The following is a 55,956-nucleotide window of genomic DNA, read 5'->3' on the forward strand; positions in this document are numbered from 1 at the left end:
ACGCCAAACACAAGGTGGCAGCGCAGTAACGGCACGCGTTGGCAATCAACAACCCCTCCTTTATGGGGATGGAACGAAACGGGCGCTGCGTCAAAAATGCATGATGCTGCGCCCGGTTAGCCCACAGATCGGGTGCCGCCCTGAACGGGGTGGCGATGGCGCGAGCCAGGAATTTTGAGGAGACACGATGATCCAGCCGAACATGCCGGAGACCACGAACTGGCGCTTTGAAATCGACGTGGAACGTCTGGGCTGGCTGACGATCGACACGCCCAATTCGCCGGTCAATACGTTGAGCCGTCTGGCCATTGAAGAGCTTGAAACGCTGGTGGTCCGGTTTGAAGAACTGGCCAAGAGTGGCGAGCTGGTGGGTGTGATCCTGCTCAGCGGCAAGGATAGCGGCTTCATTGCTGGTGCCGATGTCAGCGAATTTGACGCGATGAGCGACTTTTCGGTGCTGCCGGGCGCGCTGCAACGCACCCATGCGCTGTTCAGCCGGATCGAAGCGCTGAAGGTGCCGATGGTTGCGGGTATTCACGGGTTCTGTCTGGGTGGTGGGCTGGAGCTTGCGCTCGCCTGTCACTACCGAGTGGCCGTCAATAACGACAAGACGCGGATCGGCTTCCCTGAAGTCAATCTGGGCATCTTTCCGGGCTTTGGTGGCACAGGTCGCTCGATCCGGCAGGCCGGTCCGGTTGATGCCATGCAGCTGATGCTGACCGGGCGGATGATCCGGGCCGGTGCAGCGCGCGGGTTCAATCTGGTCGACAAGCTGGTGCGTCACCGCGACATGCTGCGCTGGGAAGCGCGCAAGGCCGTGCTGCAAAAGCGCGAATCGAGTGAGGCCGGTTTTGCCAAGAAGGTGATGGCGATGGGGCCGTTGCGCGGCTATATCGCCAACAAGATGCGCGAGCAGGTTGGTAAGAAGGCGCGCAAGGAACACTACCCCGCACCCTATGCGCTGATCGATCTGTTCGAGCAGCATGGCGATAACTGGCAGGCGATGAGCCACGGCGAGATCGAGCGCTTCGTGCCGCTGATGGGCAGCGATACCGCGACCAATCTGCGCCGGGTGTTCTTCGCCTCCGAGGCGCTCAAAAAGCAGGGTATAAAGGGCGCAAAGTTTGCCCGCGTGCATGTGATCGGCGCTGGCGTGATGGGCGGCGATATCGCGGCCTGGTGTGCGCTGCGCGGCATGAGCGTGACGCTGCAGGATCTCGACATGGCGCGCATTCAGCCGGCGCTGGATCGCGGCAAGAAGCTGTTCAAGAAGCGGCTGAAGAAAAAGCGCGAGGTCGACGCGGCCATGCTGCGCTTTGAGGCTGACCCCGAGGGCAAGGGCGCGGCCCGTGCCGATGTGATCATCGAAGCGGTGGTTGAAAAGCTCGAGGTCAAGCAGTCGATCTTTGGCGAGCTGGAGTTCAAGGCCAAGCCTGATGCCATTCTGGCGACCAATACCAGCTCGATCGAGCTGGAGCGGATCGCCGAAAAGCTCAAGCAGCCCGAGCGCTTGATCGGCCTGCATTTTTTCAATCCGGTGGCGCAGTTGCCGCTGGTGGAAGTGATCCGGTCCACCTTTAACACCGATGATGCCATTGGCCGCGGCGCAGCGTTTGCGCTGGCGATCGGCAAGTCGCCCGTGGTGGTCAAATCGGCACCGGGGTTCCTGGTGAACCGCGTGCTGATGCCCTACATGCTGGCTGCCGTCGAACGGGTGGAAAAGGGCGAGAGCAAGGAATTGCTCGACGCCGCCGCAGTGGCGTTCGGCATGCCGATGGGCCCGATCGAGCTGATGGATACCGTTGGTCTGGATGTCGGCAAGTCGGTTGCCACAGAGCTTGGCCATGCCGTGCCCGAAGGCAGCAATTTCGATACGCTGGTCAAGGCCGGCAAGCTGGGTCGCAAGACCGGCGAAGGATTTTACAAATGGGAAGACGGCAAGGCGCAAAAGGGCGACGTGCCCAGCCATGCCGATCTGGCCGGACTGGGTCGTGAACTGGTCAAGCCGCTGGTCGACATGACCGAAGTGGTGGTGGCTGAAGGTGACGTCGCCAATGACGGTTTGGCCGATATCGGTGTGATTATGGGAACCGGTTTCGCGCCGTTCCTGGGTGGGCCGATCAAGGCACGCAAAGACGGGAAGGCATAGAAATGGCTGAACTTCGCAAAGTCGCAATCGTGGGTTCGGCGCGCATTCCATTTGCGCGCGGCAACACGGCCTATGCCGACGAAACCAATCTGAGCATGCTGGGTACCGTTCTGGGTGGGCTGGTCGACAAGTTTGGCCTCAAGGGCCAGAAGATCGACGAAGTGGTGGCAGGCTCGGTGATCGCCCACAGCCGCGATTTCAATATCGCCCGCGAAGCGGCGCTGGATGCCGGGCTGTCACCGCGCACGCCGGGCACGACGCTGCAGATTGCCTGTGGCACGAGCCTGCAGGCAGCGTTGATGCTGGGTGCCAAGATCGCCAGCGGCGAAATCGACAATGGCATTGCTGCGGGTTCGGACACGGTCAGCGACAGCCCAATCGTGTTTGGCAACAAGTTCCAGCACCGCATGATTGATCTGAGCAAGGCCCGTTCGACCGGCGACAAGTTCGGTGCGTTCAAAGGGTTTTCGTTTGGTGAGCTCAAGCCGGTCGCGCCCTCGGTCAACGAACCGCGCACGGGCATGTCGATGGGTCAGCATTGCGAACTGATGGCCAAGGAGTGGGGCATTACCCGCCAGGCACAGGACGAGCTGGCGGTGGCCAGCCATCGCAATGCCGCCAAGTCCTATGATGAGGGCTTCCACGACGACCTGCTGGTGCAGTGCGCCGGGCTGGTGCGCGACAACAATGTGCGTGCCGATGCCAATATGGAAAAGATGTCGACGCTCAAGCCGGCCTTTGACAAATCCAGCGGCAATGGCACGCTGACGGCCGGCAATTCGACGCCGCTGACAGATGGCGCCTCTGCCGTGCTGCTGGCCAGTGAAGAGTGGGCCAAGGAACGGGGCCTGCCTATCCTAGCCTATCTGACGATGGGCCGCGTTGCCGGCAATGATTTTGCCCATGGCGAGGGCCTGTTGATGGCGCCGACCATTGCAGTCAGCGAGTTGCTGGCGCGGGCAAAGCTGAGCTTTGACGATATCGACTATTTCGAGCTGCATGAGGCGTTCGCCGCCCAGGTGCTCTCGACGCTGGCAGCCTGGAATGATCCGGCCTACTGCAAGGACGTTCTGGGGCGTGACACCGTGCTGGGACCAATCGATCCGGCCAAGATCAATGTGAAGGGCTCAAGCCTGGCCTATGGCCATCCCTTTGCGGCGACCGGCGCGCGTATTCTGGGCGTCACCGCCAAATTGCTGAGCACTGAGCCGGGCAAGCGGGCGCTGATTTCAGTGTGTACTGCTGGTGGGCAAGGCGTGACGGCTCTGGTAGAAAGTGCGGCATGAGCGATAACGTCGTCAAATTCCGCAAGATCGAAAAGAAGCCCGAGCCCAAGCCGCCAGGCAAAAAGCCCGAGCTTCCCAGCTGGGCGCCATTTGCCGGGCTGATCGCGCTGGCGCTGGTAATTTATGGCGTGCAGCAGTCCGGTCTGCTGGGCGGCTAGGCAAATTTTCTGCAAATTGCGATTTGAGCGCAATGGCGTGCCGGGTTTTCCCCGGCGCGCAGCATGTTAACAAATGCTGGTGCCTTGACGTTTAGGTCAATCTTTTACTTGTCAGTGGACGGATTTGCGTAATACCGTCCAACAATCTTGCCCGGCAGGCTCTTGGCCTGCTGGCCACAAGGCTATTCAAATCCGCGGCGATATGATCGCGGAGAGAAGATGTTTTCAGGAATTCCACAAGGAGATGGAACGCGCATGAAAATCACTCAAACCCTGACAGCGGTAGCGACCGCCGGCGCCATGGCGCTGATGATGAGCACTGCCGCTTCGGCCGTGACGCTGCAGATGCACAATGGTGCCGATCCGGGTTCGCTCGATCCGCACAAGGTTTCCGGCGACTGGGAAAACCGCATCGTTGGTGACTACATTGAAGGTCTGGTGACTGAGGATGCCAAGGCCGACGCCATTCCGGGCCAGGCTGAAAGCTGGGAAATCTCGGAAGACGGCACCGTTTACACGTTCCACCTGCGCGAGGGCATTACCTGGACCGATGGCGAGCCTGTGACTGCTGAAGACTTCGTCTTCGCGTTTCAGCGCCTGATGGATCCCGCAACCGCGTCGGAATACGCCTACCTGCAGTACCCAATCAAGAATGCTGCTGGCATCAACTCGGGCGAGATCACTGATTTCAGCGAGCTGGGCGTCAAGGCACTCGACGACAAGACAGTCGAAATCACGCTGGAAGCGGCGACGCCGTTCTTCCTGCAGGCCCTGACTCACTACACCGCCTATCCTGTGCCAAAGCATCTGGTCGACGAGTTCGGCGATGCCTGGACCTCGATGGAGCACATCGTGGCCAACGGCCCGTACAAGATCACCGAATGGCTGCCGGGCTCCTATGTCCACTCGGTCAAGAACGATGACTATTACGACGCTGCCAATGTGCAGATCGACGAAGTGTACTACCACGTGCTCGAAGATCAGGCTGCTGCGCTGAACCGCTACCGTGCGGGTGAGTTCGACATCCTGACCGACTTCCCGGCTGACCAGTATCAGTGGATCCAGGACAATCTGCCCGGCGAAGCACATGTCGAGCCATTCCTGGGCGTGTATTACTACGTGCTGAACCAGGAAAACGAAGCCCTCAAGGACGTTCGCGTTCGTGAAGCGCTGTCGATCTCGATCCTGCGTGACGTGATCGGGCCCGATATCCTGGGCACTGGCGAACTGCCAGCCTATGGCTGGGTTCCAGATGGCACCGCCAACTATGAAGGCGACGCCTATATGCCAGCATGGGCCGAAATGCCCTATGAAGAGCGCGTTGCCAAGGCTTCCGAGCTGATGGCTGAAGCCGGCTACTCGGCTGATAATCCGCTGACCCTGCAGCTGCGTTACAATACCAATGACAACCACCAGCGCATCGCCGTGGCGATTGCCGCCATGTGGGAGCCAATCGGTGTGAAGGTTGAGCTGTTCAACTCCGAAACCGCCGTGCACTACGACGCACTGCGCGCCGGTGACTTCCAGGTCGGCCGCGCCGGCTGGCTGCTCGACTACTCGGACGCTTCGAACACTCTGGATCTGCTCAAGACCGGCACGATGCAGGGCGACACCATGAACTGGGGCAACAATTACGGCCGCTACTCGAACCCAGAGTTCGACGCGCTGCTTGATGCCGCCACCAGCGAACAGGATCTGGCCAAGCGCGCCGGTATGCTGCACGAGGCAGAAACCATCGCCATGGACGAATTCGGTGCGATCCCGATCTACTGGTACGTGTCCAAGAATGTCATCTCGCCAAAGATCTCTGGCTTTGAAGACAATGCCAAGGACGTGCACCGCACCCGTTGGCTGACCAAGGCCGAATAGGCCAGGACGACGCTTTGATCGTGGGGGCTGCGGCTCCCACGATCTCTTTTTGCCGGTGAGCGCGCCGTGGACGCTGCGCCCGGACTACAAAAGGTTTTTGCATCATGCTGGGTTATGCCCTGCGGCGCGTGCTTTCGGCGATCCCGATTGCACTGATCGCCGTGACTGTCTGTTTTTTCGTGCTGCGCCTGGCACCGGGTGGCCCCTTTGACGGCGAGCGCGCCTTGCCGCCGACCGTGCTGGCCAATCTGCGGGCTCACTACAATCTCGATCAGCCACTGATCACGCAGTATTTCATCTATCTCTGGCGCCTGCTGCATGGCGATCTGGGCCCGTCCATGGCCATTGATGGCTTCAATGTGAGCCAGCTGATCGCCATTGGCTTTCCATTCACGCTGACCATGGCGATGACGGCTTTTGTGATTGCGACCGCCATTGGTGTCGTCGCGGGCATGGTTGCCGCGGTGAACCAGAACAAGTGGCCAGACTATGTGCTGGTGCTGGCTGTGATGCTGGGCGTTGTGGTGCCGAACTTCCTGATGGCCGCCATTCTGCAATTGTGGTTCGGCGTTTATCTGGGATGGCTGCCAGCGGGTGGTTGGGTCAATGGCTCGGTGTGGCATCTGGTCTTGCCGGTGACCGTGCTGGCTTGGCCCCATGCCGCGCGTATTTCGCGGTTGATGCGCGGCTCAATGATCGAGGTGCTGGGTACCAATTATGTGCGCACGGCGCGCTCCAAGGGTCTGGGACAGCGGCTGGTGCTGGCGCGGCATGCGATCAAGCCGGCGCTGTTGCCGGTTGTGTCCTATCTGGGGCCGGGGCTGAGCTATCTGCTGACCGGCTCGCTGGCCGTGGAGCAGATTTTCGGTCTGCCCGGGATCGGCAAATATTTCGTCACCGCAGCGCTTAACCGCGACTACGGCATCGTGCTGGGAACGACGATCCTCTACATGTTCATCATCCTCGCGCTCAATCTGCTGGTTGACCTGGTCTATGCCTGGCTCGATCCCAAGGTGAGGTACCGCTGATGGCCGGCATTACAGGTAAGGACGAAGTCCTCAGCCAATACGCGCAGAAGCTGGAAACGCTGGACGCGCCCAAGGGGCGTTCGCTGACCCAGGACGCGCTGCGGCGTCTGGCCCGCAACAAGGCGGCGGTGATCTCGATCGCCATCGTGATCTTCATCATTCTGGCGGCCTTTATCGGCCCCCATTTCGTGCCGTGGAGCTATTCGGAGGTCGACTGGACCGCCATTCGCAAGCCGCCCAATTTCGACAAGGCCCATTATTTCGGCACCGACCAGAATGGTCGCGACATGCTGGCGCGCGTGCTGCAGGGCACGCAGATGAGCCTGATCGTGGCCGCGGTCGCAACCGTTGTGTCGGTGGTGATCGGCATTATTTATGGCGCGGTTGCAGGGTATCTCGGCGGCCGGGTCGATGCGCTGATGATGCGTTTTGTCGACGTGATGTACGCGCTGCCCTACATCCTGTTCGTGATCATTCTGGTGGTGATGTTCGGGCGCAATCCGGTGCTGCTGTTTGTCGGTATCGGGGCGATCGAATGGCTGACCATGGCCCGCATCGTGCGGGGTCAGACGCTGTCGATCAAGGAACGCGAATTCGTAGAAGCGGCCCGCGCCGGCGGTGCCAAGCCCTGGACCATCATCACAAGGCACATCGTGCCGAACCTGACGGGCCCGGTGGTAATCTACGCCACGCTGACCATCCCCGAGATCATCATTGCCGAGAGTTTCCTCTCTTATCTGGGTCTGGGCGTGCAGGAGCCACAGACGTCGCTGGGGACGCTGATTTCCGCCGGTGCGCCGGTGGCCGAAGTGCTGCCCTGGATGTTGCTGGCGCCAGCCACCGTGCTGGTCACCCTGTTGCTGTGCCTCACCTATATCGGTGACGGCCTGCGCGACGCCCTTGACCCCAAGGATCGATAGACATGACAGAAGTCCTCAAAGTCGAAGACATGTCGGTGACCTTCGAGCTGCATGACAGCGAAGTGCACGCCGTTCGCGAGATGAATTTCAGCCTGTCGCAGGGCGAAACGTTGGCCGTGGTTGGCGAGTCCGGTTCGGGCAAGAGCCAGGCGTTCCTGGCGATCATGGGTCTGCTGGCCAAGAATGGCCGGGCCGGCGGCCATGCCATGATGGGTGATATCGATCTGATCGGCATGCCGCCCAAGCAGCTTGATACCCATCGCGGCAAGGACATCGCGATGATCTTCCAGGATCCGATGACCTCGCTGAACCCGACATTGCGGGTCAAGACGCAGCTGGCCGAGGTGCTGGTCAAGCATCGCGGTTTCAACCAGCAGCAGGCGATCAAGACCTCGATCGAGATGCTGGAACGGGTCGGTATTCCCGAACCCGTCAAGCGCGCCAATGCCTATCCGCATGAGCTTTCGGGCGGTATGCGCCAGCGCGTGATGATCGCGATGGCGTTGTTGTGCCAGCCCAAGATCCTGATCGCCGATGAGCCGACAACGGCGCTCGACGTGACGGTGCAGGCGCAGATGCTGGACCTGTTCAAATCGCTGACCGAAGATTTCGGCACCTCGCTGGTACTGATCACCCATGATCTGGGCGTGGTGGCCGGCGTGGCTGACCGGATGATGGTGATGTATGGCGGGCGGGCCGTGGAAAAGGGCGTGACCGACGATCTGTTCTACGATCCGCGCCACCCCTACACGTTGGGTCTGCTGCATTCGACCCCGCATATTGCCAAGCGCGCCGAGCGGCTCGATCCGATCCAGGGCCTGCCGCCCAGCCTTGAACACCTGCCCAAGGGCTGTTCGTTCAATCCGCGCTGCGCGTTTGCCTTTGATCGCTGCATGGTCGAGCGGCCACCGCTGACCCAGACCGAGAACGGCCGCGAAAAGGCGTGTTTCTATGAAGGCCCGATGGCCTATGGAGAGGTCGCGTAATGGACCAGACCCCCGTCGATCTGCTTGAGATCAAGGATCTCAAGAAAACCTTCTCTATTGCCAGCGGGCTGTTTGCCCGGCCGCTGACGCTGACGGCGCTCGAAGACATCAACTTCACCATCCACCAGGGCGAGACGCTGGGCATTGTGGGCGAGAGCGGCTGTGGCAAATCCACGCTGGGTCGCTGTATCCTGCAATTGCTGGCGCCTGATGAGGGCCAGGTGTTGTGGCTGGGGCAGGATCTGACCCGGCTGCCGGCCGAGGAAATGCGCAAGCGCCGGCAGGACCTGCAGATCATCTTTCAGGACCCGCTGGCTTCGCTCAACCCGCGCATGACTGTGGGCGAGATCATTGCTGATCCGCTGCGCACGCTGCGGCCCGAGCTGAGCAAGACCGAGCGTCGCGCCCGTGTACTCAAGACCATGGAATCGGTCGGGCTGCTGCCCGAAATGATCAATCGCTATCCGCACGAGTTTTCGGGCGGGCAGGCGCAGCGTATCGGTATTGCCCGGGCGCTGATCACCGAACCCAAGCTGATCGTGTGTGACGAACCGGTCTCGGCGCTGGACGTGTCGATCCAGGCGCAGATCCTGAACCTGCTGGCCGAGCTCAAGGATGAGTTCGGGCTGACGCTGATCTTCATCTCGCACAATCTGAGCGTGGTGCGACATGTCTCGGATCGTATTCTGGTGCTCTATCTGGGCCGCATCGTCGAGCTGGCAAGCGGTGACGATATCTACAACGACCCCAAGCACCCCTATACGCGGGCGCTGCTGACGGCGGTGCCGATCCCCGATCCGAAGCTGGCGCGACTGCGCAATATCGATGCGCTGAAGGGTGAAATTCCTTCGCCAATCAATCCGCCATCGGGCTGCACCTTCCGCACACGCTGTCGCTTTGCCAAACCCTATTGCGCGGAGAAGCGCCCGCCGCTTGAGGTGATAGAGGGTGGTCGACTGGTGGCGTGCCATCGCTGGCGCGAGATCGACGTGCCCGGTGAGGCTATCCTGAACGGCTAATCGGCCAAGGCATTATAGGCCGCCGCGATATTGGCGGCGGCCTTTGCCATTTCAGCGTCGCTGAATTCCAGCACACCGTGTTCGGCCATCAAGGCGTGGTATTGCTGCTGGTCGTAGGGGACGCCCTTTGGCAGGGGCACGACATGCCAGTGCAGATGGCTATTGCCCTGCTTGCTGCCCAGCGAGAGCACATAGATCCGTTCGGCGTCATAGACACTCTTGAGAGCCCGTGAGAGCCGGTGGACGACGGCCTGCAGTGCTAGATAGGCCTGAGGGCTTATGTCCTCTGCCAGATCTTCGTAGTGCCGCGTAGGGCAGACAAGGGCATAGCCGGGCAGGGTGGGGAACTTGCTGAGAAAGATGATGGTGTCATCATCGCGGTCGATCACGTGATGGCCGTAGTCGGGATTGCCGGCGACAAGTTCACAGATAAAGCAGGGGCCGTGCTGGCTGCGTTGCACGTGGGCGTCCAGATCAAACGGCAGCCGCATGGCTAGCTGGCTTCGCGCTTCTGGGCTTCGGTACGCCGTTCATTCTCTCCGATATCGACAGTCTTGCGGCGACGGTCGGGGCCGGTATAGGCCTCAGCTTCAATGAAGCCGCGCGGATTGGTCTCGATGCTGGTCAGACGGGTCTGAAGATGGTTGGCAGCAAATGGCTTGCGCAAGAATTCGGTGACGCCGGCGTCGCGGGCGTCGGCGATGCGTTTGGCGTCGGGTGCTGCACTCATCATGATGATGGGCACCAGACGGTTCTGGCAATCGGAGCAGGCACGCAGCTTTTTGGTGAAGGCAACGCCGTCCATGCCATTGAGGTCATCATCAATGATCAACACGTCAAACGCGCGGCGGCGCAGTTCAATCATGGCGCGGTTGGCGTCGTAGCTCTCGCGGATATCCCTGCGTCCCAAGCTGCGCAACATCACCGCAATCAGCGATGCCATGTGGGGAGAGTGATCGGCGATCAACACACCGTGCTTGGTAATTTCCTCAGTGGCCATGGTACGCAAACCCTTACTTCGCAGGCCTGCATCTTAGCAGGGCTTTGCATATGAGCGGTTAATCGGGTTCATTATATGCAAGCCATAGCTTTTCACGACATTTGCGTGAAAACTCCGGCCAAGCCGCGTTGACAGGGTGGGGCATTTTCCCTATGTATGCCGCCAAGTTTCCGGGCGCCATGGCGCCCCTTTTGTTTGACCAAGGAATCGTCCGATGAAGATCCGCAACTCGCTGAAGGCGCTGATGACTCGCCACCGCGCGAACAAGCTCGTCCGCCGTCGCGGCCGGGTTTATATAATCAACAAGGTAGACAAGCGCTTCAAGGCCCGTCAGGGCTAAGCTAAAGCTTGATACTGAAGATTGACTGACAAAGCCCGCGAAAGCGGGCTTTGTTGCGTTTGGGGTTGGTCCGGGCCCTTCCGGCGCGTTGCCTGTGGGCGGTCCGCGCGCAATACCGATGCGGGCCATCATTCACGTACCCCACCGTCCCCAAACCCCCGCGTTTAAAGCTCAATGCGCAGGTGAGGGATGGTGCAAAGGTTTACGTCGTTTGGCATAATTATACCTGTGCATCAGTACGTTACGTTATCTATTGTCTGGTTTTATCCAGCCGTTTTTTATTTGCGCCATTTTTTTCGCGTTCGCCGCGAGGTAATTTATGCTCAAGGCCCGAACACTAACCGTGCTGATCAATCGACCGATCCAGGATGTGTATGACTTTCTGGTGGAGCCCGCCAATCTGGCACGTTGGACGCTGGTGGGCCCCGGACAGGCAGAGCCCGAAGAAGGGCCACTGGTGTGGTCGTTTGACGGGCCGCACGGGCTGGTGCTGGTCCGCTTTACGCCACGCAATGCGTTTTTTGTGCTCGACTACTCGCTGCAGTCGGGACCACATGTGTGGCAGTCCTCAAGCGTGCGGTTGATCCGCAATGGCAATGGATGCGTGTTGACCCATACTTCGGTGCAGCAGCCATTGGTGTCCGACGCGGTCTTCGCCTCCGAGGAGGAGTGGCTGTATTCGGACCTGCTGGTGCTCAAGACCCTAATGGAAACGAAATAGGCGATCAGCCAAAGAAAAACCCGCGGACGTGCCGCGGGTTCTTTTATCGGGTCATGCCTGGCGGGCTTAGCTGGAGCCGGCGCCGTCCTGGCGGACGAAGGCGATGCGGAGCATGTTGGTGGCGCCTGGTGTGCCCAGCGGAATGCCGGCCGTGATGGCGATACGATCACCGGGACGGGCAAAGCCTTCCTGATAGGCGATGACACAGGCGCGATCGACCATGTCTTCCAGGCTCACTGCATCTTCGGTCTGCACGCAATGGACGCCCCAGACCACCGACATGCGGCGGATGGTGCGCTGGTTGGGCGAGAGCACGATAATGGGCTTGGAGGGCCGCTCGCGGGCGGCACGGATGCCGGTCGAGCCGGAGGCGGTATAGGTAACGATGGCGGCCAGATCGAGCGTTTCGGCAACCTGGCGGGTCGCCGCCGAGATGGCGTCGGCCGCAGTGGCTTCAGGTTCGGTCTGGGCAGCGCGGATAATGCCGCGATAGTTGGCGTCGCCTTCGACGGCCACGGCCACCTTGTTCATGGTGGCGACGGCCTCAACCGGATACTGGCCAGAAGCCGACTCGGCCGAGAGCATGATGGCGTCAGCGCCTTCAAACACGGCGATGGAGACGTCCGAGACCTCGGCGCGGGTCGGGACCGGCGCGGTGATCATGGATTCAAGCATCTGGGTGGCGACGACCACTGGCTTGCCGTAGCGGCGGGCCATGCGGATCATGCGCTTCTGCAGGCCGGGGACCTGCTCAAGCGGCAGCTCGACGCCCAGATCGCCACGCGCCACCATGATGGCGTCGCACAGCTTGATGATCTCTTCGAGGCGCTCGATAGCCTGCGGTTTTTCGATTTTGGCCATGACGCCTGCGCGACCCTGAACGATCTTGCGCACATCGATGATGTCTTCGGGGCGCTGCACGAAGGACAGGGCAATCCAGTCGGCATCGGCAGCCAGGCCGGCGACCAGATCGGCGTGGTCCTTTTCGGTCAGTGCGCCGGTGGGCAGCAGCGTATCGGGGAGCGATACGCCCTTCTTGTCGCTAAGCTTGCCGCCATAGACCACTTCGGTCTCGATGGCGCCATTGCCCACCTTGGTGGCCTTGAGCTGCAGCTTGCCGTCATCGAGCAGCAGGCGGTCGCCTACCGAGACGCTTTCGATGATTTCAGGATGGGGCAGGTAAACGCGCTCGGTGGTGCCGGGCGTGTCATCGCTGTCCAGGGTGAATTTCTGCCCGGCGGCCAGTTCGACAGCGCCATCGGCAAATTTCCAGACGCGCAGCTTGGGACCCTGGAGGTCGACCAGAATGCCCAATGGATGGTTGAGGCGCTTTTCGACATTGCGAATGCGCTCGACCGTGGTGTTGAGCACTTCGTGGCTGGCGTGGCTCATATTGATGCGGAACACGTCCGCGCCGGCCTTGGCCAGTTCCTCGATCATCTTTTCCTCGTGGCTGGCTGGCCCGAGGGTGGCGACGATCTTTGCGCGTCTCATGCGTCTCATTGCGTGTCCGTTTCTTGCGTCGTTATGTCGTCCTGCGGTGCGTCCACATCGTTGGGATCGACAAGGAAAGTGGGATCTTCAAGGTCTTCACCACCATCAGGCCCGACAATCGCGGGTCCGGCGGCGTTCTCGGTGAGCTGCAGTGTCCAGTCGGAACGGTTCTGTGTATCGATTTCGAAGAAACCGGTGCGCTCATAACCGCGCGCAAGACAATCCTCAACCCCGAATATGGTGAAGGTCTCGTCGCGTGTACACATGAATACTGCTCCGTCCCATGCGCCGCCTGCCACATCATCTGCTGCGAAGATGTAATAAAAGCGACGCTGGAGTTCACCCTGATACAGCACGCGGCAATCGCCCGGAGGGGCTTGCCACCAGCCTTCGCTCATCCAGCCACGCTCGGCACGGTAGCCCAAGGCTACCGAAACGAGATTGGAAGTCTCGTTGCAGATGCGTAGATCAGCCTTGGCCGGCGTTGCAAAGAACACCAAGCCTGCAAGCGTTGCGCTGATCAAAGTCGTGCCGAGACGAATGGTTTGCAAAAGCGAGCCGGAAATCATCGGGAAAACGTGCCTTCTTTGAGCCCATGGGAGGGAATTGGTCAATGGCTAATGCCCTGATTTGGCGGAATTGGGGGCATGCAGAAGCGCGGTGATGTGGATTGGGTCACAAAGGGGTTGAACCGAGGGTGAGTCTGGGGTTCAAGCATCGCTTGAGACAAAGAGGTATGACCCATGGCTGAAGACAGCGTTGCCCAGGACCAACTCCGGGCGTTCATCGAGCGCATCGAGCGCATGGAAGAGGAAAAGGCAGCCATTGCTGCCGACATCAAGGAAATCTACGCCGAGGCCAAGGGCAACGGCTTTGACACCAAGATTCTGCGCAAGATCGTGACGATCCGCAAGCAGGACGCCAATGAGCGCATGGAGCAGGAAGCCCTGCTCGAACTCTATATGAGTGCCCTTGGGATGGTGGCGGCCCCGTCAGACGACTGAGCCAACGCCCCATGCAAGTTTCAGAACGCCCGGTTGCCCATGGCAGTCGGGCGTTTTTGCGTTCAGGCGAGAATGTCGATGGTGGTCTGGGTCATGCGGTCAGCGGCACGCACGACTGTAGCAGCGGCCTTGAAGTCGGTCTGGGCCATTATGGTCTCGACCATTTCGGTGGTCAGGTCGACGTCCTGCAGGCCCGTGCCGAAGCGGGCCACGCGGCTGGCGCTGGCTTCGAGGCGGTCGGCGGCGCGGTGCATGCCGGCGGCGCCGGAGGCAATGGCTGAAATGGTCATGAGGCAGGCCTAACGGAAAGTTCAGTGGTCACCAGATAGCGCCACAAGGCTTGCGGTTTCCTTTAGGGCGACGCGCTCAATCTATTTCAAACGCGACCTAACCCCGCGCGGCGGCGTGAGGCCACGCCCGTTCTCAGCGCCGTGTAATCACTTTGGGATAGTCAGCCCTAAAAGAGGCTAGCTGGACTTGCCGAGTGCTGCTGCCATGGCAGCCTGATCGTAGCCCAGCGTGGTCAGGGCAGTGGCGACGATGCCGGCGCGATCGAGACCGGCATCGGCATACATGTCGGCCTGGCTGGCATGTTCGACAAAGCGATCGGGGATCATCAACGGGCGGAAGCGCAGCTTGCCGTCGAGCAAGCCATTGGTCGTCAGGAAAGTGGCGACATGGCTGCCAAAGCCGCCCAGTCCACCTTCTTCGGCGGTCAGCAGCACATCATGGGTGCTGGCGAGCTTTGCAATCAGTTCTTCGTCGAGCGGCTTCATGAAGCGCGCGTCGGCAATGGTGGGGTTGAGGCCAAGCGCGGCCAGCTTGTCGGCGGCGGCGAGCACTTCGGCCAGCCTGGTGCCGTAGCTGAGAATGGCAATGGTGGCGCCCTGGCGCACGATACGGCCCTTGCCGATGGGCAGGATCTCGCCGCGAGCGGGCAGGTCGACGCCCATGCCGTCACCGCGCGGATAGCGGAAGGCGATGGGGCCGTTGTCGTAATGGGTGGCCGTGGTCACCATGTGGCGCAGTTCGGCCTCGTCGGCGGCGGCCATCTGCACGATGCCGGGAATGGCGCCGAGATAGGCGCTGTCGTAATTGCCGGCATGGGTGGGGCCGTCGGCGCCAACATAGCCGGCGCGATCAATGGCGAAACGGACCGGCAATTGCTGAATAGCGACATCGTGCACGACCTGGTCATAGGCACGCTGCAGAAAGGTCGAATAGATGGCACAGAACGGGCGCATGCCTTCGCTGGCTAGGCCCGCGGCAAAGGTGACGGCGTGCTGCTCGGCAATGCCGACATCAAAGATGCGGCCGGGGTGGATTTCGGCGAATTTGTCCAGACCCGTGCCCGATGGCATGGCAGCGGTGACGGCCACGATGCGCGGGTCGTCATTGGCTTCCTGGATCAGGGTTTCGGCGAACACACTGGTATAGGAGGGCGCATTGGACGGGGTCTTGGTCTGGGCGCCGGTAACGACGTTGAACTTGGAAACGCCATGGTACTTGTCGTCGGAATCCTCGGCGGGGCCATAGCCCTTACCCTTTTTGGTCACGACATGGACAAGGATCGGGCCTTCGGCCGCGTCGCGCACATTGTCGAGAATGGGCAACAGGTGATCGAGATTGTGGCCATCAATGGGGCCGACATAGTAGAAGCCGAGCTCTTCAAACAGCGTGCCGCCGGTAAAGAAAGAGCGGGCAAATTCCTCGGTGCGGCGGGCAGGCTCGTAGAGAAACTGCGGTAGCTTGGACACGAAATTCTTGGCTGCCTCGCGCGCGCCGCGATACATCGGGCCTGAGACCAGCCGCGCCAGATAAGAACTCATGGCACCGGTCGGGGGCGCGATGGACATGTCATTGTCGTTGAGCACGACGATGAGCCGGGCATCCATGGCGCCCGCATTGTTCATGGCTTCGTAGGCCATGCCGGCAGACATCGCCCCATCGCCGATAACGGCAATCACATTGCGCGGCTTGTCGAGCAGGTCGCTGGCGACCGCCATGCCCAGGCCGGCGGAGATCGAGGTGGACGAGTGGCCGGCGCCAAACGGGTCGTATTCGCTTTCGGCACGGCGGGTGAAACCGGACAGGCCGTCCTTCTGGCGCAGCGTGCGAATGCGATCGCGGCGACCGGTCAGGATCTTGTGTGGGTAGGCCTGATGGCCGACATCCCAGATGATGCGATCATGGGGCGTGTCGAACACGGCGTGCAGCGCCACGGTCAGTTCAACCACGCCCAGACCAGCACCAAGGTGGCCACCGGTCACCGAGACCGCGTCGATCATCTCGGCGCGCAACTCGTCGGTCAATTGCCGCAAGTCCTCGCGCGGCATGGCGCGCAGATCGGTCGGGGAATTGACGGTGTCGAGCAGCGGTGTCGCGGGCTTGTCGGCCAAAACGGGCAGTCCTTCGCCAAAGGGGCAGTAATGCTGTTGTTTAGGCGCGCATGCGGCGCATTGCAACAATGCCGAGCCGGCTGCGCCAATCTGCGCGACCGCCCAAGTGCACTGTAATGATGCCTGAATTGGGGCCGGCTAGTTGACCGTGAGGGCGACGGGCTGAGCGCCAACAAAACGGGTGTGCGACAAACCCTCTGGGAAATCGCCGACGCGCATCACCGTGACATAGCGGCCCATCTCGGTGACGGGGCTGAAATCGGCCTCATCGTGGTCCCAGATCTCGGCGAAATGATCCGAACTCATTTCGGTCGGGGTGATGAAGACTTCGGCGACATGCTCGAGATCGGGGATGATCAGATCGGGCTGGCGCATAGTGCCCATGGTCGGGCGCTTGGCGATGTGGCTGGCCAGGGCCTGAGCGACGGGTTCATCCTGCGCGGGGGCCGAGAACGTGCCGCGGAACAGATTGCCCAGCGTATCTGTGACAACATTGCCGCCGAGCGAAGCGGTGCGCAGGCCGGTTGCCCCGGTAACGCCCTTGAGTACGGGCAGGTCGGGCAGGCGATCGGTGGGGATCGATGCCGTCACGGTGGGGGCGGTTTCGCGAGCAATGATCATCTCAAGCGCGCGCTGGGCATCGGGATCCTGGGGCAGCGGCGGCAGATAGGCTGTCATCATCTCGGGCTGTTCGGGCTCGCTCATGATCAGACGCGGCTGCGGTACAGGGGCGCTGAACGCGGCCAGAGCCATAACGGCGTCGCCGGCAGGCAGAGCGCTGGCCGTCGCCATCTGGAGGGCTTCGGATTTGCGCATTGGCATGGGCGCACTGACCAGCGTTGTCAGTTCGGCGGCATCAAGGGGGGCGCTGCCATCGGTTGAGAAGGGCAGGGCCGGTGTTGGGGCTTCAGCGCTGGCGAGGGCGAGGCTGGCCGGGCGCATGGCTGGAATGGGGGCAGCCTTGGGTGTGGAGGGCTGCGGCGCGACCGAGGCGACCTGCACGGGTGCAGCCTTGGTAGCGCTGGCCGGCTTGTCGTCATTGCCGCCAAACAGCATGTCGACCAGGGTGCGGCCGCTGCCGCTCGAAGCGACCTGGGTGCCTGAAGAGCTGCCATTGCAGGGATAGGCGTGGCATTTTTTCCATTCGGCCAGCGCTACCTGATAGCCCTGCTGCGACAACGGCTTGCCGTCGGTGGGCACATGCATGGTCTTGCCGTCGGGGAAGATGTCCTTGAGCTGAGCGCGGGTCATGCGCGGCCAGGCGCGGACTGAGCCGGTGTCGAGATGAACAAAGGGACTGCCCGACGTGGGATAATAGCCGACGCCGCCGACCTGCTTCTTCATGGCAGCGGCGCGCAGGCGCGACAGCGGCACACCGGGAATGAAGAAATCCATGGCGTTGCCCTTGGTGTGCTGACTGTTTTCAGCAACACCGGAGGATTTGGCGCGGAGCATTTCATTGGTAGCAGGTGAGCGATAGGCCGAGACCACATTGATGGGCTGGCTGCCGCCGACTTCCTGATAGACTTCCCAGACCAGATCGAACAGGCGCGGGTCCATTTTGGTGGGCTCGTTGCGGCGCCAGTCACGCAGGAAATAGTTCAGTTCATTCAGACCGGACTGAACAAACTGACCGTTGCGCTTGAAGACGATGCGCGCGGTCTCTTTGGTGTGGGTGTAATAGAGATAGATGGCGCGTTCGGAAGCGGCTGCCGCGGGCACGACGGCCTGCGGCATGATGAGGGAAACGCTGATCATGGCGGCGAGCAAAAGCCGCCCGATACGATGCCGTTGCAAAAAGGAAGTCCCCGTCACGCTGTACTCTGTCCGGTTATTGCCAGTCTATCTTCGGACGTTAGCGTAAAATCCGATGCAAACGATTAACGCTAACAAGCTGTGATCAGCCCTCTCAGCCTGCTCACGCAGACGTTATTACGATCAAAACCGGGCGCAACCAAGGCGAAATTGTAAACGCGGGGTTAACCGGGCGTTATGGCGAGATGGTGCCATCGCCAATTTCGGCAATGATTTCAGGGGCCGGTGCCGGTGTGTCCAAGCCCATGGCGGCGATCAGCTTGGCATTGTGGCCATAGATGTCGCCGAAGGACTGCAGCGAACCATCGGGGGCAACGCGTACCGTGAAATAGGCGATGTGCACCGGGATCTGCCGTTCGGGGTTCACCCACCGCTCGGAATTGCCAAACATGCCTTCAAGCGAGGCGCGGCTGATCTTGGTTTCATTGGCCATCAGGGCACCCGCAAACTCGAGCGGGTTCTGCACGCGGACGCAGCCGTGGCTGTAGGCGCGGAAATCGCGCGAGAACAGCGACTTTGAAGGGGTGTCGTGCAGGTAGACATTATGCTTGTTGGGGAACAGGAATTTGATCTGACCCAAGGCATTGCCGCTGCCCGGACGCTGGCGGACGCGGAAGGGGAAGTTGGCGGCGCTGACCTGGCTCCAGTCCACCGAATAGGGGCTGATGGCGGTGCCGTTATAGAGAAGATCGTAATTGTGGCTGTCGATGTAGCCGGGATTGCGCAGCACAGCCGGTGCGATTTCGCCCTTGGTAATCGAGCTGGGCACGTTCCAGTATGGATTGACCACGATGTGGCGAATGCTTTCCGAGAAAACCGGGGTCTGGTTCTTGGTAGTGCCGACGACAACGCGGGTGGTGTATTCTTCCCTGTTGTCGCGATTGATCGACAAGCGGTATTCGGGAATGTTGACGAGCACGTGGAACGCACCCATGTCGCGCGGCATCCAGCGCCAGCGTTCCATATTGGCCAGAATGTCGGCCCGGGTCAGCGGCGCGCCGCCGTTCAGGGCTGCTAGGGTCGCCGGACCCATGACACCGTCGACAGCCAGATTGCGGGTCTTCTGAAATGCCTTGATGGCGTCCACGACACTGTCGTCATAAAGCGTTGCGCTGTCACCGGCATCGGCGATTTCAAAGCGCTGGCGCAGCACGGGTACGCGCGGATCGCTCATGCCCGGACGCAGGGTGGCGCCGGCGGCAATCTGCACCGGGCGCTCGGCCTGGATCCTGTCGAAATCGGCGAGCGCGGCCTTGAGCGCCACAAATTCGGGGTGGGTCGGCTCAAGCGCAGAGAGCACCTTGACGGGATCGTTGCTGGAGGCCAGTTGCACCAGCAGGCTGGCTTCATCAAGCTTTTTGGGCGTGATGTCGAGCTGCGAGCTGATCGAGCCGGGGACGATACGGCCGGTATAGATATGGGTCGCGTAGCGCATGGTGGCGCGCGAAAATGCGGTTTCCAGTGCCGCCATCTTGATGGGATCATTGTCGACAGTGGTGACGTCGAGCTCGGCGGTCAGATAATCGCTGGGGCGCAGGCCTTCGCTGGCCGCGGCTTCAAACAGCTTGATGATTTTTTGTGCCGAGGGGGAAAAGGCGACCTGACCGTCCGGCATTTCATCAAGCCAGATAGGTTCGAAATGGCGCGCGCCATAGAAGAAATAGAGCTTCTGGGCCTCGTTATAGGCCTTGCTTTCCTTGTTGGCGCCATAATAGGCGACTGACAGGCCGCCCTTAATGGTTTGGGCCAGCGGTGTGCGTGGGGGCGCGATAATGACGGTTCCGGCCGCCAGGCCGGCAACATCCTGGGCTGTGGCGGGGAAAGCGCTTCCTACACCGGCAAGGGCGGCGACAAGGCAGACCAGAATCTTGTTCATTGGTGCTCCAGCATAGGCAATTCATCGGGGCAACACCCGCATCCTGCACTGGACTGGGCGGGCCGCACCGCACGCTAGAGCAATACTCTGCAAACCTTAACGGGAACAACATCTCGCAAACTTGTGAGCCAGTTTTGTGGTCGGTCTGCAACGCTTTGGCGAGAAGCGCGATGGCAGGGATCCCGGTGCAAAAATCTGCGTTTGACCAAGCATAGTTAAATGCCGCGGGGCCGCGCGGCTGCTAGAGCGCGCGGTTTTGCGGAGAGGTTGCAGCGTGGTGAAATACAGAGTTGTTGACTGCCGGGGGGGCGAAACTGATGGCCAGGAGATGATGGTGGACAGCGCGTCTTCGCCCGAAGACGCTGCGCGCAAGGCGATTGACGAAGTGCTGGTGCGCAGTGGTCGCCGCAGCGATCTGCGGGTGCGGGTTTATTACCAGTATCCTGATCAGGCACTTTCCATGGTGCGGCTGTATGCCAAGGCGATCGACCGCGACTAGGGGCGGCGGCGTCCGATAAAGACACGGAGAGTTCCGGGTTCCTAAGACCGACTTGCGCGGCGACAGGGCCGGCCATAGCGTCGATGCAGGAGGACGAGCATGGACCGGCAAGCGCAATTTGTGGTGGTGGGGGGCGGTACGGCTGGCTGGATCGCCGCGTTCATTGTGCAGGATGCGGCGCGTCGAAAAGGGCTGAACGCCAAGATCAGCGTGATCGAGCCCTCCAAAATCCCCACAGTTGGCGTTGGCGAGGGGACGACAGCGGCATTCCGACTGTTGCTCAAGCATTTCGGCATTGATGAATTCGAGTTTATCCGCGAGACGGGCGCGACCATCAAGCTGGGGATTCGCCATCAGGACTGGCGCCGCAAGGGGCACAGCTATGACGGGCCCATTGATGATCCGCATCAGGTGCTGCGCGCGCCCGCCGGGGCGCCATCGGACTATCTCAATGTCTATGCCACAGCGGCGGGGCGCAGCCTGACCGACATGCACCTTTTCGGGCCGCTGCTGGCACAGACCAAGGCACCGTTTGCCCGCAAGACTGACGGTTCGCTGATCCCGCTGGGGCCGTTTCACTATGGCTATCATTTTGATCAGGCGCTGGTGGGCCGGTTTTTCGCCGGCAAGTCCAAAGGTGTCGAGATCATCGATGCGGTCGTGGCGGGCGTGCAGCGCGATGCCGAGAGCGGCGACGTGACGGCGCTGGAACTGGATAACGGGCAGACACTGGCGGCAGATTTCGTCATTGATGCGACCGGTTTCCGCAAGCAGTTGATCGTCAAGGAGATGGGGGCATCCTGGACGTCCTATGCCCATGAATTGCCGGTCAACCGCGCGCTGCCATTCTGGATCGATATCAAGCCCGGCGAGGAGATCGCCAACTACACCAAGGCCTGGGCACAGGATAGCGGCTGGATGTGGCAAACGCCGACACAGACCCGCTATGGCTGCGGCTATGTGTATTCGGACCAATTTGCCACGCCCGAACAGGCCAAGGCCGAGGTCGAGGCCTCCCTTGGCCACGAGATCGAAGTGCGGGCCGATATCCGGTTCGACATCGGGCGGCTGGACCGGGCCTGGATCGGCAATGTGCTGGCGGTGGGGCTGAGTTCGAGCTTTCTCGAGCCACTGGAATCCACCTCAATCCACGGCACCATCGTGCAGATGATGCTGTTTGCCGACCGGCATATGAAAGACCCGAGCAAGATCAGCGATGCTGACCGGGCCGACTATAATGGCCGGGTGGGGCGGCAGGTCGATGATTTCCGTACCTTCATCAACATGCACTACATGGTGGAACGCGACGACACCCCGTTCTGGCGCGAGGTGCGGGCCAATCGTATCCACCCCGAAACGCAGGAGCGGCTGGCACTGTGGAAGACCGCCATGCCGCGGCACGAGCATTTCGACGAGCAATTATTCGGTCTGCCGCATATCCAGAGCCAGCTCTATTATCCGATACTGGACGGGTTGGGGCTGCTGGACCAGAATCTTGCGCGGCGGGAAATGGAAGCAGACCCCAAGCTGCGTCAGTTTGCGCGGCAGGCCTATGACGGGCTGGTCAAGGAATACCGCGCTGCGGCCAGTCAGGCGCTAGGGCATGCGGCATTTCTGGAGATTGTGCGGGGGATGGGGTGAGGCTGATGTGGGCTAACAGGCCCAGGTCAGGAGCACCGAGGATGAGTGGATGCGCTGGCGGCGCTGGTTTGGGCGCAAGATCGGGGTTCGTGCTGGTGTAGCGGGCTTTGAGTGGGCGCGCCGCATCAAAGAGGATGCAATGGGCATTAGGAACTATCTGATCGAGGGCGTATCGGGGAGCGGCAAGACCAGCGTGGCCGAGGAACTGCAGCGGCGCGGCTATCATGTCATTCACGGGGACCGGGTACTGGCCTATCATGGCGACCCGCAGACCGGGGCGCGACTTGAACCCCCGCGTGGGCCTGGGGTGGCGGACAGTGCAGCCTGGGTGAATGCACACTGGATCTGGCCTGTCGACACGGTCCGATCATTGGTGGCTGATCAAGGCGAAGCCATAACCTTCTTCTGTGGCGCCTCCAGAAATTCGCGCCACTTCATTGATCTTTTCGACGCCGTGTTTGTGCTCGAGATTGATGCCCAGACGTTGACCCGGCGGCTAGTCGGGCGGCCGGAGGATGAGTTTGGCGGCCTGCCTGCCGAGCGTGCGCTTGTCATGCGATTGCACGCCACCAAAGAGAATATCCCCGAGCGTGGCACTGCAATCGATGCGACGGCGCCACTGGCGCGCGTCGTCGATGATATTCTGGCTAGAAGTGGCGAGACAGGTCGCGGATCGTCTTCGTAGACGAGCCGATCGGGCGCTGTTCAGGCCGCGTCGCTGAGGAGTTCTTCGGCCAGACCGTATTCATGCAGTTTGCGATAGAGGGTGGAGCGGCCAATCTTGAGGGCGCGGGCGACGCGTGACATGCGGCCGCCATGATGGGCGATGGCAAAGACGATGGCAGCACGTTCGATCTCGGCCAGGGCGGCGATTTCGCCGGTCGGGTCAAGGAAGCGGTCGGGTGCGGCGGGCGGGGTGAAGTCGACGCGTTGGCGGGCGGTGGCGGTGTCGATATGGGTTGGCGCGGCGGCGACGGGGGCGGCTTCGATGGCCTTGATGGCCAGTTCACGCCCGCTGGCCTGAGCGATGATCTGCGGGAAGTCCACGCTTTCGAGGAAGGCGCCATCGCTGAGGATTACGGCGCGATAGACGGCATTTTCAAGCTGGCGGACATTGCCAGGCCAGTCATAATTGCGCAGCAGTTCAAGGGCGGCGGGCGAAATGCCCAGAATGCGCTTGCCAGCCTCGGCCGCGAAGCGGGCGATGAACATCGAGACCATTGCGGGCATGTCTTCCATCCGTTCGCGCAGGGGCGGGGTATAAATGGGGAAGACGTTCAGGCGGTAATAGAGATCTTCGCGGAACTCACCGGATTTTGCCAGATTGAGCAGGCGGCGATTGGTCGCCGAAATGACGCGGACATTGACGCGCTCGGTGCGGGTGGCGCCGACGGGCTCGATCTCGCCTTCCTGCAGGGCGCGCAGCAGCTTGACCTGGGTTTCGAGGGGTAGTTCGCCCACTTCGTCGAGGAACAGCGTGCCGTTATGGGCTTCGGAGAACTTGCCGGGCTGGTCGGCAATGGCACCGGTAAAGGCACCCTTTTTGTGGCCGAATAGGACGGATTCCACCAGATTGGGCGGGATGGCGCCGCAATTGACGGTGACGAAGGGCTTGCCGGCCCGATCGCCTGAACCCTGAATGATGCGCGCGATAAGCTCCTTGCCGACCCCGGTCTCGCCTTCGATCAGCACTGGAATGGTGGACTTGGCGGCCTTGGCGCACAGGCTGATGACGCGGGCCATGGAGGGCGCCTCGGCAATCATGTCGGTGGCGCTGAAATTGCCCGACTTGCGGGCGCGCTCGGCCCGAATGGTGGCCTCGAGTGCATCCAGCTTCATGGCGTTGCGCAGCGAGATGACGAGGCGCTCGGGCGCGACCGGCTTGACGAAATAATCTGCGGCGCCGTTGCGCATGGCAGAAATGACGGTTTCGAGCGAGGCATTGCCGGTCTGGATGATGACGGGGGTGGTCAGGCCTTCGCGGCGCATGGCGTCCATCACGCCCATGCCGTCAAGATCAGGCATGACCAGATCAAGGATCATCGCGCCGATGTTGCGATCTTCGCGCAGAATGGTCAGGGCCTGTTCGCCGCCAGTTGCCGTAAGCGGCTTGAAGCCGGCCTTGTTGGCGACTTCGGCAGTCAGGCGCAGCTGAACCGGATCATCATCGACTACCAGAATGCGCGTCATTCAAACTCCGGCCTTTTTGCTACGGCATCGAATCGTGTGCCGTTTTGGGAACAAGATGAGCCGAGGGCCTTAAGAGGGGATTAATCATAGTGATTTTGCTTGAGCCACATTGTTGGCATTGGCACCGGTTTAGCCCGGTATTTGGCGGGGCGGCTGAAGTGTCACTCTTTCCATAAGGCCCCCGTCTGGCTAAGGTCCGCGCGCCATTGACCAGCCGGAGAGACCGCATGACCACGCCCGCTCAAAAGAGCCACAACGAGTTCGGCACCTTGCCGGTCTGGGATCTGACGGACCTTTATCCCGGCGGCGACAGCGCCGCCTTCAAGGGCGATCTGGAAAAGGCCAAGGCGGACGCAGTGGCCTTTGAGGCTGCCTACAAGGGCAAGCTGGTCGCGCTGACCAAATCGGGTCAACTGCTCAAGGCGATCAAGGACAGCGAAGCGCTGGGCGATCTGACCGGCCGGCTCGGCTCGTTTGCCTTTCTGCAATATGCGCAGAAGTCGACTGACCCCGACCGGGCCAAGTTCATGGGTGACACCAATGAGGCGATCACCAATCTGGCCACCAAGGTGCTGTTCTTCGAACTCGAACTGAACCGGATTGCCGATGCCGATCTTGAGGCAGCGATGGCGGGCGACAGCGAGCTGGCGCGCTACCGGACCTGGTTCGACGAACTGCGCAAGGCCAAGCCCTATCAGCTCGATGATAAGCTAGAAGAGCTGTTCCACGACAAGTCGACCACGTCGTTTTCGGCGTGGAACCGGCTGTTCGACGAGACGCTGAGCAGCCTCGAATTCGAGGTGACCGGCGAAACGCTGAGCATGGAAGCGGCGCTGCACCTGCTTTCGGACAAGGATGAAACCAAGCGCGAAGCCGCGTTCAAGGCGCTGGGCAAGACGCTGGCGCAAAATGCGCGGCTGTTCACCCACATCACCAATGTGCTGGCCAAGGACAAAGAAATTTCTGATCGCTGGCGCGGCTACCAGGACATTGCCGATAGCCGGCATATGGCCAATTCGGTGGAGCGCGAAGTGGTCGATGCGCTGCAAAAGGCGGTCGAGGATGCCTATCCCCGCCTGAGCCATCGCTATTACAAGATGAAGGCCAAATGGTTCGGCAAGGACAAGCTGAACGCCTGGGATCGCAATGCGCCATTGCCTACAAGCGATGAGCGGGTGTGGGACTGGGATAGTGCGGTGTCGACGGTGATGGAGGCCTATGGCCAGTTCTCGCCTCAGCTGGCGGAATATGCCGAGCCGTTCTTCAATTCGGGCTGGATCGATGCGCCCAGTGGCGATGGCAAGCTGTCCGGGGCGTTCGCGCATCCGACCGTGCCCAGTGCGCATCCCTATCTGATGCTGAACTATATGGGGCGTTCGCGCGATATCATGACGCTGGCGCACGAGCTGGGTCATGGCGTGCATCAGCGGCTGGCTGCAGCGCAGGGCCCCATTCTGGCCAATACACCGTTGACCCTGGCCGAGACCGCGTCGGTGTTTGGCGAGATGCTGACCTTCCGCTCGCTGCTGGCCAAGACGACCGATCCAAAACAGCGCTTCGCCCTGCTCTCGAGCAAGGTCGAAGACATGCTCAATACTGTGGTACGACAGATCGCATTCTACACCTTCGAGCGGCGCGTTCACACCGCGCGGCGCCAGGGTGAGCTCAAGACCGAAGAGATCAATCAGATCTGGCTCGATGTGCAGCAGGAATCACTGGGCGACGCGGTGATTGCCAATGAAGGCTATGATGTCTTCTGGGCCTATATTCCGCACTTCATCCACTCCCCATTCTATGTCTACGCCTATGCCTTTGGTGACTGCCTTGTGAACTCGCTCTACGCGCAGTATGAGAAGTCCAGTGAAGGCTTCGCCGAGCGCTATTTCGAGCTGCTTAAGGCCGGGGGAAGCAAGCATCACTCCGAACTGCTTGCGCCGTTCGGACTGGATGCCAAGGATCCCCAATTCTGGTCGCTGGGTCTCTCGATGATCGAGGGGCTGATCGACGAGCTGGAAGCAACGGCGCCCTGAGTGCCAATTTGCGTGCCTGCAATCGGGCACTTAGACTTATAGACTACTGGACTTACGAGGACGAAATGGCCACCAAGCACCGCCCCGAACACCATTCCGATGTGCAGGTTGAATCGCCGATGGACTATGCCCAGCACGAGGCCACCTATAATGGCTTCATTACCGGCACGAAGTGGGCCGTGATTGGCCTGGCGGCATCCATGGTCATTCTTTACTTCCTGATCCAGCCCTGATTTCAGCGCGGGTACAGGCACTTTATTCGAGCCTGTCCGCCGGACAGGCGGGCAGGAGACTTTTATGAAAATTGCCATCGTCCGCGAGCGTGTCGAGGGAGAGAACCGCGTTGCGGCTACCCCCGAGACGGTCGGCAAGCTCATCGCGCTGGGTGCCAGCGTTCAGGTCGAGAAAGGCGCCGGGCTCGGCTCGCGCATTCTGGACAAGGACTATGAAGCGGCGGGTGCGGCTATTGCGGCCAATGCTGCGGCTGCCCTGAAAAGTGCTGATGTGGTGCTGACCGTGCGCCGCCCAAGCGCGGCCTCGCTGGCCGGTGTCAGCAAGGGTGCGCTGGTGATCGGCGCGCTGGACCCCTATGGCAATGACAAGGACGTTGCGGCGCTGGCCAAGGCCGGTGTGACCGCAGTGTCGATGGAATTCATGCCGCGCATCACGCGCGCACAGGTGATGGACATCCTTTCCAGTCAGGCCAATCTGGCCGGCTATCAGGGCGTCATTGAAGCTGCAGCGGCGTTCGACCGCGCATTCCCGATGATGATGACGGCGGCCGGCACGGTGCGTCCGGCCAAGGCCTTCGTGATGGGTGCGGGTGTGGCAGGGCTGCAGGCGATTGCTACGGCCAAGCGTCTGGGTGCTGTGGTTTCGGCCACCGATGTGCGCCCCGCTGCCAAGGAACAGGTAGAGAGCCTGGGCGGCAAGTTCGTTGCCGTTGAGGACGAAGAGTTCAAGCAGGCTGAAACTGCTGGCGGTTACGCCAAGCAGATGAGTGCCGAATATCAGGCCAAGCAGGCCGATCTGACAGCGGCGCACATCGCCAAGCAGGATATCGTGATCACCACCGCGCTGATCCCGGGGCGCCCAGCGCCGCGGCTGATCACCAAGGCAATGGTGGAATCGATGGCACCGGGTTCGGTGATCGTCGATCTGGCGGCCGAACGCGGCGGCAATGTCGAATTGACGGTGCCAGGCCAGGTTATCGAGCATAATGGCGTGACGATTATTGGTTACACCAATGTGCAGGGTCGCATCCCGACCACCGCCAGCCAGCTTTATGCCCGCAATCTGCTGGCCTTCCTGACGACGCTGATCGACGCAAAGGAAAAGAGGCTCGCCATCAACTGGGATGATGAACTGGTCAAGGCGACCGTGCTGACGCGCGATGGTGCGGTGGTGCATCCAAGCTTTACCGGTGGTGACGTCAAACCGGCAACGCCTGCCAAGGCCGATGCCAAGCCGGCTGCAGCCAAGAAGCCCGCGTCCAAAGCTGCCGGTGCCAAGCCAGCAACAGCCAAGCCTGCTGCGAGTAAGTCGACCGCGGCCAAACCAGCTGCCGCCAAGACCGCGACAACCAAGCCGCCAACCGCCAGAAAAATTGCGGCCAAGCGCAAGGCTGAGGCCCTGATCGACGCTGCAGCAGCGCCCAAGCCCGTGCGGGCCCGGCCTGTGCGCAGCAAGGCAGCAGCAGACGCTGACGCGGCAGCCAAGACCGCAGCTGCCAAGACGGCAGCGGCGAAAAAGCCAGCTGCCAAGAAACCGGCGGCCAAGAAACCAGCCGCCAAGTCGGCCGCTGCCAAGGCACCAGCCAATACGCCTGCCGAAACCAAGCCTGATACACCCAAGGGAGACCAGTAATGGAAGCCATCGACCCGTTCACTTTCCGGCTGGCGATCTTCGTGCTGGCGATCTTTGTCGGCTATTTCGTGGTGTGGTCCGTCACACCGGCACTGCATACCCCGCTGATGAGCGTGACCAACGCGATCTCCTCGGTGATCGTGGTGGGTGCCCTGCTTGCCGTTGGCGTGCATCTGGCGACCGATTCCAGCTGGCTTTCCAAGCTGTTCGGCTTCGTTGCCCTGGTGTTTGCCAGCGTGAATATCTTTGGCGGGTTCCTCGTCACCCAGCGCATGCTGGCCATGTACAAGAAGAAGGGTTGAGCCAATGATCTCTGCAGATATTGCAGCCCTTCTCTATCTCGTTTCCGGCGTGCTGTTCATCATGGCGCTGCGCGGGCTATCGAGCCCAAGCTCGTCGCGTCAGGGCAATATGTTCGGCATGGTGGGCATGGGTATTGCTATCCTCACCACGCTGGCCGTTGCGGCGCCAAGCGATCTGATCAGCTGGGTGTTGATCCTGGGTGGTATCGGTCTGGGCGGCGGCATTGGCGCCTATATGGCGCGTACCGTCAAAATGACCGACATGCCGCAACTGGTTGCGGCCTTCCACTCGCTGGTCGGTCTGGCAGCTGTGTTCGTGGCGGCTGCGGCGCTCTACGCGCCTGAAGCCTTCCACATTGCCGAGATTGATCCGGTGACCGGCGCTGTGGGCCATATCCACATGCAGGCGCTGATCGAAATGAGTATCGGCGTTGCTATCGGCGCCTTCACCTTTACCGGCTCGGTGATCGCTTTTGCCAAGCTGAACGGCAATATGAGCGGCAAGCCGATCATCCTGCCCATGCGCCATGCGCTGCATATCGTGATGGCAGTGGTGCTTCTGCTGCTGGTCTGGGCCTTCGCTACTTCGGCTTCGCCATGGTTGTTCTGGCTGATCACCATTCTGGCCCTGGTGCTGGGTGGGTTGATGATCATTCCGATCGGCGGCGCGGACATGCCCGTTGTGGTGTCGATGCTCAATTCCTATTCGGGTTGGGCAGCTGCCGGCATCGGCTTTACGCTGGGCAATACTGCGCTGATCATCACTGGCGCATTGGTGGGTTCCTCGGGCGCGATCCTGAGCTACATCATGTGCAAGGCCATGAACCGCAGCTTCATCTCCGTTATCCTTGGTGGCTTTGGTGGCGATAGCGCCGCTGGCGGCGCTGCCGAAGAAGATGATCGTCCGGTCAAGCAGGGTGCCGCTGAAGACGCGGCCTTCCTGATGAAAAACGCAGGCAAGGTCATCATCGTGCCGGGCTATGGCATGGCGGTGGCGCAGGCACAGCACGCGCTGCGCGAAATGGCCGATATGCTCAAGGCCGAGGGCGTGACGGTCAAATACGCCATTCATCCCGTGGCGGGGCGCATGCCCGGGCACATGAACGTGCTGCTGGCTGAAGCCAATGTGCCCTATGACGAAGTGTTCGAGCTTGAAGACATCAACTCCGAGTTCGCGCAGTCCGATGTGGCCTTCGTGATCGGCGCCAATGACGTGACCAATCCATCGGCCAAGACCGACAAGACATCGCCGATCTATGGCATGCCGGTGCTCAATGTTGAGGATGCGGGCACAGTGCTGTTCATCAAGCGCGGCATGGCTGCCGGGTATGCGGGCGTGCAGAACGAACTGTTCTACCGCGACAATACGATGATGCTGTTTGGTGATGCCAAGAAGATGACCGAGGAAATCGTCAAGGCGCTTGGACACTGACTGGATTGTTGTCAGTCGATGAATAATATAGGGTCGCCTCAGGGCGGCCCTTTTACTTTGCAGTCTCGACTATTCTTCCGGGGCCGGGGAGGGTGGCATGACAACAGGCAAGAGACGAACTGCACAAGCGCGGGCACCAGCGCGACAAACCGTGTCGGAAGGGCCCATGCCCAAGACGGCTGTCGTGTTCATTCACGGCATAGGCGAACAGCGCCCGCTTGAGACGCTCAGAGAGTTCGTTGAAACGGTCTATCGCCGTGACCCCACGGTTGCGAGCATGGCCGCTGGCCCTGATGGGCTGCTCAGCATATCTGTGGTGCCCGATGATGTGACGGGGTCGGCCGAATTGCGCCGGATCACCACGCTCAAGGACGGACCAGCCAAACGCACTGATTTCTTCGAATTGTACTGGGCGGACATCATGGACGGCACGCCTGTCGACATGGTGATCGGCTGGATCCGAATGCTGGTGCTGCGCTCCCCCTGGCGTTTGCCGGTGTCGACAAAGGTCAAACGGGCCTGGGCGATCCTGGCAGGCATCTTCATCCTGTGTGCGGGGGCCGCGCTGATCTCTGCTGGCGCCGGGATCACGCAGTTGACCGAAGGCCCACCAGCAGATCCGGCGCTGGTGTCGCGACTGGCGTTTTTCCGCGACTGGGTGGCGGGACTACTGGTGGCCGGTGGGGTGCTGTGGTTGCTGGTTTCGAGCATGCGCGTCGGTTTCGAGATGAAACGCGTCGCACTGCTCGGGCCGGTTCTGATCATCGTCGCCGGTTTCGCGCTGGCGGCCGTACCACCGATATTGCTGGGGTCGCTGCCGTTCTGGGCGGCGGCGCTTGCGGCGTTTTCCGGGTGGGCCTTGCATAGCGTGGTCACGCCCTTTGCCGGCGACGTGGTGCGCTATGTTAGGGCCACGCCCAGCACGGTCGAGCGTCGCAGACTGGTGCGCGAGCGCGGCCTGGCTTTGCTTGAAGCACTGCACAAGCGGCGGCTGGATGGCACGACGCTGGAGAACTTCACCCAGGGCGACGGCAATAATCGCCCGGCTTATGACCGTATCGTGCTGGTTGGACACAGCCTGGGTACCATCATCGCATACGATATCCTGCAATTGTTCTGGCAGAAGCACGGCCCCACCCACCATCAGGACTGGGAGCCTGATGCACCGGGCGTGCAGGACGCCCTCAAAGCCTGCGATGCCTATGTGAAATCCGCCTGGGCGGATCCAGAGGGTGCGCCGTTCGACATGACGGGGTTTGCGACCGCGCAGACTGCGCTGTCTGAGGTGTTGGCGAAGCAGCGCCCGGGCTGGCGGATCAGCGACTTCATCACGCTGGGGTGTCCGCTGACACATGCGGAGTTCCTGCTGCTCGACAGCCGCGAGCAGGTCGAAGAGGCGGCCAAGGAGCGGTGGTTCGCGACCGCGCCGCCACACCCGGATTCGTTCCTGAAGGACACCATGCTGTTCTCGCGCACTGGTCTGGCGCTGAGACAGGACAAGTCAGAAGAGCCGCAGTTTCCGCACTTCGCGGCCCAGTTTGCGGCAGTAAAATGGACCAATATCTACGATGAATCGACCAACCCGCTGCTCGGCGACCTGATCTCTGGCCGGCTGTCGGGAGAGTTCGGCCCTGGCATCCATGAGCATGGGGTTTCAATCAAGCGGCCCGGCCTGCCGGGTTTTCTGGGGCGGGTGTTCACCCATACGCAGTATTGGTCCTGGCATGACAGCTACGCGCCAAGTGCAGCAAACGCGGCGGCGGCTGATGTGGCCAGGGCAAATGCGGATGAAGCCGGGCGTCGCGAATTGATCTGGCACAATGTGCCCGACCACATTCGCCTACTCCGAGTAGCGCTCCGTCTGGGTACGTGAAGGGCGCCAGAAGCCGGCATAGTCGCCGGGTCTGCCGAGGTGCGGACGCGGCTAGCTTTGGGGGCCACCAAGTTGATCCCAGGCGGCTACGGCATTGGCGGAGTACATCAACGATGGCCCGCCGCCCATATAGATTGCCATGCCCAGGGTCTCCTGAAACTCGGCCCGAGTGACACCCAGCTTGATCAAGGCTTCAGTGTGAAACCCGATACAGCCATCGCAGTGGATGGCGACCGCAATGGCCAGCGCCATGAGCTCCTTGGTCTTTTTGTCGAGTGCGCCATCGCGGCTGGCAGCTGCGGCCATGGCCGAAAAACCAGCCATCACATCAGGGATGTCCTTGCGCAGGATCTTGGCGCCAGCGGAAATTTCCTTGGTGATATCGGGGTAGCTCTTCTCGCCCATGGCTGGTTTCCTGACGGCTGACTGGTGACGGGCACCATCAAGCACAGCAGGGCTTGCTCAGCCTTGCGCCAGATCAATTGCTGGCGCGCAAAAGCCGGGTGGCTTCAATAATGGGGTGGTGGCGGCTCGCTGGAGGGGTCGGCAATATGGACGCCCGAGCGGACCTGCTCTACAATGGTGCCCAGCTTGCGCGTGAGCATATCGATCTGCCGCCACTGTGCGGTGATAGTGGCGTTAAGCTCGTCAATTGTGTGGTCCTGAAAGGCCACGCGGGTTTCCAGCGCTTCCAGGCGATCGGCGATATCGGTCATGGCGGATCCTTCGGTTTGGCCGGTTCTAGCGCAACGCGGCGCATTCGCCCAGCCAGCCAGAGGCACCGCGGACCGTTTGTGAGTGTGTTCACCTTGGCGTGCGCATTGACGTAAAGGGAAACCATTTGGCGTGCCGGGGATTGTTCCTGTCAAGCAATAGCAATGGCGGACCCCGCGCATGGCGAACACAGACACAGTTTCACGCCCGATACAGTCTACGCTCGATGCGGACAGACGCGATATGCTTGGGCTGGTGCTAAGCGGCGCGCTGCCACTTTCGCTTTTCGTGATCGCCAATGGTCTGGCCGAGCTCAATAGTATTGTGCCGCTGTTTTTTGCGCCATTCGGTCTGCCTGGCTGGTTCGGTGCAGCTGTTCATATCGCCAGCCTGCCGCTGTTTGGCGTGGCCCGCTGGATGGTGGCTGATCGCGGTAGCGATGGCCGGCATGCGGGATGGTGGCTGGTTGGCCTGATGGCTGGCAGCATTACCCTGCCATTTCTGGTGACCCCGCTGGATTCCCTGATGTTGAGCCTAGTCGCGATGGCGCTGTTGGTAACCGCACTTTCGGCAATCCTGCGCGTAGCCAAAGTGTCGCCCAAGGCCGCGCTGGTAATGCTGCCCGGCGTATTTTGGATGGGGCTGAGTGCCTTTATCGGCTTGAGCCTGCTGGCCGGCTGGGCACCGCCTTTTGGGCTGACCAATCACAATGGTCAGGCGATGCAGCCGAACTAGGTTACGCCGGGGTGCGTGCTTGCAGTTCATGCCTATCCGCGCCATGTGAGGGGCAGAAAAGGATTTGCCATGACCAAAATGCTCAAAATCGATGTGTTCACCGACGTTGTCTGCCCCTGGTGCGTTGTCGGGTCGGCGCGGCTGGACAAGGCGATCGCAGCATTGCCGGAAGACATCGAGGTCGTGGTGGAGAACCATCCGTTTTATCTCGACCCCAATACGCCTGAAGAAGGCGTCAACGTGATCGAAATGCTGCGCGAGAAGTACGGCCGCGATCCCCGTGAGATGTGGGACCGGGTCGAGAGTGAGGCCAAACGGCTGGGCATTGATCTGGACCTGAGCAAGACCGAGCGTCGCTATCCGACCAAGAAGGCCCATACAGTAACCCGGCTGGCCAAGCCACTGGGTGTGCAGCATGAACTGGCCAATGCCATTGCCAATGCCTATTTCCTTGAGCATCGCGACATCCACGACGACAATGTGCTGGCCGATATCGCCGTCGCGTACGGCATGGATCGCGGCGATGTGCTTGATGCAATAAATGACGAAAATGAGCTGGAGATTACCGAGCAGCTGGCCACGGACGCGGCGGCACAGGGCATTCGTGGCGTGCCATTCTTCATTTTTGGTGAAAAGTACGCGCTGTCGGGTGCCCAGCCTGACGAGGTGTTTGACCGCGCGCTGGCCCAGACCATCGAAGAGCTCTAAGGCCAAGTCAGGCCATCGGATCGCTGGCGCAATGGTGCCAGTGGTGTAAATTCGGCACCTGTGATTTGCCGGGGTTTGGTTTGTGAAGCTGATGTTGCGCGTTCTGCTCATCGCCGTTGTGGCGCTGGTGATCTTCTATGGCGGCGTGTTTGGCTATGTGTTCGTCAACCAGCGGGCACTGCAATATTCTCCCGACGGACCGATAACGGCGCTCGCCGACACTGAATTGAGCGCGGCTGAAGCCGTTGCGATTGCCTCCGGCGATGGGGTTATCAATGGCTGGTACCAGGCACCTCAGACGGGCAAGCCGGTGATCCTCTATTTCAAGGGCAATTCGGGCAGCTTCAGCGAAGAGCATAGTCGTTTTGAGCAATTCGCGGATGCCGGCTATGGTTTTCTGGCCTTCGACTATCGCGGTTTTCCGATGTCACCGGGTGAAATCAATCAAACCAACATCCTGCAGGACGCCACCAGCGCTTTTGACTGGGTGAGTCAGAAAGGCTTTCCCGTTGTGATCTGGGGGCGTTCGCTCGGCTCGGGTCCATCCACCTATGTGGCCAGTATTCGTGAGGCAAAGGCACTGCTGTTTGAGGTGGGCTTTCTGTCGGCCCTGACGGTGGCCAATGAGCGCTATCCGTTCCTGCCAGTCGGGCTGGCCATGGCTGACCGTTTTGAGGTCAATGAATGGATACTTGATGTCAGCGAGCCAGTGCTTGTGGCGCATGGCACAGGCGATGAAACAATCGATGTCAGCAATGGCGAGCGGGTATATGCGCTTGCGCCCAATCCGGACGCGCTGTGGATCGTGCCAGAGGCGGGGCATAGCGATCTGTGGGCGCTGGGTCTGTGGGCGCGTGCTGATGCGTTCTTCCAGCGGGCAATGGCCGCACAGTGAGCTCTCCAGTACCATTTGCAACGCCGATGTCGGCGCGGCGCACCGCGCTGGTTGGCGGGCTGATGGTGGCAGCTGGTCCGTTGTCGATCTCGTTATATGGACCTGCGCTGCCCACCATTGTCAGCGAGCTGGGCACCACCGATGCCATGGGCAAGCTGTCGCTGGCGGTGTACTTCGGCGCTTTTGCGCTGGCGCAGCTGGTGTGCGGCCCGCTCTCGGATAGTCTAGGGCGTCGCAAGGTCACCGTGCTGTTCCTGATGTTCTACGTGGTTGGCAGTCTGGTGGCGGCTTTGGGCGCCAGCGTCGAGATGCTGCTGCTGGGTCGCGTGTTGCAGGGTATAGGCGTGTCAGTCGGTGTTGCCCTGTCGCGGGCCATGGTGCGCGATCAGTTCACCGGCGCGGAATCGATCCGTATCATGACCCTGATCAATCTCATCCTGACGGTGGCGCCCGCCATTGCGCCGACGCTGGGCAGCGTCATGTTGCTGTTTGGCAGCTGGCATCTGCTGTTTCTGGTAATGGGCGCCTATGGCCTGGGCCTGATTGCGCTGACGCAATGGGCGACGCGCGAAACCCATCCGGTAGCTGCGCGGGTGCCGTTTCGCCTGGGTAGCGTCATGCGCAATTACGGGGCGTTGCTGACCTCCTCGGCGTTCATGATTCCGGGTCTGGTACTGGCGCTGTCGTTTGGTGGTTTTTACGGCTTCGCCGCACTGTTGCCGTTCGTGCTGATCGGGGAGATTGGACTGAGCACGTTCCAGTTCGCCATGGTCATGCTGATCCAGACTGGCTCGTTCATTGCTGGCAATGTGCTGGCAGGCTACGCCGCGTCGCGCTTGACCGGCACGCGCATGGTGCAGGTCGGGCTGGTGTTGATCGGGCTGGCCGGGATCGGCTTTGCGATCGGCTTGCGGCTCTATCCAGACGCGGTGCTGGCCGTGATGCTGCCAGTGGCGCTGTGGATGCTGGCCATGGCCTTTATCGGACCGAGCACCACCTCTGCTGCCATGGCTGGCTTTGGCAGCATTGCGGGCGCCGCAGGGGCCATGACAGGGGTGTTTCAGATCGGTGGCGGCTTTGTCGGCTCGACGCTGGCAAGCCTAGCCTTTGCCACCGCCAGCGACGCGCTGACCACACTGATCCCGGTCATGGCGGGGCTCACCATTGCGGTGGCACTGCTGCACCGGATCGCGTTTCGCTCCAAGAGCATCCACCCGCCGCAGACCTGAGTGTCAGCAATGCCGGGTCATCGCTTCAATCAGACACGACAAAACGCCGCCCCGAAGGACGGCGTTTCAAATTCTTGAACGCTCAGGCGCTTAGTTGCGCGGCGTAGCTGCTGCACTTGGACGCGCGGGCTGACCCGGACGTGACGTTGGAGCAGGAAGACCGCCTTCACGCTGTGCGCGCTTGCGAGCCAGCTTGCGAGCGCGACGGATCGCCTCGGCCTTCTGGCGAGCCTTCTTCTCAGATGGCTTCTCGTAGTAGTTACGAAGCTTCATCTCGCGGAAGACACCTTCACGCTGCAGCTTCTTCTTAAGCGCACGGAGCGCCTGATCTACGTTATTATCGCGAACGACTACTTGCAAAGGTCAACCGCCCTTTCGAAGCTTGGACATGTGGGTTTGGATCGTGGCGCCGGAACAAAATACCCCGTCGCCGACCAGCAGGGCTGATCACCGTGGGGCGGTCTATAGCCCAGCCTTGGGGTCTTGTCCACCGACTCGTGGAGAAAAACCAAGGAAGTCTCACGGTCGGACTTGTTCACAGCACCGGCACGCGAAACAGTCGCAGAGATGATTTTGCTCATGGAGGCAGGGATATGACAAGTGCGTTGGTGTTGCTGCCCGGTTTGAACTGCGACGAACGGCTGTGGCGCGATGTGATAAGCGGGCTGAACGCGGCCGTGGAGCCGCTGGTGGCTGACTATGGAGCCGCCGATTCCATAGCGGGAATGGCAGCGTCCGTGCTGGCCAGGGCCCCTGAGCGGTTCGCACTGGCCGGCTTGTCGATGGGCGGCTATGTGGCGCTCGAAATCATGCGGCAAGCCCCGGAACGGGTTGAGCGTCTTGCACTGCTCGATACGGCGGCGGGCGCGGATGATGATGCGCGCAAGCAGACGCGGCGCGCCGGTATAGAGGCGGCAGAGCAGGGCAAATATGGTCTGGTGATCCGCACCATGCTGGCCGGTCTAGTGGCGCCACAGCATCTCGATACAGCTATTGCCGCTGACGTGCTGACAATGGCGGAACGCACCGGGGCGCAGGCCTATATACGGCACCAACACGCCATTATGGGGCGAATCGACTCGCGACCGTCACTGGCCGATATTGCCGTGCCGACGCTGGTGGGGGTGGGCGCGCTGGATATGTTGACGCCACCGGCGCTGGCCGAGGAGATGGCCGCAGCGATCGCGGGCGCGCAACTGGTGCTATTTGCCGAGGCGGGTCACATGTCCACCATGGAAGCACCTGAAGCCGTTGTCGGGGCTATGAGCGGCTGGATGGCGCGCTAAAGCAGGCCTAGCGGCGGCGGGTGATGCGATTGACATGGCCCATCTTGCGGCCTGGTCGTGCTTCGGCCTTGCCATAAAGATGGGCTTGGGTGTTGCCATCAATCTCGCCCGGGACCGTATTGACGGCGTCGCCGATCAGGTTCTCCATCACGACATCAGCCATCCGGGCGGGATCGCCCAGCGGCCAGCCGAGCACGGCGCGGATGTGCTGCTCAAACTGATCGGTGAGGCAGACTGCCTCGGTCCAGTGACCCGAATTGTGCACGCGGGGCGCGATTTCGTTGACGGTCAGGCTGGGGCGCTCTTCACCCGGCACAACGAAGAACTCAACGCCCAGCACGCCGACATAGTCGAGCGCCACCACGATGACCTTGGCCAGCATGGCTGCGTGTTTCTCAACGCCGGGAGCGATATCGGCGGGTACAGTGCTGGTGTGCAGGATGTGGTTGGTGTGCACGTTTTCCGCGGCGTCGAAGCTTTTGACCTCGCCACCGGCATTGCGAGCCACGACCACCGAGATTTCCTTCTCGAACGGCACGAAGGCTTCTAGCACCAGCGGCTTGGGTTCGAGCGCCGCGAAGGCGCTTGCAGCGTCCTGCGGGGTGCGCAGGACGCGCTGGCCCTTGCCGTCATAACCCAGCCGTGTGGTCTTAAGGACGGCGGGCAGGCCGAGCGCCGCGATGGCGGCCTCCAGATCGGTCAGGGATTCGATAGCGCGATATGAGGCGACCGGAATGTTCTTGGACGCCAGAAAGGTCTTTTCGGCGAGCCGGTCCTGGGAAATGGCCAGCGCATTGGCGCCGGGGCGCAGCGGCTTGCGCGCGGCAAGGAACTCCGCGGTTGCCGCCGGGACGTTCTCGAATTCATAGGTAATGACGTCGACGGCGTCAGCGAAGGCCGCCAGCGCCGCTTCATCATCATAGGCGGCAACGGTCTTGTGCGGGGTGACCTCAAAAGCGGGGCTGTCGGGGTCGGGGCAAAAGATGTGGGTGCGCATGCCCAGTCGCGCGGCGGCCATAGCCAGCATGCGGCCGAGCTGACCACCACCGAGAATGCCAATCATGCTGCCAGCGGGCAGAGGGGTCGTATCGTGGGCCACAGGCTACTCGGTATCGGCAGGGAACATGGGAACAGACTCGGTCTGTCGGGCGCGGTAGGCGTCGAGGCGGTCGGCCAGATCTTCATCGGACAGGGCCAGCACGGCGGCGGCGATCAGGGCGGCGTTGATGGCGCCTGGCTCGCCAATGGCTAGGGTGCCCACCGGAATGCCGCCGGGCATCTGGACGATGGAGAGCAGGCTGTCCTGGCCGCTCAGGGCCTTGGAGCGCACTGGTACGCCAAACACCGGCAGTGGCGTCATGGCGGCGATCATGCCGGGCAGGTGGGCGGCGCCGCCAGCGCCGGCAATGATCACCTTGAAGCCTTCGGCCCGGGCATTGCTGGCAAATTCGACCAGTCGATCGGGCGTACGGTGGGCAGAGACGATGCGCGCTTCATACTCGACCTCGAGTGTTTCAAGGGTCTCGGCGGCAAGGCGCATGGTGGGCCAGTCGGACTGGCTGCCCATGACGATGGCGATCTGTGGTTTGGTGAGCACGGCCGATTCCCCTATCGGTCTTTGCAAAGCGCGGAACTAGCCCAAATGTTGCCACACATCAAGCGCGGGGCACCATCAGGCGATGATGTCGGGCAGGAGAATGTTCTCCAGTTCAACGATGCGATCCTTGAGCGCCAGCTTGCGCTTTTTCAGACGCTGCAAAAGCATGCGATCGGCGACGTGAGACTCAGTCAGCGTATCGATGGCAGCGTTGAGATCTGAGTGTTCCTGGCGTTTTGTGGCCAGTTCCAGACCGTACTGGGCTTCTTCTTCTTTGGTCAGCGACAGCATGAATTCGAACGCACCCCAGCGCCGTGCAAGATACCCTTGGTTAACCGATCACGGGACGTTTTGCACCCGATTTTCGGTCGCTGTACGAAGACAGTCGACAAGCCGTGAATTTTTTGTGACGATCAGGTGTCCATAGAGGCTTTCAAGGAGTTGTCATGACGACTGAAGGGCATATCGCGGCGCTCGAACGGCGCCATCAAGAGTTGGACCGCCAGATCCAGGCCGAAATGCAAAGTACCAAGGCCGACAATCTGATGGTTAGCGCGCTCAAGCGCAAAAAACTCGAAGTGAAGGACGAAATCTACCGGTTCAATACAACAAGTTAAACCGCGGCGCGGAATTTCCCCCAGTTGGGGTGAAGGGTCACAGCAGAAGCTGCGGCCCTTTTTTATTGCCCGGTTGATGGCGTTATGGGCTCAAAGGCCCAAGAAGACGCCACGGAAGCCGTCCCAGACCAGCTTGAGCGCCAGCAGGAATACCAGCCAGTAAGCGATGCGGTAAAACAGCTTCATCGAGATGCGGCGCACCAGGAAGATGCCGGCGAAAACGCCAACAATGCCGACCGGAATGAACATCGCCGATAGCTGCAGATTGTGCACGTTGAGCTGTCCCAGGAAGAAATAGGGGATCAGCTTGGATGTGTTGACGATGGCAAAGAAAACCGCCGAGGTGCCCGCATAGATTGCGGGTGGCAGGCGCTGGGGCAGCACATAAATCTGAAAGGGTGGGCCACCGGTGTGGCTGATAAAGCTGGTGAAGCCGGCAAAGCTACCCCAGAAGATTCCCCAGGGCTTTGAGGGCGGCAAGCCCTCGAGCTTCTTGCGAATGGGCAGCAGCGCATCAAGGATGAACAGCAGGGTGATAACGCCGACAAACAGCAGCACGGCGGCGTCGGAGACAAAGGCCCAGAGCACCCAGCCCACAATTGTGCCGACCGCTGCGCCGGGCAGCATCATGCGCAGTACCCGCCAGTCGACTTCCTTGCGATAGGCGTAAACGGCGATGGCATCCATGGCCAACAGGACAGGCAACATTACGCCAGCGGCATCGCGCGCAGGCATGATCAGGCTGAGCAGAGGCACGCCGACCATGCCCAGGCTGCCAAGCAACCCTGCCTTGGACAAGCCAACAATAAGCACAGCGATGACGGCGATCGTCACGAAGTAGGGATCAAATATGGGCATGGAAACAGTCCGGAGAGGTGCGTACTAGTCGGTACGCTTCGTCTCGTCTTTGTCAACCGGTGTGGCCGAACTATCTGCCTTCATGGCCTCGGTAAGCAGGCCCATGGCATTGCGCACCATGCCGATATAGGCCTTTTCATCTTCGCGCACGGCGAAGCTGTCCTTGAGCAACTGGTTGTCATGCGCCTCAAAGGCGCTGGCCAAGCGTTCTGCCTCTTCAGGCTCGTGTCCCAGTTTGACGAGCACTTTGGTGCCCAGATTGATGGCGGAGCGGAACGTCTCGCGCTCGAAGACCTCGACACCCATGGCCATCAAATCGTGGGCGTGACCGCGATCGACTGCGCGGGCGGCAATGGTGACATGGGGGTAGTGGCGATGAATATTGCGGGCAATGGCCAGAATGCGGTCGCGACCCCCCACGGCGATGACCACCAGTTCGGCGTTCTGGACGCCTGCGGCGTGTAGCAGGTCCAGACGCGAGGCATCGCCATAGAACACTTTGACGCCAAAGCGCCGCACCAGTTCGATCTGCACCGGATCGTCGTCGATCAGGGTCATGTCGAAACCCTGGGCGCGCAGCATGCGGGTGACAATCTGGCCGAAGCGGCCATAGCCGAGCACAACTATCTTGCGATGTTCGTCAATGTCGTCATCGGCACGATCCGGACTGCGCGCATCAAGGCGCGGTGCAATCAGCTTGTCAAAGACCAGCAGCAGGAGCGGCGTGGTGATCATGGAGAGAGCCACGGCCACACTCATGGTGTCGTAGTCGGCGGCAGCAATGGCATTTTCGGTGCGGGCCAGTTGCAGCACCACAAAGGCGAATTCGCCTGCTTGACTGAGCATGATGGCGAATAGCATGCGATCGGCAAAATGCATGCGGAACATCGAGGCGAGCCCGAACAGGATGGCCATCTTGATGACGACCAGTCCAATTACGATCACCAGAATGCGGATGGGATCGGTGGCCAGCACCGAAAAGGCAATCGACATGCCCACCGAGATGAAGAACAGCCCGAGCAGAAGCCCCTTGAAGGGCTCCAGATTGCTTTCGAGTTCATGACGGTACTCGCTATCAGCGAGCAAGACGCCGCCGATAAAGCCGCCCAACGCGGGCGAGAGGCCAAGATACTGGGTGATGACGGCAGCGCCGACCACCATGGCCAGCCCCATTGCAGTAAAGGCTTCGCGTACCTCGGTGCGGGCGACATAACTGAGCAGCGGACGCACGACATAGCGCCCTGCGACCAGCGCGGCGACAAAGGCCCCGACCACTGAAATCGGCATGATCCAGTCGACGGGACTGTCGAGGGCTTCGACGGCCTGGGTCACTTCGGCGTTCATTGCCGCGCCGCTGCCAGCAATGGCCAGTAGGGGTATCGCGGCCAGCACCGGAATGATGGCGACATCCTGTACCAGCAGCACGGCCAGGCTGGCGCGCCCGGTATCGGTGGTGGTGATGTCGCGCTGTGCAACTGTCTGCATGGCAATGGCGGTGGACGACATGGCCAGAGCCAGCCCCATGATGACCGCAACGTTCCAGTTCACCCCGGTCAGTGTCAGCAGCACGCTGATCACTGCGGATGTGGCAATGATCTGGGTCACCCCAAGGCCAAGCACCTTGTGGCGCATGCGCCAGATTTCGGAGGGCTGTAGATCCAGGCCGATCAGGAACAGCATCATGACGATGCCGAATTCGGCGATGTGGCGGGTGGTTTCGGTGTCTGACACCAGACCCAGCCCATAGGGGCCGATCAGAATGCCGGCTGCAAGATAGCCCAGCACGGTGCCAAGGCCAGCGGCCTTGGCCAGGGGGACCAGCGCAACGCTGGCCGCCAGGAGCACGAAAATGGCCAGCAGGATGTTGTTTTCCATTCTGCCAGCCGTTCCTGCTTAGTTGTCGGTGTCGTTAGGGATCGACTTGAGCTTGGAGAACACCGAGTCCGCATCGAAATCGTCCTGCGCTTCGGCGGGACGGTGATCGTTGGCAGCAAACTCGCCATCTTCGTCGCTGTGACCGCGGGCGCCGGAACGGGCCAGCGCTTCCTCGGCCGTCATCAGCATGGTGCCTTCGGCCAATTCGTCAACGCCCGGACCACCCTTGGAGGCGCGACGCACTTCAAGATCGAGATCGATCTGGCTGCACAGGCCCAGTGTTACGGGGTCCATGGCGGCGAGGTTGGCGGCGTTCCAGTGGGTGGATTCACGGACCGAGTCGATGGTCGACTTGGTGGTGCCTACCAGACGCATGATCTGGGCGTCCTTGAGTTCGGGATGATTGCGCACCAGCCACTTGATGGCGTTGGGGCGTTCATTGCGACGCGAAATCGGCGTGTAGCGTGGGCCCTTGCGCTTGGCAGCGGCAACGCGAACCTTGGGCTCGCTCAGCTTGAGGCGATAGGCTGGATCGCCCTCGGCCTTTTCGATTTCTTCGCGGGTCAGCTGACCGTTCTGGATCGGGTTGGCACCCATAATGCCGCCGGCGACATCGCCATCGGCAATGCCCTGAACTTCAAGTGGGTGAAGCGTGCAGAAGGCGGCGATCTGGTCGAACGACAGCGCAGTGTTGTCAACGAGCCAAACGGCGGTCGCCTTGGGCATCAACAGTGGCTGGGTCATGATAAATCTCTCCTGCAGGCGCGGCCGGTTTTCCTCCGGACCGCTCCGCCTCTTTGCTTCGTGCTGAGGGGGAACATCGCCAATATATGGATTTATGGGCTGATCCGCAATGGCAATATGGGCTTTGCCCACTGGCTGATGGGCTAATTGGCGGCGCCGAAGGGCGTCAGCAGCACCAGTTTGCCCAGATGGTTGCGCCCCTCCATTGCACGGTGTGCTGCCGCAGCGTCCGCGATAGGGAAGCTGGTGACTCTGGGCCGGACGAAATCGGGTCGGGCCAGAGCCGGCAGCAAGTGGGTGCGGATGTGGTCGGCAATGGCGGCTTTGGTGCCGGCGGTCTGCGGGCGCAGGGTAGAGCCCGACAGTGTCAGCTGCTTGGCCATAATGGTGCGCAGGGGGATTTCGGCGCTGGCGCCGTCCAGTGTCGAAACCTGCACGATGTGCCCCCCGCGGGCGGAGGCTGTGATATTGGTGAGCGCCATGGCCCCGCCGATAATATCAAGCACGCGGTCGACGCCGGCGCCATCGGTCAGCGCGAGCGCCCGAGCGGCAATGTCTTCTGTCTCGTAGTTGATGGTGGCATGAGCACCGAGCGCTCTGGCGTAAGCGGTTTTCTCGTCGGATGACACCACGGCAATCGCCTTGGCGCCCAAAATGCAGGCAATCTGGATGGCCGCGCCGCCAATGCCGCCAGCGGCGCCATGGATCAGAACATTCATGCCGGCCGTGAGCCCGGCGCGCATCACCAAAGTCTGGGTCACGGTGAACCAGGTTTCGGGTAAAGCGGCAGCGTCAGCCAGGCTCCAGCCATGGGGTACCGGCAGGACCTGACCGGCGGGGACAGCGACGAAATCGGCGTAACCGCCGCCATTGGTCAGCGCCATCACCCGATCGCCAAGCTGCCAGCCCGTCACGGCGGCCCCGATACCGATAATTTCGCCGGAGACTTCGAGTCCGGGCAGGGGCGAGGCACCGGGTGGGGGATCATAATGGCCGCGCCGCTGCGCCAGGTCGGGGCCGTTGACCCCGGCGGCGGCCACGCGGACCAGCACATCGCCGGGGCCGCTTTCGGGCATGGGCCAGGGCTGGCGGACAAGAACATCAGGATCACCGGGGCGGGTGATGGCGACAGCTTGATTGGTTTCGGAAATGCTCATGGACGCATGCTGAGCGAACTGGGCTTGCTCGGCAAGCCTGTCACGATAAGCTGAGCAATCGTAGTGCAGGAGGCCGCGATGGACGAAGACGCAATCAACACGCCCAAGACGCATGAGGTCGGCATGCCGATCGAGACGATGTCGGTTGAGGAACTGCAGGGGCGCATTAGCCTGCTGGAGAGCGAAATCGTTCGGCTACGGGTCGCCATCGAGGCGCGTGGTGAAACCCGTCAGGCGGCAGAGTCGATCTTCAAGTTCTAGAGACTGAGATGCAGGGCAGGCTTGGATCGGGCCGCTGGTACGGGCCGTGGCTGCCCTGCGGCAGGCGTGCCGGGGGCTGGTTCGATTGGCGTTGATGCTGTTGGCGTCTGGGTGGGGTGACCGCCATCAGACTCATCAACAGACCAGTGGCGGCTCCGGGGGACAGGCTGGTCATGATCGATCTCCAAATCGGCAGGGACGTTGACGACAGCACAGCAGAGCCAGGCTGCACGCTATCGGAATCACCCGTTCATCTTCGATTCATCCAGTGCCTTCCGCGGCGCGCCAAGTGAACAGGCCGGGAAGCGACAGGGTTAAGAAATCGACTCCTGTTAACGCGCAATTAACCGGTTCGCGCTAACCTCTCATTATTCAGATTGTTCTGGATTTTTCAGAGTGGTTTCTCCCTCTGTTTGACGCCTCCCTGTTAACTTCGAGAGCGGCTCACCCCGCTCTTTTTTCTTTTCTGGCGTCTGTTGCTCATCCTGTTGCCTTCGTCTTAAAGCTCCTTTCATGCTCATAGTGCCTGATAGGGCGACGCGTTGGGCTTATGCCCAAGGCGTGTGTGCGTGCGCGAGTGAGGAGACAGTCAATTGGCAGATGCGAGTGAAACGGGATCAGCCATTGCGATTGGCCCACGGATCGTGGCCGCGGGCGGGTTCGACCTGCTCTACCGAGAAGGCATGTCACTGATCGAGGAAGTGGCGGGTTATCTTGATGGCGAAGGCCGCAATGACAGCCGGATCCTGAGCCGCGAAGCTTCGTTTGTTTACGCAACGGAATCGATGCGCCTGACGACGCGGTTGATGCAGCTGGCCTCCTGGTTGCTTCTGCAGCGTGCGGTCAATGAGGGCGAGATCACCAAGGAAAACGCCCGCTCTGAAAAAGAGAAGGTGAAGTTCTCGGCGACACCGTCCGAGCGCGGTGGCCCCGGCTATGACCAATTGCCGGGCACGCTGCGCGACTACATCGACAAGGGTGACCGGCTGTTCGACCGGGTCATGCAGTTCGATACGCTGGAGCGCGGCAAGGTGAGCGAACTTGATCCGGGCACTGCGAATGGCATTGCCGACCAGTTGGCGCGGCTTAAAGCAGCGTTCGGGCGGGCCTGAGGCCTAGCCTGTCAATCCATCCAGACCTTCAGCTGTCCGTGACAGCTCGATCTCCATTACCTCATAGCGCGCGACAGCTTCGGTCACGAAGGGGTCCTGGGCAAGATAGGCCTCAATGGCTGCGCGATCACCCTTGGCCAGAATCAGGCCGCCAGTGCGCGGTACCTTGCGGCCCGAAGCGAGAAACCAACCCTTGTCATAGCCGGCATTGACCCAGTCGATATGGCCGGCCATGACCGCGTCGGCCCGTTCAAGAGAAGCAATATAGGTCAGTGACAGGATCAGCATGGCGGCGCCTAGTGAGGAAAAAGGACAAGAAAAAACCCGGCGCGAATGGCCGGGTTTTTCAAATCTGTCACAGGCTGGATTAGATGCCCAGGCCCTTGAAACGCTCCTTGAAGCGCGAAACGCGGCCGCCGCGGTCGAGCAGCTGGCCCGTACCACCGGTCCAAGCCGGATGGGTCTTGGGATCGATATCGAGCTGCAGCGTGTCGCCTTCTTTGCCGTAGGTCGAACGCGTCTGGTATTTGGTGCCGTCGGTCATGACCACGTTGATGACGTGGTAGTCCGGATGAGTATCAGCCTTCATCGTATTCGCCTCAAATCAAACGGGCGCCGCAGCGCCCGGAGAGCATCTAGAACTGGTGTTGGGCGCTTCATACAGAAACCCTGCTCAATCTGCAAGGGCGTGGGCGCGGCAATTTCGCGCCGGACAAAGCGGTTGTCGGAGCAGGCCCCAGTGCCTATATCGGTGCCACAGCGTGGCCCGGAAATTCTGGACCCATCTCTCAAGAGTGGCGTAACCGAGCGATGACAGACCAAGCCGTCCCCGTCCAGACCGATTCCAACAAGAGTGAAAACCAGCCCAAGGCGGCGCCGCGCAAGCTGCAGCCGCTGCGCAGACTGGTGCCGTTTATCCTGAGATATCCGGTACGGCTGTCACTGACCGTATTGTTCCTGCTGCTGTCGGCGGTGTCTTCACTGTCGATCCCGGCGGTGCTGGGTGGGGCGATTGACGAGGGCTTTATCCAGCAGAATCTGGAGAACGTGGCACGCTATGGCTGGCTGATCGTGGGTATTGCCGCGGTTATGGCCCTGGCTAGCGGTGCGCGGTTCTACTTTATCTCGGTGATTGGCGAACGCGTGTTGGCCGATCTGCGACAGGCTGTGTTCGTGCATCTGCTGCGGCTCGACGCGCGCTATTTCGATACCAATCGGGTCGGTGAACTCACCAGCCGGCTCAACGGCGATGTTGCGGTGATCCGCAATGCGGTGGGCTCGAGCTTCTCGCTGGCCCTGCGCTCCATGGTGACCATTATCGGTGCGCTCGTGATGATGTTCCTCACCAGCCCGGTGCTGACGCTGGCGGTGGTGATTGCGGCGCCGGCCCTGCTGCTGCCATTGATTGCCTATTCGCGCCGGCTGCGCGGCATGTCGCGCCGCACGCAGGACGCGCTGGCTGATCTGTCGGCCATGGCCACAGAGATGCTGGGCGCAACCCGCACCGTCAAATCCTTCACCCAGGAAAATGCGCAATCGGCAATCTACGACGCGCGCAGCGAAGACAGCTATCAGGCCGAGATCAAGCGCCTGGGCGCGCGCTCGGTGCTGGTTGGTCTGGTGATCTTTCTGGGTACTTCGGCTGTGGTGTTCCTTGTTTGGTGGGGCGCCCGTTCGGTGTTTGCCGGCACCGTGACTGCAGGCCAACTTACCCAGTTCCTCGTCTATGCCCTGATGGCCTCGGGCGCGCTGACCAATGTCAGCGAAGTGCTGGGCATTTTGCAGACCGTTGCGGGCGCCACTGAGCGGTTGACGGAAATCCTCGATACCGAGGCGACGATTACCGATCCGGCCAATCCAGTTGCGTTGCCAAGCCCTGCTCTGGGCACGGTGGATTTTGATCATGTCGATTTCGGCTATCAGACCAGCGGCTTTGAACGGGTGCTCAGCGATGTGAGTTTTTCGGTCGGGGCAGGCGAGACCGTCGCGCTGGTGGGTCCGTCGGGCTCGGGCAAGTCAACCACGCTGTCGCTATTGCAGCGCTTTTACGATGTGAACGCCGGCACCATTCGCGTCGACGGAATCGATATTCGCGATGTGCGGCTGCAGGAGTTGCGGCAGCGTTTTGCCTATGTCGAGCAGGAGCCGACCATCTTTGCGGGGACGATCGCGGACAATATCCGCTTCGGCAAACCCGAGGCGAGCCACGCCGATGTCGAGGCAGCGGCCAAGGCCGCATTGGTGCATGATTTCGTGATGGAATTGCCGCTGGGTTATGACGCCATTGTCGGCGAACGTGGCGTGATGCTGTCTGGCGGGCAGAAGCAGCGTCTGGCGATTGCGCGCGCGATTCTGAAGAACGCACCGATCCTGCTGCTGGATGAAGCCACCAGCGCGCTGGATGCGCAGAGCGAGCAGCTGGTGCAGAAGGCGCTGGAGCATCTGATGCAGGGGCGCACCACGCTGGTAATTGCGCACCGTCTGGCAACGATCCGCGACGCCGACAAGATCCTGGTGCTTGATGCGGGCCGCATCATCGACCAGGGGACCCATGACCAGCTGGTGACCAAAGGCGGCCGCTATGCCGAATTGGCCAAACTGCAGTTCCGGCTTGAAGACATCCCCGCCTGACCGGGGTCAGCCCTCGGTCAGCTTGAACTCGATGCGACGATTGCGGCGATAGGCATCGTCGTTCTCACCGGGGTCGAGTGGGGTGAACTCGCCAAAGCCAGCGGCAACCAGCCGGTTGGGCGAGACGCCCTTGCTGACCAGATACTGCGCCACCGAGATGGCCCGGGCTGCCGAGAGTTCCCAGTTCGAGGGGAAGCGGGCATTGCTGATCGGACGGCTGTCGGTATGGCCATCAATGCGCAGCACCCAGTTGATGTCGGCCGGGATTTCGGTTTCCAGCTGGAGAATGGCGTCAGCCAGGGCATCAAGGTCGGGCAGGCCCTCGGACTGCACATCGGCCTGGCCGGCCTCGAACAGCACTTCGGACTGGAACACGAAGCGATCGCCGACGACGCGCACATCGGCGCGGCCTTCCAGAATTTGCCGCAGACGGCCAAAGAAATCGGAGCGATAGCGGGTCAGGTCCTGAACGCGCTGCGCCAGGGCTACGTTGAGACGGCGCCCGAGATCGGCAATCTGGGTGCGCGACTGGACATCACGCGCCTCTGAGGCCTCCAGAGCCATCTCGAGAGCGCCAATCTGGGTGCGCAAGGCGGCTAGTTGCTGGTTCAGCAATGCAACCTGGGCATTGGCCTCGTTGGACAGCTCCTGGGCCGCCAGCAAATCACCCTGCAGACCGGCAATGGTATCGTCCTTGCCATCAATGCCCGCGCCGATGCCGGCGAGCTGATTGCTCAGGCTGGTGTTTTCGGCCTGGGCGCTGCCCAGCGTGGCGGTCAGATTGGCAATCTGGCTGGTCAGATCATCGGAATTGGCGCGTTCGAGCTGCAGCAGATCGGTGAGCTCGGCGATCTGGCTGTTGAGCCGGGCCAGGGCCGTATCGCGCCCCTGGATCTCCTGACCCAGAAAGAACTGGGTCAGCATGAACAGGCTGAGCATGAAGATGATGACCAGCAGCAGGCTGGACAGGGCGTCAACGAAGCCGGGCCAGTAATTGGCCTCGATGCGCCGACGCGAACGGGCTCCCGGCATGGACCTAGTTCCGCCGCTCGTTGTCAGACTGGGTCAGCACGGCGTCAATCAGTTCGCGCAGTTTGCGATTGGTTTCGCCCTGCTCGTCGATATGCTTGCGCAGATCATCCTGCTCAGTGCGCATGTGTTTGACCAGGCCATCGATCCCGCGTGCCAGTTCGGCCATGGCGCGAATGGCGTTCTGGCTGGAGTTCTGGTTCTGCATGGAGCTGCCAAGCTTGTCGAACATGGCCTGCATTTCGGGGCCGCCGGCATTGGCCTGCATGGCGCTGACCGGGTGATCAAGCTCGGTCATGGAGGTCATCCAGTCTTCGAGGTCGGTATAAAAGGCGTTCTGCGCCTGGCTGGTCTGCAGGTCGAGAAAACCCAGCACAAGCGAGCCGGCCAGACCAAACAGGGAGGACGAAAAGGCGGTGCCCATGCCGGCCAGCGGGGCCGTCAGCCCGTCCTTGAGGTTGGAAAACAGGGCCGCAGAATCGCCCGCGGTCACATCGAGCTGATTGATGACCCCAGCTACCGAGGTCACGGTCTGCAGCAGACCGTAAAACGTACCCATCAGGCCCAGGAAAACCAGCAGGCCGGTCAGATAGCGCGAGGTGTCCTTGGCTTCGTCGAGACGATTGCCGACGCTGTCGAGAATGGAGCGCATCGAGGAGGGGGTAATCACCGCCTCGCCGATCCGCTCACGCAGAATGCCGGCAACAGGCGCCAGAAGGATGGGCGCGCGCACATTGGTTGAGGTGCCGTCCTGAAGCGAATTGACCCACTTCACTTCGGGAAACAATCTGGCAACCTGCCGAATGCTCAGGAAGATGCCGATCGCCAGGGCAAAGAAGATCATCGAGTTGATGAACGGGTTGGCCCAGAAAAAGGTGGTGATGGTGCTGAACAGGATCGCACCGACCAGAACCACCAACACCAGAAAGATCAGAATCTTGATGAGGTAAACAGTGGGACTGGCGAGGTGATAGGGATCGTAGCCTTGCGTCATCTATGCCTAAACCTTGCCCAGCCCGCAAATCAGTTGGTGCAAGATTAGTCAGAGCTGCCGGATGGGGCAATGACAAAGGTCAAAGCGATCGCGGGTGTGAACGCGGCGCCATGATGGATGCCGCCGCGTTGAGCCAATCCTACTGGATGGGCTTGAGTTCCTTGAGCAGCAAAGGCTGCAGGATTTCGTTGCCAGCCACGATCTGACCGTTCCAGACCGAACCGGTGGTGCCAGCGTAATCGCTGACGAACCCACCGGCTTCCTTGACCATGAGCATGCCGGGCGCGACATCCCAGGGCGCCAGACCGGCTTCCCAGAGGGCGTCGTAACGGCCGGCAGCGAGCCAGGCCATGTCCATGGCTATCGAGCCTGAACGGCGAATGCCGGCGACAGCGGGGTTGATATGGCCCAGCTGGCGCAGCTGGAGCGCGTCATTGGCCGTGCCCTGGGTCTTGATGCCGGTGCACACGACAGCGTCCGAGAGGCTGCGACGACCGGCAACGCGCAGGCGCTTGCGGTCATTGAGCCAGGTGCCGCCGCCCTTTTCGGCCGTGTAGAGCTCATCCATGATCGGGTTGTAGATCACCGATGCCACGATCTCGTTGGCGCGCTCGAGCGCAATGGCAACGCCAAACAGCGGGATCGAGTGCAGGAAATTGGTGGTGCCATCAAGCGGGTCGATGATCCAGCGATGCTGGCCATCGGTGCCGGCCACTTCGCCACCCTCTTCCATCAGGAAGGCATAGGTGGGACGTGCCTTTTGCAGTTCACCAAAGATGATCTGCTCGGCCCGCAGGTCGGCCTTGGAAACAAAGTCTGCCGGTCCCTTGCGGGATACCTGCAGGTTTTCGACTTCATTGAAGTCCTTGGTCAGTGATTTGCCGGCCTTGATAGCCGCGCTCACCATGACATTGAGGATAGCTGAACGTGCCATTGTCAGTCCGCCCGACGCAAATAGGTGGTTTCGTTGGTGTCGACGACGATGCGTTCGCCAACGGCGATAAAGGGCGGCACCATGACCTTGAGGCCATTGCCAACCTTGGCAGGCTTGAACTGGTTGGAGGCGGTCTGACCCTTGGTAACGGGATCGGCCTCGATCACTTCAAGCACAACATTGGGTGGGAAGCGCACGCCCAAAGGGGTGTCCTCGTGCATTTCCAGGGTAATCTTCATGCCATCGGACAGGAAAGCGGCGCGCTCGCCGACGAAATCCTTGGCCAGCTCGACCTGCTCGTAGCTCAGCTGATCCATGAACACCAAGCTGTCGCCCTGCTCATAGAGATAGGTGAAGTCACGGAATTCGAGTTCGACCTGCTCGACGGTCTCGGCGGAGCGGAAACGCTCGTTGAGCTTGGTGCCGGTCAGGATGGCTTTGAGCTCAACCTGCGCATAGGCGCCGCCCTTGCCGGGCTTGACGTGATCGACCTTGACGGCGACCCAGAGACGGTCCTGGATGTTGAGGACGAAGCCGGGGCGAATTTCATTGCCGTTGATCTTGGCCATGCGGATGGTGCTTTCGGTGCGCAAACTGTTGGTGCGGGCCACGCGCGCCGGATGCGGCTGGCCGAAGGTTGATTGAGCTGATGGGCGTGGCGGGCTTATTGCCCCAGAACGCGGGTGGGTTCAAGGGTTTTGCGGTTCGGTGGGCTGGGCCGGTTCTGACGCGCTAGCCTCTGGGGCGGTGTCACTCGGCGCTGGGGGCGTCTGTTCTGGCGATTGGGTGACGCTGGGAACTTCGAAAATGGTCTCGATCTTTGGCACGGTTGCTGGCTCAAGCGGCCAGAAGCGGGCGCGCTCCTCGGCTTTGGCAAGATCCTCGGCGGGGATAGACACCAGCAGCCGGTCCAGCGAGGGATCGCTGAGGCCCTGACGCCGGGCCAGGGCGCGCCACATGGCGGCCTCCTGCAAATCAAGCGGCACGCCCTCGCCGACAGCGAGAAGCTTGGCATAGCGATTCTGAGCCACGGCATTACCGGCCTCTGCAGCCCTGGCATACCAGGCGACGGCGGCCTCGATATCCTGGTCGATACCCTGCCCCATATAGAGCAGGGTGGCATAATCGATCTGGGCGGCGATGAGGTTCTGCTCGGCAGCCAGTTCGATATAGCGGGCGCCCTTGACCGGGTCGGGTGGCATGCCGGCGCCTTCGATCAGCATGGTGCCGTAATCGTACTGCGCTTCGGGCAGCTCGGCTTCGGCAGCCTCAAGCATCAGGGCCGCGGCGGTGGACAGGCTGGGCGAGGCGTAAACACCCTCGATATGGAGCAGGGCCATATTGTATTTGGCTGGCACATAGCCTGCCTGGGCAGCCTTGTTGAACAGGTCAGCGGCACGGGCGCGGTTCTTGGGCACGCCGATGCCTTCCTGATAGAGCAGGGCCAATTCGAACGTGGCAAGCACATCGCCGTTATTGGCGGCCAGCTGATACCAGCCTGCGGCGCGCTGATCGTTCTGGGCTACACCGAGGCCCTTGGCATAGATTTCGGCGATAAGGGTTTGCGCGGCCGCATCGCCCTGTTCGGCGCGCGGCAGGGCAAATTCAAGCGCGGTCAGGAAATAGCCGCGCTGAAAGGCACCGAAGGCCAGATCGGTCGGCACGCGCGGGCCAAAGATCTGGTCGCTGATGCGTTCGGCTGGCCCTTCCTGCGGCGCATCAGTTGTTGTGGCGGCTTCCTGGGCCGTTACCGGTGCGGCGGCGAGCAGCGCCAGCAGGCTTGCAGCGATCAGCCGGGGCAGGGTCATGCCGCGCCCAATGCATCAACGATGGTGGCGGTGGCGGCCACGGGATCCGCTGCCGACCAGATGGAGGTGGACAGAGCAAGAAATTCGGCGCCGCGCGTGTCGGTAGTGGGCGACGCGGCCGGATCGCTCAGGACCGCCGGAATTTCAAAGGTCGTGGCCCACCATTCAGCCAGGTCGGCGGCATTGGTGTCGCTGGCGCCGGCGAGCGGACCGAAGAACACGTAGTCGACGTTCATTTCGCCAACGGTCATGGCATCGTGTCGGGTTGCCAGGTTGCCCGCGCCCACGATCATGGATGGCTTGATGGCCGCAATCGCGGCCTTGAGGGCCACTGGCCCTTCAGTGACATGCACACCATCGGCACCAATCTTTTTGGCCAGCGCCGTGTTATTTTCGACCAGCACAGCGCAGCCCGCGGCTTGGCCCATGGCGACCAGTTCGGTTGCCAGTTTGGCATAGGCGGCGTCATCCAGCGATCCGCGCTGCACCAGCAGAGCAGAGAAGGTGGCGGCGTTCAGCACTGCGGCCACTGTCGCGGATGCCGTGTGCAGATCGGCAGTGGCTGGGGTGATCAGATACAGCTGGGGTGCCATGGGTTCTCAATACTCGACGCTAGAAGCCTCTTCATGATGGGCCATTTTGGCAATAAAGAGGACGCCCCTCCAATAGGGGAAGGCAAACCTGGGCGCAAAGAAAATGCGCGCCCCCGGGAGGAGGACGCGCATCAGTTGTGACGTTGGGACGTCAGGTAGATCTTATGCGGCGCGGTCGACTTCGCCCGTCCAGGTGCCCAGGGCGGCCAGCGAATTCATATGGGCGCGATGGGAGAAGGCGACCTGCGCGGCCGGGAAGTTCTCCCGGCGACCTGCCCATGTGCGCAACGCGACATTCTGCAGGGCACGACCATAGGAGAAGGTCATTGGCCAGGGCTTGCCAGCGATCTGGTTCATGGCCGAGAGATGCGCAGTTGCCTCTTCATCGGTCTGACCGCCGGAGAGGAAGGCGATACCGGGCACTGCGGCGGGAACATGCTCACGCAGCACAGCTACGGTGCGACGGGCCACTTCCTCGACCGTTGGCCGATCGCGCGAATTGATGCCGGGCAGGACCATGTTGGGCTTGAGCAGCATGCCGCCCAGATCAACACCAGCCAGACGCAATTCCTTGAAGGTGGCTTCGAGCACGTCGCCGGTGACCGATGCGCAGCGCTCCATGGAGTGATTGCCTGGATCACCATCGCCGACGACTTCGGGTTCGACCACTGGCACGATGCCGGCTTCCTGACACAGGATGGCATAGCGGGCCAGCACGTGGGCATTGGCGCGGATATTGTTGCGGGTGGGGGCCACGTCATTGATGGTGATTACGGCACGCCATTTGGCAAAGCCGGCACCGTGTCCAGCATAGCGCACAAGACGCTGACGCAGGCCATCAAGGCCTTCGGTGATCTTTTCGTTGTGATCGCCGGGCATGGGGAAGGCGCCGCGGTCGACCTTGATGCCGGGAATGACGTCTGCATCGGCCAGAATGGCGCGGAACGCGGTGCCATCAGCGGCGGACTGCTCTAGCGTTTCCTCGGTCAGGATGACACCGGAAATGTACTTGGTCATCGCTTCGGTCGAGCGGAACAGCATTTCGCGATAATCGCGGCGCAGATCGAGCGAGTTGGGCAGATTGATCTTGGCAAAGCGCTTGGCGATGGTGCCTTCGGATTCGTCGGCAGCAAGGATGCCCTTGCCGGGCTCCATCAGTTTCTGGGCAATGGCATTAAGCGACTTCGTCACGGCAAAACCTCAAGCGTTGGAATTGCCGGCAGATTAGACTTTCGTCACCGTTCCCGCGATTATACCTGTGGTTATGCGACGAAAGTCCAATCTTGTATGGTAGAGTGCCCTGCAGGGTTTTACCGGCGCGACAAAGGCGCTAGTGTTTGCATCCAACAGCCTTCAGATGCGTTGCGCATCGTAACCCCAAATCATCATGGATCAGTTCAATGAGCACTTCGCCCCTCATGACGTTTAATGACGGCCGCACTATCCCCCAGCTGGGGCTGGGCGTGTGGAAAACCCCCAATGTTACGGCTGCCAGCACGGTGCAGACTGCCCTTGATGCTGGCTATCGCCACATCGACACCGCCGCGGTCTATGAGAACGAAGATGGTGTGGGCGATGGCCTGGCACAGGCCAGCGTGGCGCGTGAGGACATCTTTTTGACCACCAAGCTGTGGAACGAGGCGCAGGGGTTCGATTCCACGCTCAAGGCGATGGACGAAAGCCTCAAGCGGCTCAAGACCGACTATGTCGATCTCTACCTCATCCACTGGCCCTCGCCGTGGCGCGAAAAGTATGTCGATACCTGGAAGGCTCTGGTGCAGTTGCAAAAGGACGGCAAGGCGCGCTCGATCGGGGTATCCAATTTTGGTCCAGAGCATCTTGAGCGTATTATTGGCGAAACGGGCGTGGTGCCGGCGCTGAACCAGATCGAGCTGCATCCGCGCTTTCAGCAGCACGCCTGGACCAAGGCCAATGCGGATCACGGCATTCTGACCGAAGCCTGGAGCCCATTAGGGCAGGGCAAGTTCCTCGATAATCCAGTGATTGGCGAGATCGCCAAAAAGCATGGCAAATCTGCAGCGCAGGTGATCATCCGCTGGCACATTGATGGCAACCGGATCGTCATTCCAAAGTCGGTGACGCCCAGCCGGATCGTGGACAATATTGCGGTGTTCGATTTCGCGCTGGATGCTGATGATCTGGCAAAGATCGCCGCGCTGGATAGCGCCGATGGTCGGCTGGGTTCTGACCCCGCGACAGCGTCGTTCTAGGGTCTGGAAACCGATCAAAAGAAAAGGCCGTCACCCTTGGGGTGGCGACCC

The 55,956-nt window shown here is 61.1% G+C and carries 58 protein-coding genes and 1 pseudogene (1 of these 59 cut by a window edge); 31 read left to right on the forward strand and 28 right to left on the reverse strand.

Annotation, left to right across the window (positions count from 1 at the left end):
* The 9 genes from KD146_RS00530 to KD146_RS00570 form a co-directional block, all read left to right on the forward strand.
* Nucleotides 1-29, forward strand: partial view of an acyl-CoA dehydrogenase gene (locus KD146_RS00530; RefSeq protein ID WP_212656820.1) — the final stretch only. Its footprint begins 2,437 nt before the window's first position; only the last 29 of its 2,466 coding nucleotides appear in the window; its start codon lies off the left edge, out of view; its stop codon occupies nt 27-29.
* 158 nt (nt 30-187) lie between these two features.
* Nucleotides 188-2,149 carry a 3-hydroxyacyl-CoA dehydrogenase NAD-binding domain-containing protein gene (locus KD146_RS00535; protein WP_212656821.1) on the forward strand — a complete coding sequence of 654 codons (1,962 nt, stop codon included), beginning with the start codon at nt 188-190 and terminating at the stop codon, nt 2,147-2,149.
* Between the two features lie 2 nt (nt 2,150-2,151).
* Nucleotides 2,152-3,435 carry an acetyl-CoA C-acetyltransferase gene (locus tag KD146_RS00540; protein ID WP_212656822.1) on the forward strand — a complete coding sequence of 428 codons (1,284 nt, stop codon included), beginning with the start codon at nt 2,152-2,154 and terminating at the stop codon, nt 3,433-3,435.
* Entirely contained in the window at nt 3,432-3,593 is a 162-nt protein-coding gene (locus KD146_RS00545) for a hypothetical protein (RefSeq protein WP_212656823.1), read from the forward strand. Before KD146_RS00540 ends, KD146_RS00545 begins: the two co-directional genes overlap by 4 nt.
* Nucleotides 3,594-3,848: 255 nt before the next feature.
* The gene (locus KD146_RS00550) at nt 3,849-5,462 is read left to right on the forward strand and encodes a peptide ABC transporter substrate-binding protein (protein ID WP_249327542.1); all 1,614 of its coding nucleotides are present in this window, start codon (nt 3,849-3,851) and stop codon (nt 5,460-5,462) included.
* A 104-nt stretch (nt 5,463-5,566) separates the two neighbouring features.
* On the forward strand, nt 5,567-6,490 hold the full coding sequence (locus KD146_RS00555) for an ABC transporter permease subunit (RefSeq protein WP_212656824.1): 924 nt from the start codon (nt 5,567-5,569) through the stop codon (nt 6,488-6,490).
* On the forward strand, nt 6,490-7,410 hold the full coding sequence (locus KD146_RS00560) for an ABC transporter permease (protein ID WP_212656825.1): 921 nt from the start codon (nt 6,490-6,492) through the stop codon (nt 7,408-7,410). The genes KD146_RS00555 and KD146_RS00560 overlap by 1 nt, the downstream gene beginning before the upstream one ends.
* A 2-nt stretch (nt 7,411-7,412) precedes the next feature.
* Complete coding sequence (locus KD146_RS00565; RefSeq protein ID WP_212656826.1) at nt 7,413-8,396, forward strand: ABC transporter ATP-binding protein; 984 nt, start codon at nt 7,413-7,415, stop codon at nt 8,394-8,396.
* Nucleotides 8,396-9,415 (forward strand): ABC transporter ATP-binding protein, encoded by a 1,020-nt coding sequence (locus tag KD146_RS00570; protein WP_212656827.1) that lies wholly within the window; start codon nt 8,396-8,398, stop codon nt 9,413-9,415. The genes KD146_RS00565 and KD146_RS00570 overlap by 1 nt, the downstream gene beginning before the upstream one ends.
* Here the strand turns inward: KD146_RS00570 and KD146_RS00575 are convergent.
* Both KD146_RS00575 and KD146_RS00580 read right to left on the reverse strand, forming a co-directional pair.
* On the reverse strand, nt 9,412-9,906 hold the full coding sequence (locus KD146_RS00575) for an HIT family protein (protein WP_212656828.1): 495 nt from the start codon (nt 9,904-9,906) through the stop codon (nt 9,412-9,414). The genes KD146_RS00570 and KD146_RS00575 overlap by 4 nt on opposite strands.
* A 2-nt stretch (nt 9,907-9,908) precedes the next feature.
* The gene (locus KD146_RS00580; RefSeq protein WP_212656829.1) at nt 9,909-10,415 is read right to left on the reverse strand and encodes a response regulator; all 507 of its coding nucleotides are present in this window, start codon (nt 10,413-10,415) and stop codon (nt 9,909-9,911) included.
* A gap of 214 nt (nt 10,416-10,629) precedes the next feature.
* Here KD146_RS00580 and ykgO point away from each other — a divergent pair, with 214 nt between their 5' ends.
* Nucleotides 10,630-10,755 carry a type B 50S ribosomal protein L36 gene (gene ykgO, locus KD146_RS00585; RefSeq protein WP_046105532.1) on the forward strand — a complete coding sequence of 42 codons (126 nt, stop codon included), beginning with the start codon at nt 10,630-10,632 and terminating at the stop codon, nt 10,753-10,755.
* A gap of 319 nt (nt 10,756-11,074) precedes the next feature.
* Nucleotides 11,075-11,476, forward strand: a complete 402-nt coding sequence (locus KD146_RS00590) for an SRPBCC family protein (RefSeq protein WP_212656830.1) — start codon at nt 11,075-11,077, stop codon at nt 11,474-11,476.
* A 66-nt stretch (nt 11,477-11,542) separates the two neighbouring features.
* Here the strand turns inward: KD146_RS00590 and pyk are convergent, their stop codons facing one another.
* Both pyk and KD146_RS00600 read right to left on the reverse strand, forming a co-directional pair.
* Nucleotides 11,543-12,979, reverse strand: a complete 1,437-nt coding sequence (gene pyk, locus KD146_RS00595) for a pyruvate kinase (RefSeq protein ID WP_212656831.1) — start codon at nt 12,977-12,979, stop codon at nt 11,543-11,545.
* Nucleotides 12,976-13,584, reverse strand: coding sequence for a DUF1036 domain-containing protein (locus tag KD146_RS00600; protein WP_249327543.1), 609 nt, complete (start codon nt 13,582-13,584; stop codon nt 12,976-12,978). Before KD146_RS00600 ends, pyk begins: the two co-directional genes overlap by 4 nt.
* Before the next feature lie 129 nt (nt 13,585-13,713).
* On the opposite strand from KD146_RS00600, the gene KD146_RS00605 reads away from it, so the two are divergent.
* Nucleotides 13,714-13,974, forward strand: a complete 261-nt coding sequence (locus tag KD146_RS00605) for a DUF2312 domain-containing protein (protein WP_212656832.1) — start codon at nt 13,714-13,716, stop codon at nt 13,972-13,974.
* A 62-nt stretch (nt 13,975-14,036) separates the two neighbouring features.
* Here the strand turns inward: KD146_RS00605 and KD146_RS00610 are convergent, their stop codons facing one another.
* From KD146_RS00610 to KD146_RS00625, 4 genes are all read right to left on the reverse strand, one after another.
* Nucleotides 14,037-14,264, reverse strand: a complete 228-nt coding sequence (locus KD146_RS00610; protein ID WP_212656833.1) for a flagellar basal body rod C-terminal domain-containing protein — start codon at nt 14,262-14,264, stop codon at nt 14,037-14,039.
* A gap of 177 nt (nt 14,265-14,441) precedes the next feature.
* Nucleotides 14,442-16,310: a 1-deoxy-D-xylulose-5-phosphate synthase gene (gene dxs, locus KD146_RS00615; protein WP_249327679.1), complete on the reverse strand. Its 1,869-nt coding sequence runs from the start codon at nt 16,308-16,310 to the stop codon at nt 14,442-14,444.
* A 201-nt stretch (nt 16,311-16,511) separates the two neighbouring features.
* Nucleotides 16,512-18,131, reverse strand: a complete 1,620-nt coding sequence (locus KD146_RS00620) for a peptidoglycan L,D-endopeptidase MepK (protein WP_212656835.1) — start codon at nt 18,129-18,131, stop codon at nt 16,512-16,514.
* A 232-nt stretch (nt 18,132-18,363) separates the two neighbouring features.
* Complete coding sequence (locus KD146_RS00625) at nt 18,364-20,064, reverse strand: L,D-transpeptidase family protein (protein WP_212656836.1); 1,701 nt, start codon at nt 20,062-20,064, stop codon at nt 18,364-18,366.
* A 334-nt stretch (nt 20,065-20,398) separates the two neighbouring features.
* On the opposite strand from KD146_RS00625, the gene KD146_RS00630 reads away from it, so the two are divergent.
* From KD146_RS00630 to KD146_RS00640, 3 genes are all read left to right on the forward strand, one after another.
* On the forward strand, nt 20,399-20,563 hold the full coding sequence (locus KD146_RS00630; protein ID WP_212656837.1) for a hypothetical protein: 165 nt from the start codon (nt 20,399-20,401) through the stop codon (nt 20,561-20,563).
* Between the two features lie 99 nt (nt 20,564-20,662).
* A complete protein-coding gene (locus tag KD146_RS00635; RefSeq protein WP_212656838.1) occupies nt 20,663-22,204 on the forward strand; it encodes a tryptophan halogenase family protein in 1,542 nt (513 codons plus the stop codon).
* A 139-nt stretch (nt 22,205-22,343) separates the two neighbouring features.
* Nucleotides 22,344-22,889 (forward strand): AAA family ATPase, encoded by a 546-nt coding sequence (locus KD146_RS00640; RefSeq protein WP_212659045.1) that lies wholly within the window; start codon nt 22,344-22,346, stop codon nt 22,887-22,889.
* A gap of 20 nt (nt 22,890-22,909) precedes the next feature.
* On the opposite strand, the gene KD146_RS00645 is transcribed toward KD146_RS00640, so the two are convergent.
* Complete coding sequence (locus KD146_RS00645; protein WP_212656839.1) at nt 22,910-24,394, reverse strand: sigma-54-dependent transcriptional regulator; 1,485 nt, start codon at nt 24,392-24,394, stop codon at nt 22,910-22,912.
* Nucleotides 24,395-24,621: 227 nt separating this feature from the next.
* Here KD146_RS00645 and KD146_RS00650 point away from each other — a divergent pair, with 227 nt between their 5' ends.
* The 6 genes and pseudogenes from KD146_RS00650 to KD146_RS00675 all read left to right on the forward strand — a co-directional run bounded on the left by KD146_RS00650 (nt 24,622) and on the right by KD146_RS00675 (nt 31,897).
* Nucleotides 24,622-26,424 carry a M3 family oligoendopeptidase gene (locus KD146_RS00650; RefSeq protein WP_212656840.1) on the forward strand — a complete coding sequence of 601 codons (1,803 nt, stop codon included), beginning with the start codon at nt 24,622-24,624 and terminating at the stop codon, nt 26,422-26,424.
* 65 nt (nt 26,425-26,489) lie between these two features.
* Nucleotides 26,490-26,657 carry an aa3-type cytochrome c oxidase subunit IV gene (locus tag KD146_RS00655; protein ID WP_212656841.1) on the forward strand — a complete coding sequence of 56 codons (168 nt, stop codon included), beginning with the start codon at nt 26,490-26,492 and terminating at the stop codon, nt 26,655-26,657.
* A gap of 64 nt (nt 26,658-26,721) precedes the next feature.
* Nucleotides 26,722-27,999, forward strand: a pseudogene (locus tag KD146_RS00660) (Re/Si-specific NAD(P)(+) transhydrogenase subunit alpha); the annotation flags it as partial.
* A 290-nt stretch (nt 28,000-28,289) separates the two neighbouring features.
* Nucleotides 28,290-28,592 (forward strand): proton-translocating transhydrogenase family protein, encoded by a 303-nt coding sequence (locus KD146_RS00665; RefSeq protein ID WP_212656843.1) that lies wholly within the window; start codon nt 28,290-28,292, stop codon nt 28,590-28,592.
* Between the two features lie 4 nt (nt 28,593-28,596).
* A complete protein-coding gene (locus KD146_RS00670) occupies nt 28,597-30,024 on the forward strand; it encodes an NAD(P)(+) transhydrogenase (Re/Si-specific) subunit beta (protein WP_249327544.1) in 1,428 nt (475 codons plus the stop codon).
* 166 nt (nt 30,025-30,190) lie between these two features.
* Entirely contained in the window at nt 30,191-31,897 is a 1,707-nt protein-coding gene (locus tag KD146_RS00675; RefSeq protein WP_212656844.1) for a hypothetical protein, read from the forward strand.
* 51 nt (nt 31,898-31,948) lie between these two features.
* Here the strand turns inward: KD146_RS00675 and KD146_RS00680 are convergent, their stop codons facing one another.
* The gene (locus KD146_RS00680) at nt 31,949-32,302 is read right to left on the reverse strand and encodes a carboxymuconolactone decarboxylase family protein (protein WP_212656845.1); all 354 of its coding nucleotides are present in this window, start codon (nt 32,300-32,302) and stop codon (nt 31,949-31,951) included.
* 104 nt (nt 32,303-32,406) lie between these two features.
* Entirely contained in the window at nt 32,407-32,613 is a 207-nt protein-coding gene (locus tag KD146_RS00685; protein WP_212656846.1) for a SlyX family protein, read from the reverse strand.
* A gap of 178 nt (nt 32,614-32,791) precedes the next feature.
* On the opposite strand from KD146_RS00685, the gene KD146_RS00690 reads away from it, so the two are divergent.
* The 4 genes from KD146_RS00690 (at nt 32,792) to KD146_RS00705 (ending at nt 36,178) form a co-directional block, all read left to right on the forward strand.
* Complete coding sequence (locus KD146_RS00690) at nt 32,792-33,346, forward strand: tryptophan-rich sensory protein (RefSeq protein ID WP_212656847.1); 555 nt, start codon at nt 32,792-32,794, stop codon at nt 33,344-33,346.
* Nucleotides 33,347-33,415: 69 nt separating this feature from the next.
* Nucleotides 33,416-34,054, forward strand: a complete 639-nt coding sequence (locus KD146_RS00695) for a DsbA family oxidoreductase (RefSeq protein ID WP_212656848.1) — start codon at nt 33,416-33,418, stop codon at nt 34,052-34,054.
* A gap of 82 nt (nt 34,055-34,136) precedes the next feature.
* On the forward strand, nt 34,137-34,949 hold the full coding sequence (locus tag KD146_RS00700) for an alpha/beta hydrolase (RefSeq protein WP_212656849.1): 813 nt from the start codon (nt 34,137-34,139) through the stop codon (nt 34,947-34,949).
* A complete protein-coding gene (locus tag KD146_RS00705; RefSeq protein WP_212656850.1) occupies nt 34,946-36,178 on the forward strand; it encodes a multidrug effflux MFS transporter in 1,233 nt (410 codons plus the stop codon). The genes KD146_RS00700 and KD146_RS00705 overlap by 4 nt, the downstream gene beginning before the upstream one ends.
* Before the next feature lie 90 nt (nt 36,179-36,268).
* Here the strand turns inward: KD146_RS00705 and rpsU are convergent, their stop codons facing one another.
* Nucleotides 36,269-36,538 carry a 30S ribosomal protein S21 gene (gene rpsU / locus KD146_RS00710; RefSeq protein WP_212656851.1) on the reverse strand — a complete coding sequence of 90 codons (270 nt, stop codon included), beginning with the start codon at nt 36,536-36,538 and terminating at the stop codon, nt 36,269-36,271.
* Between the two features lie 233 nt (nt 36,539-36,771).
* Between rpsU and KD146_RS00715 the strand changes: the two genes are divergently transcribed.
* The gene (locus KD146_RS00715; protein WP_212656852.1) at nt 36,772-37,464 is read left to right on the forward strand and encodes an alpha/beta fold hydrolase; all 693 of its coding nucleotides are present in this window, start codon (nt 36,772-36,774) and stop codon (nt 37,462-37,464) included.
* Nucleotides 37,465-37,471: 7 nt separating this feature from the next.
* On the opposite strand, the gene KD146_RS00720 is transcribed toward KD146_RS00715, so the two are convergent.
* From KD146_RS00720 to KD146_RS00730, 3 genes are all read right to left on the reverse strand, one after another.
* Complete coding sequence (locus KD146_RS00720) at nt 37,472-38,563, reverse strand: 5-(carboxyamino)imidazole ribonucleotide synthase (protein WP_345790717.1); 1,092 nt, start codon at nt 38,561-38,563, stop codon at nt 37,472-37,474.
* Nucleotides 38,564-38,566: 3 nt separating this feature from the next.
* Complete coding sequence (purE, locus tag KD146_RS00725; RefSeq protein WP_269370203.1) at nt 38,567-39,061, reverse strand: 5-(carboxyamino)imidazole ribonucleotide mutase; 495 nt, start codon at nt 39,059-39,061, stop codon at nt 38,567-38,569.
* A 75-nt stretch (nt 39,062-39,136) separates the two neighbouring features.
* On the reverse strand, nt 39,137-39,343 hold the full coding sequence (locus tag KD146_RS00730) for a YdcH family protein (RefSeq protein ID WP_212659049.1): 207 nt from the start codon (nt 39,341-39,343) through the stop codon (nt 39,137-39,139).
* Nucleotides 39,344-39,507: 164 nt separating this feature from the next.
* Here KD146_RS00730 and KD146_RS00735 point away from each other — a divergent pair, with 164 nt between their 5' ends.
* On the forward strand, nt 39,508-39,678 hold the full coding sequence (locus tag KD146_RS00735) for a YdcH family protein (protein ID WP_212656853.1): 171 nt from the start codon (nt 39,508-39,510) through the stop codon (nt 39,676-39,678).
* Nucleotides 39,679-39,768: 90 nt separating this feature from the next.
* On the opposite strand, the gene KD146_RS00740 is transcribed toward KD146_RS00735, so the two are convergent.
* From KD146_RS00740 to KD146_RS00755, 4 genes are all read right to left on the reverse strand, one after another.
* Nucleotides 39,769-40,536, reverse strand: a complete 768-nt coding sequence (locus KD146_RS00740) for a sulfite exporter TauE/SafE family protein (RefSeq protein WP_212656854.1) — start codon at nt 40,534-40,536, stop codon at nt 39,769-39,771.
* Nucleotides 40,537-40,560: 24 nt separating this feature from the next.
* Nucleotides 40,561-42,411, reverse strand: coding sequence for a monovalent cation:proton antiporter-2 (CPA2) family protein (locus KD146_RS00745; RefSeq protein WP_212656855.1), 1,851 nt, complete (start codon nt 42,409-42,411; stop codon nt 40,561-40,563).
* A gap of 18 nt (nt 42,412-42,429) precedes the next feature.
* Nucleotides 42,430-43,155: a DUF1013 domain-containing protein gene (locus KD146_RS00750; RefSeq protein WP_212656856.1), complete on the reverse strand. Its 726-nt coding sequence runs from the start codon at nt 43,153-43,155 to the stop codon at nt 42,430-42,432.
* Between the two features lie 143 nt (nt 43,156-43,298).
* A complete protein-coding gene (locus KD146_RS00755) occupies nt 43,299-44,312 on the reverse strand; it encodes an NAD(P)H-quinone oxidoreductase (RefSeq protein WP_212656857.1) in 1,014 nt (337 codons plus the stop codon).
* Nucleotides 44,313-44,390: 78 nt separating this feature from the next.
* On the opposite strand from KD146_RS00755, the gene KD146_RS00760 reads away from it, so the two are divergent.
* Together KD146_RS00760 and rcdA are read left to right on the forward strand one after the other, a co-directional pair.
* The gene (locus KD146_RS00760; protein ID WP_212656858.1) at nt 44,391-44,573 is read left to right on the forward strand and encodes a DUF1192 domain-containing protein; all 183 of its coding nucleotides are present in this window, start codon (nt 44,391-44,393) and stop codon (nt 44,571-44,573) included.
* A 593-nt stretch (nt 44,574-45,166) separates the two neighbouring features.
* The gene (gene rcdA, locus KD146_RS00765) at nt 45,167-45,685 is read left to right on the forward strand and encodes a protease adaptor protein RcdA (RefSeq protein WP_249327545.1); all 519 of its coding nucleotides are present in this window, start codon (nt 45,167-45,169) and stop codon (nt 45,683-45,685) included.
* Between the two features lie 3 nt (nt 45,686-45,688).
* On the opposite strand, the gene KD146_RS00770 is transcribed toward rcdA, so the two are convergent.
* Nucleotides 45,689-45,973 (reverse strand): YciI family protein, encoded by a 285-nt coding sequence (locus KD146_RS00770; RefSeq protein ID WP_212656859.1) that lies wholly within the window; start codon nt 45,971-45,973, stop codon nt 45,689-45,691.
* 79 nt (nt 45,974-46,052) lie between these two features.
* Nucleotides 46,053-46,274 carry a 50S ribosomal protein L31 gene (rpmE, locus tag KD146_RS00775; protein WP_212656860.1) on the reverse strand — a complete coding sequence of 74 codons (222 nt, stop codon included), beginning with the start codon at nt 46,272-46,274 and terminating at the stop codon, nt 46,053-46,055.
* A gap of 221 nt (nt 46,275-46,495) precedes the next feature.
* Here rpmE and KD146_RS00780 point away from each other — a divergent pair, with 221 nt between their 5' ends.
* The gene (locus tag KD146_RS00780) at nt 46,496-48,316 is read left to right on the forward strand and encodes an ABC transporter transmembrane domain-containing protein (protein ID WP_212656861.1); all 1,821 of its coding nucleotides are present in this window, start codon (nt 46,496-46,498) and stop codon (nt 48,314-48,316) included.
* Nucleotides 48,317-48,322: 6 nt separating this feature from the next.
* Here KD146_RS00780 and KD146_RS00785 read toward each other — a convergent pair whose 3' ends face one another.
* The 7 genes from KD146_RS00785 to KD146_RS00815 form a co-directional block, all read right to left on the reverse strand.
* The gene (locus KD146_RS00785; protein ID WP_212656862.1) at nt 48,323-49,348 is read right to left on the reverse strand and encodes a peptidoglycan -binding protein; all 1,026 of its coding nucleotides are present in this window, start codon (nt 49,346-49,348) and stop codon (nt 48,323-48,325) included.
* Nucleotides 49,349-49,352: 4 nt separating this feature from the next.
* On the reverse strand, nt 49,353-50,339 hold the full coding sequence (locus KD146_RS00790) for a flagellar motor protein MotA (protein WP_212656863.1): 987 nt from the start codon (nt 50,337-50,339) through the stop codon (nt 49,353-49,355).
* Nucleotides 50,340-50,478: 139 nt separating this feature from the next.
* Nucleotides 50,479-51,273 carry an inositol monophosphatase family protein gene (locus KD146_RS00795; protein ID WP_212656864.1) on the reverse strand — a complete coding sequence of 265 codons (795 nt, stop codon included), beginning with the start codon at nt 51,271-51,273 and terminating at the stop codon, nt 50,479-50,481.
* A gap of 2 nt (nt 51,274-51,275) precedes the next feature.
* Nucleotides 51,276-51,842 carry an elongation factor P gene (gene efp / locus KD146_RS00800; RefSeq protein ID WP_212659051.1) on the reverse strand — a complete coding sequence of 189 codons (567 nt, stop codon included), beginning with the start codon at nt 51,840-51,842 and terminating at the stop codon, nt 51,276-51,278.
* Nucleotides 51,843-51,962: 120 nt separating this feature from the next.
* Nucleotides 51,963-53,081, reverse strand: a complete 1,119-nt coding sequence (locus KD146_RS00805) for a tetratricopeptide repeat protein (RefSeq protein ID WP_212656865.1) — start codon at nt 53,079-53,081, stop codon at nt 51,963-51,965.
* Nucleotides 53,078-53,674: a thiamine phosphate synthase gene (locus KD146_RS00810; RefSeq protein WP_212656866.1), complete on the reverse strand. Its 597-nt coding sequence runs from the start codon at nt 53,672-53,674 to the stop codon at nt 53,078-53,080. Before KD146_RS00810 ends, KD146_RS00805 begins: the two co-directional genes overlap by 4 nt.
* Before the next feature lie 162 nt (nt 53,675-53,836).
* The gene (locus KD146_RS00815; protein ID WP_212656867.1) at nt 53,837-54,865 is read right to left on the reverse strand and encodes a class I fructose-bisphosphate aldolase; all 1,029 of its coding nucleotides are present in this window, start codon (nt 54,863-54,865) and stop codon (nt 53,837-53,839) included.
* A 209-nt stretch (nt 54,866-55,074) separates the two neighbouring features.
* Here KD146_RS00815 and KD146_RS00820 point away from each other — a divergent pair, with 209 nt between their 5' ends.
* Complete coding sequence (locus KD146_RS00820; protein WP_212656868.1) at nt 55,075-55,905, forward strand: aldo/keto reductase; 831 nt, start codon at nt 55,075-55,077, stop codon at nt 55,903-55,905.
* Nucleotides 55,906-55,956 lie beyond the last annotated feature (51 nt).

This window comes from Devosia litorisediminis (genome assembly GCF_018334155.1).
In the GTDB taxonomy this organism is placed as follows: Bacteria; Pseudomonadota; Alphaproteobacteria; order Rhizobiales; family Devosiaceae; genus Devosia; species Devosia litorisediminis.

Coding starts and splice junctions, on each gene's coding strand:
- KD146_RS00625 (WP_212656836.1), bottom strand. CDS start 20,064: ATGAACAAGATTCTGGTCTGCCTTGTCGCCGCCCTTGCCGGTGTAGGA.
- KD146_RS00740 (WP_212656854.1), bottom strand. CDS start 40,536: ATGCCCATATTTGATCCCTACTTCGTGACGATCGCCGTCATCGCTGTG.
- KD146_RS00810 (WP_212656866.1), bottom strand. CDS start 53,674: ATGGCACCCCAGCTGTATCTGATCACCCCAGCCACTGCCGATCTGCAC.
- ykgO (WP_046105532.1), top strand. CDS start 10,630: ATGAAGATCCGCAACTCGCTGAAGGCGCTGATGACTCGCCACCGCGCG.
- KD146_RS00680 (WP_212656845.1), bottom strand. CDS start 32,302: ATGGGCGAGAAGAGCTACCCCGATATCACCAAGGAAATTTCCGCTGGC.
- KD146_RS00690 (WP_212656847.1), top strand. CDS start 32,792: ATGGCGAACACAGACACAGTTTCACGCCCGATACAGTCTACGCTCGAT.
- KD146_RS00785 (WP_212656862.1), bottom strand. CDS start 49,348: ATGCCGGGAGCCCGTTCGCGTCGGCGCATCGAGGCCAATTACTGGCCC.
- KD146_RS00780 (WP_212656861.1), top strand. CDS start 46,496: ATGACAGACCAAGCCGTCCCCGTCCAGACCGATTCCAACAAGAGTGAA.
- KD146_RS00715 (WP_212656852.1), top strand. CDS start 36,772: ATGACAAGTGCGTTGGTGTTGCTGCCCGGTTTGAACTGCGACGAACGG.
- KD146_RS00620 (WP_212656835.1), bottom strand. CDS start 18,131: ATGATCAGCGTTTCCCTCATCATGCCGCAGGCCGTCGTGCCCGCGGCA.
- KD146_RS00685 (WP_212656846.1), bottom strand. CDS start 32,613: ATGACCGATATCGCCGATCGCCTGGAAGCGCTGGAAACCCGCGTGGCC.
- dxs (WP_249327679.1), bottom strand. CDS start 16,310: ATGCCGCGCGAGGACTTGCGGCAATTGACCGACGAGTTGCGCGCCGAG.
- KD146_RS00610 (WP_212656833.1), bottom strand. CDS start 14,264: ATGACCATTTCAGCCATTGCCTCCGGCGCCGCCGGCATGCACCGCGCC.
- pyk (WP_212656831.1), bottom strand. CDS start 12,979: ATGAGACGCATGAGACGCGCAAAGATCGTCGCCACCCTCGGGCCAGCC.
- KD146_RS00575 (WP_212656828.1), bottom strand. CDS start 9,906: ATGCGGCTGCCGTTTGATCTGGACGCCCACGTGCAACGCAGCCAGCAC.
- KD146_RS00580 (WP_212656829.1), bottom strand. CDS start 10,415: ATGGCCACTGAGGAAATTACCAAGCACGGTGTGTTGATCGCCGATCAC.
- KD146_RS00670 (WP_249327544.1), top strand. CDS start 28,597: ATGATCTCTGCAGATATTGCAGCCCTTCTCTATCTCGTTTCCGGCGTG.
- KD146_RS00750 (WP_212656856.1), bottom strand. CDS start 43,155: ATGACCCAGCCACTGTTGATGCCCAAGGCGACCGCCGTTTGGCTCGTT.
- KD146_RS00550 (WP_249327542.1), top strand. CDS start 3,849: ATGAAAATCACTCAAACCCTGACAGCGGTAGCGACCGCCGGCGCCATG.
- KD146_RS00795 (WP_212656864.1), bottom strand. CDS start 51,273: ATGGCACGTTCAGCTATCCTCAATGTCATGGTGAGCGCGGCTATCAAG.
- KD146_RS00545 (WP_212656823.1), top strand. CDS start 3,432: ATGAGCGATAACGTCGTCAAATTCCGCAAGATCGAAAAGAAGCCCGAG.
- KD146_RS00755 (WP_212656857.1), bottom strand. CDS start 44,312: ATGAGCATTTCCGAAACCAATCAAGCTGTCGCCATCACCCGCCCCGGT.
- KD146_RS00655 (WP_212656841.1), top strand. CDS start 26,490: ATGGCCACCAAGCACCGCCCCGAACACCATTCCGATGTGCAGGTTGAA.
- KD146_RS00675 (WP_212656844.1), top strand. CDS start 30,191: ATGCCCAAGACGGCTGTCGTGTTCATTCACGGCATAGGCGAACAGCGC.
- KD146_RS00570 (WP_212656827.1), top strand. CDS start 8,396: ATGGACCAGACCCCCGTCGATCTGCTTGAGATCAAGGATCTCAAGAAA.
- KD146_RS00645 (WP_212656839.1), bottom strand. CDS start 24,394: ATGACGCGCATTCTGGTAGTCGATGATGATCCGGTTCAGCTGCGCCTG.
- rpmE (WP_212656860.1), bottom strand. CDS start 46,274: ATGAAGGCTGATACTCATCCGGACTACCACGTCATCAACGTGGTCATG.
- KD146_RS00605 (WP_212656832.1), top strand. CDS start 13,714: ATGGCTGAAGACAGCGTTGCCCAGGACCAACTCCGGGCGTTCATCGAG.
- KD146_RS00535 (WP_212656821.1), top strand. CDS start 188: ATGATCCAGCCGAACATGCCGGAGACCACGAACTGGCGCTTTGAAATC.
- KD146_RS00640 (WP_212659045.1), top strand. CDS start 22,344: ATGGGCATTAGGAACTATCTGATCGAGGGCGTATCGGGGAGCGGCAAG.
- KD146_RS00760 (WP_212656858.1), top strand. CDS start 44,391: ATGGACGAAGACGCAATCAACACGCCCAAGACGCATGAGGTCGGCATG.
- KD146_RS00695 (WP_212656848.1), top strand. CDS start 33,416: ATGACCAAAATGCTCAAAATCGATGTGTTCACCGACGTTGTCTGCCCC.
- KD146_RS00540 (WP_212656822.1), top strand. CDS start 2,152: ATGGCTGAACTTCGCAAAGTCGCAATCGTGGGTTCGGCGCGCATTCCA.
- KD146_RS00770 (WP_212656859.1), bottom strand. CDS start 45,973: ATGCTGATCCTGTCACTGACCTATATTGCTTCTCTTGAACGGGCCGAC.
- KD146_RS00555 (WP_212656824.1), top strand. CDS start 5,567: ATGCTGGGTTATGCCCTGCGGCGCGTGCTTTCGGCGATCCCGATTGCA.
- KD146_RS00650 (WP_212656840.1), top strand. CDS start 24,622: ATGACCACGCCCGCTCAAAAGAGCCACAACGAGTTCGGCACCTTGCCG.
- KD146_RS00735 (WP_212656853.1), top strand. CDS start 39,508: ATGACGACTGAAGGGCATATCGCGGCGCTCGAACGGCGCCATCAAGAG.
- KD146_RS00560 (WP_212656825.1), top strand. CDS start 6,490: ATGGCCGGCATTACAGGTAAGGACGAAGTCCTCAGCCAATACGCGCAG.
- efp (WP_212659051.1), bottom strand. CDS start 51,842: ATGGCCAAGATCAACGGCAATGAAATTCGCCCCGGCTTCGTCCTCAAC.
- KD146_RS00745 (WP_212656855.1), bottom strand. CDS start 42,411: ATGGAAAACAACATCCTGCTGGCCATTTTCGTGCTCCTGGCGGCCAGC.
- KD146_RS00565 (WP_212656826.1), top strand. CDS start 7,413: ATGACAGAAGTCCTCAAAGTCGAAGACATGTCGGTGACCTTCGAGCTG.
- KD146_RS00665 (WP_212656843.1), top strand. CDS start 28,290: ATGGAAGCCATCGACCCGTTCACTTTCCGGCTGGCGATCTTCGTGCTG.
- KD146_RS00635 (WP_212656838.1), top strand. CDS start 20,663: ATGGACCGGCAAGCGCAATTTGTGGTGGTGGGGGGCGGTACGGCTGGC.
- KD146_RS00820 (WP_212656868.1), top strand. CDS start 55,075: ATGAGCACTTCGCCCCTCATGACGTTTAATGACGGCCGCACTATCCCC.
- KD146_RS00805 (WP_212656865.1), bottom strand. CDS start 53,081: ATGACCCTGCCCCGGCTGATCGCTGCAAGCCTGCTGGCGCTGCTCGCC.
- KD146_RS00590 (WP_212656830.1), top strand. CDS start 11,075: ATGCTCAAGGCCCGAACACTAACCGTGCTGATCAATCGACCGATCCAG.
- KD146_RS00790 (WP_212656863.1), bottom strand. CDS start 50,339: ATGACGCAAGGCTACGATCCCTATCACCTCGCCAGTCCCACTGTTTAC.